Below are 57,671 nucleotides of genomic sequence, written 5' to 3' on the forward strand. Positions count from 1 at the left end.
GTACAACCCGGCGACCGGGCTGGTGAGCTACAGCTACACCCTGAACGACAACGGGGCGCACCCGACGGCGGACGGCAACAACAGCCTGTTCGAAGACTTCGCGGTGAGCCTGGTGGACAGCGACGGGGATTCGGCCTCGAACACCCTGAGCGTGCAGATTGTCGATGACGTGCCGACGGCGGTGAGCGACGTCAACCTGACGGTGGCGAGCGAGAACAACCTGGTCCTCAATGGCAACGTCATCACCAACGACGTGCAGGGGGCGGATGGCGCGGCGGTGACCGCGGGCACCCTGAGCGGGACCTACGGCAGCCTGGTGCTCAATGCCAACGGCACCTACACCTACACCCTCAACCCGAGCGACGGTGACTTCAAGGCGCTGACCGGGGGCGGGGTGGGCAGTGAAGTGTTCACCTACACCCTGACGGATGCGGACGGAGACGTGAGCACGGCGACCCTGACCCTGACCATCAAGAACGACGATGACGGGGTGACCATCACCAACCTGACGCCCAAGGGCGAGGGCGGGGATGCGAAGGTGTACGAAGACGACCTGCTGGCGACCCGCGGCGAGAACGAATCGGCGGGGTCGGACAGCAGCAAGGAGTCGACCACGGTGACGGGGGACTTTACCATCAGCGCGCCGGACGGGGTGAAGACCCTGAGCGTGGGTGGTATCAACATCGTGGTGAACGGGGTGGTGGCGGGCTTCCCGCTGAGCGGGGTGACCACGCCGCTGGGCAACACCCTGACCATCACCGGGTACAACCCGGCGACCGGGCTGGTGAGCTACAGCTACACCCTGAACGACAACGGGGCGCACCCGACGGCGGACGGCAACAACAGCCTGTTCGAAGACTTCGCGGTGAGCCTAGTGGACAGCGACGGTGACTCGGCCTCGAACACCCTGAGCGTGCAGATTGTCGATGACGTGCCGACGGCCAACGATGATGCTGACAGTGCCACTGAAGGTGTGTTCACTCCGGTGACGGGTAATGTCATTACCGGGGCGGGGACCATCGGCGGCACAGCCGGTGCCGGGGTGGACGTCATGGGGGCGGATGGTGCGGCAATCAGCCAGGTCGTGAGCTCGAACGGCAATTCAGACAGTAATCCTGCCGGTGGATTCACTGTGACCGGGCTGTATGGGACGCTGACCATGGGGCTGGATGGCGAATACAGTTATACGCTCACGGCGGCATCGGTTCCCGTGGGGGCCTCGGAGGTATTTACCTACACGCTCAAAGATGGCGATGGTGATACGGATCCGGCAACTCTGACCATCAATATTGCTCAGGATACCCGTGTCCCTGTATTGACCATCGGCAATGCGACGGTTGATGAGGAGGGACTGCCTGAGGGGACGGCTGCCAGTGGTAATTCGGAGATATTCAATGGCAGCTTCACCATCAACACCCAGGGGGAAAATCTGACTACCTTGACCATCGGTGGGCAGACTTACAACTTGACCAGTGGCGGCAGTCAGACCTTGATCAACAATACGGAAGGAATGCTGACGGTAACCGGTGTCAGCGGACCCACGGCCGGTGTCTACACGGTGAACTATACCTACACGCTCAAAGACAATGTGCTGACTCACAACGTTCAAGGCAACAGTGATACAGCGAATGGTCCGAGTTTCGTCGTGTCGGCTACGGATGCCAGTGGCGACAGTGGCACGGGTAACCTGCAGGTTGTGATCAGCGATGATGCCCCCATTGCCAATGCTGTTACCAATGCAGGCCAGGCGACTCAGGTGCAGAACACGAATCTGATGTTGATCCTCGATATCTCCGGCAGTATGGGTGATCCATCGGGCTATCAAGGCATGACTCGGATGCAGGTGATGCAAAAGTCCGCTTTGGAGCTGCTGGACAAATACAGCGCCTACGGCAGCGTCATGGTCAATATCGTGACCTTCGCCACTTCAGCCGCCAATCCGACCGGGGTGTGGGTCTCGATCGATGTAGCCAAGGCCATCATCCTTGGCCTTACCCCCACGAACTTGACCAACTACGATGATGCACTGAACGAGGCAATCAAAGCCTTTGGCGATACAGGTAAACTCGCTAATGCGCAAAATGTCTCTTACTTCATGTCGGATGGTCTGCCAAATGCCAACTCGTTGAGCGGTACCCCCGCCACAGTTCCTGATGGCAACAACTCGCTTGGCGGGGGAAACGGGATCGATGGTGACGGCACGACACTGAGCGGTGAAACCAAGGACTGGGCCGATTTCCTGACGGCGAACAACATCAATTCATACGCGCTCGGGATGGGCTCGGGAGCAACCCAGTCTGCACTGGATCCCATCGCCTACAACGGGGTCAGTGGTGCCAGTCCGGCGAATACCACCGCAGTGGTGGTGACTGACTTCAGTCAACTGACCGCGACCCTTTTGAGCACTGTGGTAGCTCCGCCCCTGGCAGGACAACTGATCAACGGGGTAGCAGCGAGTGCCGGGGCCGACGGTGGCTGGCTCAATGCCATTACCGTGGGTGGGGTGACTTATACCTACAACCAGAAGACGGACTCCGCTGGCGTCTCGGGAGGGACATCAGCCGGGACCTTCAATACAACGACCAATGAATGGACCATTACACTTGCAGGCGGCATCCTCAAGGTGGATATGGACAACGGCGCCTACACCTATACTCCGCCGACATCCATTCCGGTTGGGGGGATAAACCAGGTCGTGGGTTACAGTGTGATAGACAATGATGGGGATACTGCGTCCAGCACCTTGTCCATCGTTATCAACCCGGCGGTCGGTCCTACCGTGGTTCGTGATGACTTTATCATCACCAACCAGGACCCGGCGACCATTCCGGATTGGGCTCTGCTTGCCAATGACACCGGGCCTCTGGCTGCGACCCAGATGATCACGGGCGTCTCGGGAGCTGTGGGAGGGACCGTCACAGACAATGCAGGCTCGGTAACATTTGATGATACCTCCGGCAATGCGACTCCCAACTCTTACGAGGGTTCGTTCAACTACACCAATAGCACGACCACAGATACGGCCAAGGTGTATGTGGATGTGCAGAGCGGTTTGACACTTACCGGGAGCTATCTCGACGAGATCCTTATTGGGGGATCTGGAAACGATACGCTCAACGGCAATGCCGGGAACGACATCCTGCTTGGAGGACTCGGTAACGACACCTTGAATGGTGGTGAGGGCAATGATCTCCTGATCGGTGGCGCTGGCAACGATACCCTGAACGGCGGCAACGGCAATGATACGGCCAGTTACTTCGACAGCGCTGCTGGGGTCACGGTCACAGTCAATGGTGCCAGTCAGAATACCGGAGGGGCAGGGACAGACAGCCTGAGCAACATGGAAAATCTGGTAGGGTCCATGTTCAACGACAGCCTGACCGGCGATGGTAATGCCAATGTCCTGAGCGGACTGGCAGGTAACGACATCTTGAGTGGTGGTGGTGGCGACGACCTGCTGATTGGGGGTACCGGCAGTGATACCCTGACTGGTGGGGCTGGCAAGGATACCTTCAAATGGATGGCAGGTGATGCAGGAGGCACGGATACCATCAAAGACTTCACCACGGGGGCCAATGGAGATGTTCTGGACCTGAGTGAACTGCTCAGTGGTGAGCATGCCGATGCGAGCACACTGGATCACTATCTTACCTTTGCTCCTGGTCCGGGCAGTGGCAAGTCGACTCTGACCATTGATCTGGATGGAGCGGGAAGTGGCACCACGACTCATACCATCCTCTTTGACAATGTGGATCTGACGGCTGGCAAATCCAATCTGCAGATCATTCAGGATCTGCTGGATCAGGGCAACCTCAAGGTCGATCCGTAAGCAGGGTATGGGGGCCGGGTGTGCCCGGCCCCTGTTATTTGATGGAGTGGGCAGATAAGATAGCTGCAGTATCAGGAGAGGGTCACCATGCAGTCATTCAACTGGGTCGACATCGACGGCATTCGCTACAGCTGGAACGGGCAGGACAATATCGTCTGCACCGGTCGCTTTGGCTATCAGGCCACGATGACGGGTGACACGCTCAACGGTCTGGAGCTGGAGAGCGAAGATGGTGAGGTGGCGGGGTTGCTCAATGTGGACTTTGCCGCCTCTCGTATCAGCTTCACGCCAGCAGAGGATGCGCCCCTGCCCCACATGATGGTGCTGGTCGGCCATGAGTGGGGGCAGCAGGAGTATTCGTTGCAAAGTCTGAGCGATACCTCCTTGCAGGGGCTGCTCAGCCACGGTGAGGAGCTTGACTGGGGGGCGCTGGCCGTTGTGACGACGTCCGAGCCGAATCTGCCATCACAAGGTCATGTTCTGTCGTGGGATTCGTTCCACTTTGAGGATGAATCGCTGTTTGGCAGCCCGGCGCCTGCTCCCGTGATGACAAGCCATGGCAATTCAGGAGGAGGGGAGATCAGCATCAATATCGACATGACCAATCAGGTGCTGGACCAGATCCCGCCGACACACGATATATGAATCCCAATCGACGACATGCATAATGACCTCCATCTAAATGATGGAGGTTTTTTATGTGGCGTCCCCTTCTTACCCTGTCCGCGCTGGTTGTCAGTGCACCGTTGCTTGCCATCGAGGTTCCTCAGGCCCCTCATCTGGTCGTCAGTGGCTATGCGGAGCAGAAGGCTGAACCAGACATGCTGACGCTCAATGTCGCCGTCACGGCACTGGAGAAGCAGGGCATCAAGGCCAAACAGCAGGTAGATACCAAGGTAGCAGCCTTCTTTGGCCAGCTGGAGAGCCTGGGCATCAAGCGCAGCGACGTCGAGGCGGGCAATCTGGTGATCTCCCCCGAGTACCAGTATCCCCAGAACAAGCAGCCTGAAATGGTGGGTTACCGTGCCCAGCGCCAACTGGCCGTCAAACTCTATCAACTGGACAAACTCAGCCAGTTGATGGATACCGCCCTCAAGGCGGGTCTGGAGTCCGTGACCCAGATAGAGTACGGCCTGAAGTCACCACAGGTCATCAAGGAGCAGGCCCGGCTTGGTGCTGTTGCTGATGCCACGAGCAAGGCGGAATCCCTGGCCAAGGCTTTCGGCATGAAGCTTGGCAAGGTGTATAGCGTCGAATACCGCAACAGTTCCCCCATGCCGGTCTATACCCGTGCCATGAAGGCCGCGGCAGCCCCTGCCGCCGACATGATGGAAAACAGCTATCAACAGCAGCAGATCAGCATCACTGACAATGTAGAAGCCGTCTTCCTGCTGGAATAACACAGCCCCTTTGTCCATCACTCAAACCCGAGGCAACCCCTCGGGTTTGTCATTGCAGGGGCTGGCAGGACAAGTGAGCCGCGAATTGGGTCAGGTGAAACGGGAATGGAATAAAAAATGCCGGTCAGTGACCGGCATTTTTGTTGGAGAGGGATGATGCCTAGCCCAGGTTGGTAGCCAGCTTGCGTTGGCTCTTCTGTTTGAGCAGATAGCCGATACCGAGTACCAGGACCCAGGCCGGGATCAGCTCGACCGAGATGCGGGTGCCGTCGTTCATGTACATGATCACCAGGATGGCGGCCATGAAGGCGAGGCAGAGGTAGTTGCCAAACGGGCTCCACAGTGCCTTGAACTTGGTGGTGACGCCTTCTGCAGCCTTCACCTTGCGGAACTTGAGGTGCGCCAGGCTGATCATGGCCCAGTTGATGACCAGGGCGGAGACCACCAGAGACATCAGCAGACCAAAGGCCTTGCCCGGGATCAAATAGTTGATGAGCACGCACAGCAGGGTGGCCGCGGCCGAGATGGTGATGGCGGTCAGGGGCACGCCGCTCTTGTTGGTCTTGAGCAGGGCCTTGGGGCCGTTGCCCTGCTTGGCCAGGCCAAACAGCATGCGGCTGTTGCAGTAGACGCAGCTGTTGTACACCGACAGCGCGGCGGTCAGCACCACCAGGTTAAGTACGTTGGCTACCAGGTTGCTGTCGAGCGCATGGAAGATCATCACGAACGGGCTGCCGCCTTCCACTACCTTGCCCCAGGGATAGAGGGAGAGCAGTACGGTGAGGGCACCGATGTAGAAGATGAGGATGCGGTAGATCACCTGATTGGTGGCCTTTGGGATGCTCTTCTCGGGATTGTCCGCTTCCGCTGCCGTGATGCCGACCAGCTCCAGACCGCCGAAGGAGAACATGATGAAGGCCATTGCCATCACCAGCCCGCCGACGCCGTTGGGGAAGAAGCCACCCTGGGCCCAGAGGTTGCTGACCGTGGCCTCGGGGCCACCGCTGCCGGAGAACAGTATCCAGCCGCCGAATCCGATCATGCCGAGAATGGCGACCACCTTGATGATGGCGAACCAGAACTCCATCTCGCCGAACGCCTTGACGTTGGAGAGGTTGATGGCGTTGATCAGCACGAAGAAGAAGGCCGCCGACATCCAGGTCGGGATCTCGGGCCACCAGTACTGGACATAGATACCGACTGCCGTCAGCTCGGCCATGCTCACCAGTACATAGAGCACCCAGTAGTTCCAGCCGGAAGCGAAGCCGGCGAAGTCACCCCAGTACTTGTAGGCAAAATGGCTGAATGAGCCGGCAACCGGCTCTTCCACCACCATCTCGCCCAGCTGGCGCATGATGAGGAAGGCGATGAAGCCGCCGATGGCATAGCCCAGCAGCACCGCAGGGCCCGCCATCTTGATGGTGTCGGCAATGCCGAGGAACAGGCCTGTACCGATGGCACCGCCCAGTGCGATAAGCTGGATATGGCGGTTTTTCAGACCGCGCTTGAGCTCCTCGCCGTGTTGTTGAAGATCCATGCTTCCTTCCTTACGTCGCTGAAATCACTCGGCTCGCGTCCCGTCAGCCACAGCACTTCCTCTGCCTGGCGCGGCATCTTGTGCCGAAAACGTGACGAAATCCGTATTTATATCGTTACAGTTTGCCGCTGGCTGTTTTTTGTAGCGGCTACCAACCCGAGCAGAATAGTGATAATCGACCGTCCATGCACCTGTTTTCCTCATCATTGGCTGCTATTTTGTGCGCCATGCAGGTTTTTCATGATCTGGAAAGGGGTTTTGAGAGTGGTTGCTGGTTTTGTGTTCGGGTGGATTTTAATCTATTGACTCAGTCCGGTTTTCATGGCCTTGTTGCCCTTTGATAAAAAGGGACTCATATGATGGAGCGTATAGTCGGTGGCCTGGTGATGGCCGTGCTCTGGCTCGGGATCTGGCTATCCCCCATGTTGCTGACGATGGCGATGAGCAGCCTTGTTGTCTGGGGCTGGTTGGGAGCGGATTACCTGGTGAACCACATCGCCATGGTGCTCATCCTTGCTGCCGGGATGGGGCTGGTGCCAGCCTGCTGGCTGAGCGAGCGAGTCCGCAAGGGCAGGGGACTCATTAATTTTCACGGCATGTTGATGAACAACAAAGAACTCAACAAGCCCTGAGCCTGCTTGCCCCGCGAGTGATGGGATGCCAGCGATGATGCTGGCATCATTTTTTCATCCTGTTTCTCTGTTTCGTTATCTTGCCACTCATCTATTTCATGGTGCGTTGTGCTGTCACAGCCTTGCAGGTTAGCAGAGCTGGCGGCGAAGGCCGGTTGCTTCCAGGATCTTGGCGCTGATCTCCTCGACCGAGTGGGAGCTGGTATCGAGGAAGCGGATCGCCTCCTGGCGGAACAGCCTCTCGACGCTGGCCAGCTCCTGTTTGCATTGATCAAGCGAGGAGTAGCGGCTGTTGGCGCGGCGCTGGTTGCGGATCTCGTGCAGCCGCTGCGGCATGATGGTGAGGCCGAACAATTTGTGGCGATTGGCCTTGAGGGCGGCGGGCAGCTCCAGCGATCCCATGTCCTGCTCGATAAAGGGATAGTTGGCGGCGCGAATGCCAAATTGCAGTGCCAGATAGAGGCTGGTCGGTGTCTTGCCGCAACGGGAGACCCCGATGAGGATGATGTCTGCCTCGTCATACTCCCTGGTGGTGATGCCATCGTCGTTGGCCAGCGCAAAGTTGACCGCTTCGATGCGATCGTCGTAAAGCTTGCGGTTTTCCATGCCATGGGTGCGATGCAACCTGGGTTCGGCCTTGATACCGAGCTCCTGTTCGAGAGGGCTCACGAAGGTGTTGAGAAAATCGTGGCTGCTGGCCTGGGCCTTGAGCACCTCTTCACGCACCATGGGGTCGACGATGGTGTGAAACAGGATGGGGCGCACCCCGGTCTGGCGAAACTGCTCGTCAATGCGTGCCCGTACCTGGCGCGCTTTTTCCTGGGTCTCGACAAAGGGGATGGTGACCTGTTCGAAGGCCAGGGGAAACTGGCTCAACACGGCGTGGCCGAAGACTTCGGCGGTGATGGCGGTGCCGTCGGATACATAGAATACGGTGTGCACTGCGGACTCCTGTGGTGCGCTCCAGGGGGCGGCGAGAAATAAGTATCTCTCGAAACCATATCGTTTTTGTCAACAGATCTGCCATGCCCAAGTTGTGAACTCGCTTGCAAACCTGAGTCGTTACCTTTTTGTGTCGCTATTGTAGAATGCCTGTGTCAAACGACCATCCCCAACTCTTGCTCGGGGATTTTTTTGACAATAAATAGAAAACGTTTTCATGGTCGTTGGCAACAGACACTAACAAAAACACACGACTTGGCACAGCAGGTGAATTGTCACCCTGGCCCCCCAACCTGGAGACATGCAAATGCAACAGTACGTACTCTGGTACGAACAGCTCGGTATGCAGGACGTTGAACGCGTCGGCGGCAAGAATGCATCCCTTGGCGAGATGATCAGCAACCTCTCGGGGGCCGGCGTGTCCGTGCCGGGCGGGTTTGCGACCACGGCCTTTGCGTTTAACGAGTTTCTGGAGTTAAGCGGCCTCAACGGCAAGATCCATGACCTGCTCGACAGTCTGGATGTGGATGACATCGCCGCCCTCAACCGGGCCGGTCAGCAGATCCGCGACTGGGTGGTGGAAGCGCCCTTCCAGCCCGCTCTGGAGCAGGCGGTGCGCGAGGCCTATGACAAGCTGAGCGCGGGGCTCGAGGCATCCTTTGCCGTGCGCTCCTCCGCCACTGCGGAAGACATGCCGGATGCGTCGTTTGCCGGTCAGCAGGAGACCTTCCTCAACGTGCGCGGTATCGATGCCGTCATGACTGCCATCAAGCATGTGTTTGCCTCGCTGTTCAACGATCGCGCCATCTCCTACCGGGTCCATCAGGGCTATGACCACAAGGGGGTCGCTCTCTCCGCCGGGGTGCAGCGCATGGTGCGCTCGGATCTCGCTGCCTCAGGCGTCATGTTTACCCTGGACACCGAATCCGGCTTCAACGACGTGGTCTTCATCACCGGCGCCCAGGGTTTGGGCGAGATGGTGGTGCAGGGGGCCGTCAACCCGGACGAGTTCTATGTGCACAAGCCGACCCTCAAGGCCGGGCGCCCTGCCGTGGTGCGCAAGACGCTGGGCTCCAAGCTCATCAAGATGACCTACTCCGGGGATGCCGGTCATGGCCGTCAGGTGAAGGTGGTCGACACCACCGATGCCGAGCGCAACCGCTTCTGCATCACGGACGAGGAAGTGATGGCCCTGGCAAAGCAGGCCCTCATCATCGAGCAGCACTACGGCCGCCCGATGGACATCGAGTGGGCCAAGGATGGTCAGGATGGCAAGCTCTACATCGTTCAGGCCCGTCCGGAAACCGTGCGTAGCCGCCAGGAAGCCAATACCCTCGAGCGCTTTGCCCTCAAGCAAACCGGCAAGGTGCTGATCGAGGGGCGTGCCATCGGCCACAAGATTGGCGCGGGTCCGGCCCGTGTCATCTCCTCCATCAGCCAGATGGATGAAGTGCAGCCCGGCGATGTGCTGGTCACCGACATGACCGACCCGGACTGGGAGCCCATCATGAAGCGCGCTTCCGCCATCGTCACCAACCGGGGTGGACGCACCTGTCACGCCGCCATCATCGCCCGGGAGCTCGGCATTCCGGCAGTGGTGGGTTGCGGCAACGCCACCGACCACATCCAGGATGGTCAGCTCATCACCGTCTCCTGTGCGGAAGGGGACACCGGCTTCATTTATGACGGCGAGCTCGACTTTGACGTGGCGGTGACCGAGGTGGGCAACATGCCGCGCCTGCCCATCAAGATCATGATGAACGTCGGCAATCCGGACCGCGCCTTCGATTTTGCCCAGTTGCCGAATGCCGGTGTGGGCTTGGCCCGCCTCGAGTTCATCATCAACCGCATGATCGGGGTCCACCCCAAGGCGCTGCTGGAGTTCGATCAGCAGACCCCGGAACTCCAGGCCACCATCACCAGGATGATCGCGGGCTACGAGAGCCCACGTGAGTTCTACGTAACCAAGCTGACGGAAGGGATCGCCACCCTGGCGGCCGCCTTCTGGCCTGAGCGGGTCATCGTGCGGATGTCGGACTTCAAGTCCAATGAGTACGCCAACCTGGTGGGGGGCCGTGGTTACGAACCCCATGAAGAGAACCCCATGATCGGTTTCCGTGGTGCGTCGCGCTACATTGCCGACAGTTTCCGCCCCTGCTTCGCCCTCGAGTGCGAGGCGATGAAACGGGTGCGGGATGTCATGGGGCTGACCAACGTCGAGGTGATGATCCCCTTCGTGCGTACCCTGGGTGAGGCGGAGCAGGTGGTGGAGATACTGGCTGAGAACGGCTTGCGCCGTGGCGAGCGCGGCCTGAAAGTCATCATGATGTGCGAGCTGCCTTCCAATGCGCTGCTGGCGGACAAATTCCTCGAGCACTTCGACGGCTTCTCCATCGGCTCCAATGACATGACCCAGTTGACCCTTGGGCTGGATCGGGACTCCGGGCTCATCGCCCACCTGTTCGACGAGCGAAACGAGGCGGTCAAGGCGCTGCTGGCCATGGCCATCGCCGCCGCCCGCAAGGCGGGCAAGTACGTGGGGATCTGCGGCCAGGGGCCGTCCGATCACCCGGACTTCGCCGCCTGGCTGGTCGAGCAGGGGATCGATTCCGTGTCGCTCAACCCGGATACCGTGGTCGACACCTGGCTCTATCTGGCCGAGCAGCACAAGGCCGGCTAAACCCGTCCCCGCTTTTTGATGACACGGCGCCGCAATGGCGCCGTTTTTGTCTGCGCCCCCCTTTTTCTGTTACAAGGGGAAAGAGCAAGGTGCTCCGCACCCATCACAGGACGATCCCATGACCTCATTGCAGTGGCAATCCGCCACCCTGGCCCTGCGTGGCCAACACACCCTGGTTATTCCCGAACTCTGTCTCACCCCGCAGGCCTGCTGGGCCTTCGTCGGCAGCAACGGCAGCGGCAAGACGGCGCTGGCGTCGGCCCTGTGCGGCGAGCTGGCCGTGCGTGCTGGAGCGGTATCGGGTCGAGTCCGGGCCGAGCGACTCTCGTTCGAGTCGCAGCAACAGCTGGGGGAGCTGGACTGGCAGCGGCGCAATACCGACATGCTGGGGGAAGAGGAGGAGGCGGGGTATCGGGTATCGACCCTGATGCTGGAGGCGGGGGACGAGGAGCATGAGGCCCGCGCGCTGCTGGCCCGCTTTGGCATCGAACCCCTGTGGGAGCGCCCCTATCGCTACCTCTCGAGCGGGGAGGGGCGCAAGCTGCTGCTGGCCCGGGCCCTGCTGGGGCGACCCGAGCTGCTGGTGCTGGACGAACCCTTCGATGGCCTGGATCAGGGGGCCAGGGCTTCTTTGATGATGTTGCTGGCCGACCTGGTGTCAGAGGGGCTGCGCCTGGTGGTGATCGTCAACCGTTTTGACGAGATCCCCCCCTTTGCCACTCACCTCGGCCTGCTCGGCGAGTGTCGTCTGCTGCTGGCGGGGGAGCGCGAGGAGGTGCTCGGCAGCCAGGAGGTTGCCCAGCTGGCACGCGCCGAAACGGTATCCCCCCGTTTGCCGCCACCGCTGACGACCCCCGAGCCCCTGCCTCCCGGCCCTCGGGTCGTAATGAAAGCCATGCGTATCGCTTACGGGGATCAGGTGATCATCGATGGGCTCGACTGGACCATTGACGAGGGGGAGCACTGGCAACTGGTGGGACCGAATGGCGCTGGCAAGTCGACCCTGCTCTCCCTCATCACCGGAGATCACCCGCAAGGTTACAACAATGAGCTCCATCTGTTCGGACGGCGGCGGGGCAGCGGCGAGAGCATCTGGGAGATCAAGCGCCACATCGGGCTCGTGAGCCCGGCGCTGCATCTGGACTATCGTGTCAGCTGCCCGGTGCAGACAGTGATCCTCTCCGGTTTCTACGACTCCATCGGGCTTTATACCCGGCCGGGGGATCGTCAGCTGGCGCTGGCCAACCAGTGGCTGGCCCTGCTGGGGCTGGCCGATCAGGGGGCGCAGCCTTTCCACTCTCTCTCTTTCGGTCAGCAGCGACTGGTGCTGATCGCCCGTGCCCTGGTCAAGCATCCGCCGCTGCTCATCCTGGACGAACCCCTGCAGGGACTGGATCCCCTCAACCGTCACCTGGTGCGGGAGATGGTAGCGCGCCTCGTGGGCGAGGGAACCCAGCTGTTGTTCGTTTCCCATCATGCCGATGATGCGCCCCCCGGTCTGACCCACAGGCTGAGCTTCGTGCCAAGGGAGGGGGAAGGATACGACTATCTGCAGGAGCGTCTGGGGAGCTGAGCCGTCCGGGCGGCATGGTCAGAGAGGGGCCGGTTCGGCGAGGAGCGGCGGCATCCCTAGCAGCGTCCACCACAGCCCGAAGAAGAGCATGATCCCCAGCCAGAGCCAGGCCAGATAGTGACGGGTGGCGGCCATCCCCGTCACCGTCACCATGAATGCCGCCCCGAAGGCGATGAGGGCGAACAGAAAGGGCGCCATGTTGTCCATCATGGCGGTCATTTCACCAGGGAGAGGATCTGGCGAAATGCCGGATGGCGGCAGTCCCCCATCAGCTCATAGAGGCACATCTCCACCGACGTCAGCGCAGCTCCCCTGGCCGCAAGCTGGCCGATGGCGAGATCCCGGTTGGCAGCGCAGCGAGACGACACCGCATCCACCACCAGCGAGACCCGGGTGCCGCTGGCCAGAAGTCCCAACACGCTCTGGTAGACGCAGATATGGGTCTCGATGCCACATACCAGCCAATGCTCTACCCCGCTTTCGGCCAGCGCGGTCGCCACAGTGGGCTCCCCCAGGGCGCCGAAGCTGTATTTGGGCAGCACAAGATCGCCTGCCTGCAGCGATTGCAATTCGGGCACGGTGGCACCGAGCTTGTCCGGGTTCTGCTCCAGCCAGACAACCGGCAGCCCCAGCACCCTGGCCCCTTGCACCAGCCTGGCGGTATTGGCAATCAGGGCGTCGCTCTCCTCGACCAGGCGGGCCAGCTTGCCCTGGATATCGACCACCAGCAGGCCTGGGTGATGGTGTTTGTGCATTTTTTGTCTCCTTTCTCCGTTGCGGATGAGATACAGCGCCATCTTGGGAGCCATTCTCGCGTACATCTTGATACAAATTGTGAGCTGACCGACGGCGTGGGGGACACTAGGATGCGCGTCATGGAGCCCGTTTTCTCAGTTGTGGTGTGCATGACAAGGGGCGACGCATCAACCCGCTACTGCGTAGTTGGACGATTTTCCATTAACGATGAGAAGTACCATGAAGAAGATAATCCTGTTCGTCTCCCTGGCTGGCCTTTTGGCCGGTTGCGCCAGCCCGGCACAACGCATGGCGGAATGCCAGGCGCAAGGGATCAGCAAGGACGCCTGCTACCAGGCCGAGCAAAACCGCCAGGCGTCCATCATGAACGCCGCCGAGAAGCAGGCCTTGGAGAACGCCAGCAAGGCGGTCAAATAATCTAACCCGACTCACTACGTGTACTTCTCAGGCCCTGGATTCACCGAATGCAGGGCCTTTTGCTGGGTGGCACTGTGCTGCGATGTGTTTGCGGCGTGTGAGGACTCAATGTAGGTCATCGCCTCGATGTTGTTGCCATCGGGATCGCGCAGGAAGGCGGCGTAGTAATTGGGGGCATAGTGGGGACGCAGTCCCGGCAACCCATTGCAGGCAAAACCTGCCTTGATCCCCGCGTGATGGAACGCATCCACCTGTGTCGCGTCGTCGGCCCTGAATGCGAGATGGCAGGAGGCGCCCTGCTGCCCCCGCTCAATCAGGAAGCCCACGTGATCGCGGCCCATCAGGCCAAAACCGGCCGCCGTCTCATCAGATCATTTGAGTTCTATCAAAAGAGGAGCCAGCACGGTGGCATAGAAGTGCTGACAGGAGTCAAAACGCACCACCTTGATTTCTACATGATCGAACACGGTGACTCCTTGTGTTGCCTGGGTGTAGAGCAGCCCATCAGGACCTTATGGAAACCCGTTGAAATGGGTATCGAATGACCACAATAAGTCAGTTTGACGCCAGGCAGGGAGAGGGCAATGCGCATAACTGCGCGCTCTGTCAAAGATTTTTCATCCAGTTGCGGGATGCGCTTTGCTTCGTGCTGGCCAAGCTTGCCCGGTTTTGTTGCTTGGCGAAGGCTACTAGCTCTGTTATGGTGTGCTCTGTTAGCCGTTTGGACGGCTAGATGGTTGTGCGCTGACTGCATGTTTGCGCCCCCGACCGCTCACCGTTTTGATGATCATGTTGACAGGGAGTTTTTATGCAACGTCGTTCCTTCTTCACCCTTTCCGCCCTGGCGTTGCTCGCCAGCAGCCTGCCGCTGTCCGCCTTTGCCATCGATGAGGCGAAGAAAGAGATCGTCATCGGCACCACGGTTGGCGACTTTGCCGACATGGTGACCGACTCTATCAAGCCGCAGCTCGAAGCCAAGGGCTACAAGGTCAAACTGGTGGAGTTCACCGATTACGTGACCCCCAATATCGCCCTGGCGGACGGGTCGCTTGACGTCAACTGCTTCCAGCACAAGCCCTATCTGGAGAGCTTCGCCAAAGACCGGGGTCTCTCTCTGGCGCCCATCACCCAGGTACCGACCGGTCCCATGGGGCTCTACGCCGGCAAGCTGGGGGATCTGAAGGCGGTGAAAGAGGGAAGCACGGTCGCCATCCCGAACGATCCCACCAACCAGGCGCGGGCACTGCTGATGTTGCAGGATCTGGGCTGGCTGAGCCTCAAGGAGGGGATCAATCCCCTCAAGGCGAGCGAGTTCGACGTGGTGAAGAACCCCCACAACCTCAAGCTGGTGCTGCTGGAAGCGGCGCAGCTGCCGCGCTCCCGTGAGGATGTGGACTTCTCCGTCATCAACGGCAACTTTGCCGCCTCAAGCGGGATCCCGTTCAGCTCCGGCCTCTTCCTCGAGCGCAGCTATGACTTCATCAACTGGGTGGTGGTCAAGAGCGCCGATGCGGGCAAGCCGTTCGCCAAGGATGTGGCGGCCGCCTACAACTCCCCCGAATTCAAGGCTTATGCCGCCAAGCGCTTCGTCGGCTACAAGTATCCCGAGGGCTGGCAGCAGAAGGGGTGAGTGGCGTACAAGCGATAAAAACGGGCACCCAGGTGCCCGTTTTTTATTGGAGGTCAGTAGTGGCGCAACCACCAGCGGGCGGCCAGGAGGGCGGTAAGGCTGCCAAGCAGGGCGCTTGCCAGCACATCCAGGGGCCAGTGCATGCCGATAAGGGTGCGCGAGAGGCCGATCCCGATGGCCCAGAGTGGCAACAGCCAGGCACCGGCTGGTGCCCGGGCCAGCCAGATCAGGCCGAAGAACTGGGCGAGGCTCATGGCGGCGATGCTGTGACCGGAGGGAAAGGCATAGTTGACCTCTGCCTGCCAGTGCTGGCCGAGCCAGGCGGGCAGCGCCAGCAACTGGGTCGCGGCGTGGACCTGTTCACTGCGAAGGGCCTGGCTTCCCCCATAGAACTGGCGGATGGCGGGGATCAGCTCCTGGCTCTCCAGCCAGATGAGGTAGGGCCTGGGCTCTTCGGTCAGCAGCTTGATGAGGCTCTTGATGACCCAGTCGCTCGCCAGCACGGCAAAGAGGGCGCCAGCCAGCGCCAGCAGAGCGCGACCGTCCAGCGTCAGCTTGTGTCTTGTGAGCAGCAGCAGGGCGGCGATGGTGAAGACCAGCCCCGGCAAGTCCACCATGCGGGTGAGGGCGTAGGGCCACCATAGCCAGCCCGATTGCAGGGCCTGGGTCATGAACGGCTGCCAGGGCAGGCAGACGAGCAGCAGCAGGGGGAGGAGCAGGAGGGCATTGAAATGAAGCACCTTGCGGCGTGGCAACGAAGAGGAGTGAGTCGGCATCAAGGGGTCCGGTTCGGTGGCGCGAGCGGCTAAAAAGAGGCGTCATTGTGCCAGTCAGGTTGCTCTGGTCAAGGCGAAGGGGGCAAGGGCAACAGGCTGTTACATATGATGCTGCCGGGCATCGTGCCCGCACCTGAGGCCGGAAGGTGGAAAGATGGCCGCAGAGCGGTCTGCCAACAAGCCTCTGAAAATCCGTCGCGTTTGGGCTAGAATGGCGCGCCTGTGGCCCTTGTGGACGAGATGCGTGCCGATGAAGATCGTCGTTGATGAAAATATGCCCCATGCGGTGGAGCTGTTTGCGGAATTTGGTGAAGTGGTTCCCCTGCCGGGACGAGAAATAAAGGCCGCGGATCTGCAAGAGGCGGATGTGCTGCTGGTGCGCTCCGTGACCCGGGTCAACGAAGCGCTCCTGGCGAGTTGCCCCAGGCTGGGGTTTGTCGGTACGGCCACCATCGGCACGGATCACATCGATCAGGGGCTGCTGGCGGCGCGGGGCATCCCCTTCTTCAGCGCCCCCGGCTGCAACAAGGTGTCGGTGGGGGACTACGTGCTCTCCGCCCTGCTGGTTCTGGCCGAACGCCATGAGCTGACCTTGAGCGAGATGAGCCTCGCCGTCATCGGTGCCGGCAACACCGGCGAGAGCGTGGCCGGCAAGGCCGAGGCGCTCGGGATGAAGGTGCTGCGCTGCGACCCGCCCCTGGCCCGTAGCGGCGCCGCTGGCGACTTCGTGGATTACCGCACTGCCCTGGATGCCGACATCGTCAGCTTCCATGTCCCCTATCTTCGTGAAGGGGATGAGGCCACCTTCCACCTGCTGGGAGCCGAGGAGATCGCCGAGCGTCCGGCCGGGCAGATCCTCATCAACGCCTCCCGCGGCGAGGTGTGGGACAACCGTGCCCTGCTTGTCCGCCAGCAGGGACCCCATCCCCTGCGACTGGTGATGGACGTGTGGGAAGGAGAGCCCGAGCCCCTCAATGAACTGGTGCACCATACCGAGCTGGCCACCCCGCACATCGCCGGTTACAGCCTGGAAGGCAAGGCCCGTGGCACCTGGATGCTCTATGAGGCGCTGTGCCGGCAACTGGGGCGCACCCCGCGCCAGGATCTGCAATCCCTGCTGCCTGCCCCAGAGGTGCGCGAGCTGACGCCGGGGCAGCCGGCGGATCAGGCGCTCATCAAGCAGCTTGTCCACCTTGTTTATGACGTGCGCCGTGACGACGCCCGTTTTCGCAACCGGATCGGGCTGCCCGGCAGCTTCGATGAGCAGCGCAAGCGCTACCCCGAGCGGCGCGAATTGGGCGCCCTGCAACTGAAAGGGCCCTTCGCCGACGACAGACTGGCCCGACTGGGCTTTGCCGTCTCGGAGCAATAAACCCGATTTCAACAAGGGGAGGGGCTTGCCCAGGCGGCGCTTCCCCCCGGCCCGGCATCATGGCGGGCCTGTCATCAAACCGATACGCGTGCCAGCCGGGGCCCTCATGCCCGGCCCCGACGGGCCGCATCACAGGAGAACAGATCAGTGAGTCAGCAATTCAACGTAGCGGTATTGGGTGCCAGCGGCGCCGTGGGTCAGGCCATGATCGAGATCCTGGAGGAGCGCGCCTTCCCGGTAGCGACCCTCTATCCGCTCGCCTCCAGTCGCAGCGCTGGGGACACGGTGCGTTTTGGCGGCAAGAACGTCGACATCCTTGATGTGGAGGCCTTTGACTGGAGCCAGGTGGAGATCGCACTCTTCTCCGCCGGTGCCGAGGTCTCGGCCAAATGGGCGCCCATCGCCGCCGAGCACGGCTGCATCGTCATCGACAACACCTCCTGCTTCCGCTACGACGAGGACATTCCCCTGGTCATTCCGGAAGTGAACCCGGACGCGCTGGCCGATTTTCGCAACCGCAACATCATCGCCAACCCCAACTGCTCCACCATCCAGATGCTGGTGGCCCTCAAGCCCCTGCACGACGAGGTGGGCATCAGCCGCATCAACGTGGCGACCTACCAATCCGTTTCCGGCTCCGGCAAGGAAGGGGTGAGCGAGCTGGCGGGCCAGACCGCCCACCTGCTCAACGGCCGCCCGGTGGAGCCGACCCTCTATCCGCAGCAGATCGCCTTCAACCTGATCCCGCAGATCGATGCTTTCACCGACAACGGCTACACCCGGGAAGAGATGAAGATGGTGTGGGAGACCCAGAAGATCCTGGGGGATGCCAGCATCGCCGTGAACCCTACCTGCGTGCGGGTACCGGTCTTCTATGGTCACGCCGAGGCGGTCCATGTGGAGCTGCACCAGCCGCTGGACGCCGAGCAGGTCAAGGAGCTGTTGCGCAATGCCCCGGGCGTCACCCTGTTTGATGATGAAGGGGACTACCCGACCCCGGTGCGCGATGCCACCGGTCAGGATGATGTGATGGTCGGGCGGGTGCGCCAGGATATTTCTCATCCGAGTGGTATCAATATGTGGATCGTGGCCGATAACGTTCGTAAGGGCGCGGCAACCAACAGCGTGCAGATTGCCGAACTGCTGGTACGCGACTACCTCTGAGGCCGGATGTCGGCCCCGGGCGGGGAGGGAACCCCGCCTTGATGTGGGCGCCCTGGCCCCGGTATGTGACCGGGAACCCACTCTCCGGTTTTTGGAATACCGTGTGATATCAGTGGACTAGGTTTTTTTCTACACTCTGGTTCGCGTCTGGGGCTGCTTTCTGGTCGCCGCCGGGCGCGAAATATGTCGGATCGCTGGCTTGAGACCGGCGCCTGATTTATATTGAGCCGATTGTTTTGGGGTAACTATCCAGATTTTTCAATGTGATAGGGCCGTCATACGAAGGAACGAATATGGGACATTCCCGCATAACGCTGGCAACGCTACTCGCATTGGGGCTTCTGGGCACGGTTCAGGCCGAAGAGGGGGCGCGAGAACCCTTCTTTGTCGAACTCAAGGGACCGGATGGCTCACCGCCCCCCGCGGTGCAACCAGAGCCCCGGGCCCAGCCCGTGGCGCCCGTCACCCTGCCCAGAGCCGAGCCCATCGTGCGTCAGGTGCCTGCTGCGTCGGCTGGCAGTTATGGTCCCGTGCGTCCCACCGATACCCTCTGGAGTCTGGCGAGCAAGCATCGCCCTTCCAACCGGGTAAGCGTCTACCAGACCATGGTGGCCATCTATGACAAGAACCCCCGAAGCTTCGCAGACGGCAACATCAACCATATTCTGGTGGGTTCCCACATCCTGCTGCCCACCGCCGCAGAGGCGGGGCGCATCACGGATGCCGAAGCACGCCGTCGCTTCAACAGCGACAACGCGAGCTGGAAGGGGCTGAGCCCCAAATACCTGGCCAACAAGCAATCCCACGTCGCCCAGCCGGTGGCGAGCAAGCCTGCTCCGGCCAAGCCGGCTGTGGTGGCCAAGAATACACCGCCCAAGGCGGCGCCGATCCCGGCGGCACCCAAGGCGACGGCTCCTGCCCCCGAGGTGAAGGAGACCACCAAAGCGGTCGTCTCCACTCCCGTGGTGGTGAGCGGTGCTGCGAGCAGCGCCGCCAGCACGGCGCCGGCGCCCCTGCCCGCCACTGCGGTGGGCAAACCTTCCACCGAGATGGCGCTGGCTCTGGAAGATGCCAACGCCCAGCTCGGCCAGGTCACCGAGATGAACCACAGGCTCAAGCTGCGCCTGCAAGCCCTGACCGAAGAGGTGGAAACCCTCAAGGCCCAGTTGCAGGATCAGACCGCCCTGCAAAAAGAGGTGGCGGAACTCAAGGCCAATCCGACGCCTCCCGTGGTGGCGCCGGTGCCCAAACAGAGCTGGCTGATGGAGCTGCTCTCTTCGCCGCTCAATCTCGCCATGATCATCCTGCTGCCGGTACTCCTGGTGCTTGCCCTGGTCACGCTCTGGCTGCGTGCTCGTGCCCGCCGCGAGCTGGAAGAGCAGGAGAAGAGCCTCTCCGAGTCGACCTCCATGGTCATGGGAGACGAGAACAGCGAGTTTGATCAGTTGATGACGGTGGGCATCGCGGATGACGAGCCCCTCCATGGCATGCCGGATCTCAACGAGCCGGAAGTGAGCAGGAAGCAAGATGGCGCCAGTGCCGCCGCCGATGTCATCTTCCGGGATGACGAGACGGCGCTCTCCGCTTTTGATGTGGAGCCTGCGGTGACGACGGCGAACCGGGATCCGGATCTGGTGCCCGAGCTGGATCTGGCCCACGAGGGGGACTTCGATCTGCCCGTGGTGCCGGAACTCGATCTCTCCGACGAGCCCAGCTCCTCTGCTCGTGGTCATGACGAGATCATGACCGAGGAGGAGCTGCAGGCCGCCCTGTTTGCCGAGCTGGACGCGGATCTGGAAGCGGATCTGGCCCAGGCCCAGGAGGAGAGCCGCAGCCAGCGTGACGAGACACTGGCTAACTTCGATCTGAGCGATCTAGAGACCAGGTTTGGCGAGCCGACCGACGATGAGCTTGCCGCCAAGGCGCCGCACATCGACGAGACGGGGTTTGGCAAGGACGATGTGGACGACATGCTGGCCGAGCTCGGGCTGGAGCCCACCAAGCCGACGGCGTCCGAGTGGGATCCCAGCGAGCTGGCCCTGGCGGACTTCGAGGATGCCTTCGCCGAGGTGGAGTCCCATCAGGGGGAGGTGAAACCCCGCGAACAGGTGCAAGACAGCGACTTTGTTGAAATCGACAAGCTGCTGGCCGATGCCGATGCCAGCAGCACGGAGCAGGAACCCTATCAGGGCTTCTCCCTGGATGTGGGGCTGGACGGTTTCCCCGAGGTGCTGCCGGAGTCCAACGGCTTTGATGTGGATGCCGATGACGGCGGGGTGGGGGCCAAGCTGGATCTGGCCCGGGCCTACCTCGAGATCGACGACAAGGAGAGCGCCCGCGAGCTGCTGGAAGAGGCGGTGGCCCAGGGCAGCGAGCACCAGCGCAGCGAGGCGCAGAAGCTGCTCAAGCGCCTGGGCTAGGCAGGCCCTTGTCATCCATGCACCAGAGAGGGCAGCCCGCGGGCTGCCCTCTCTCTTTGGGGGCCCCGCACCGCGGCCTCGCCCAGTCTGGGACTTTTGAGCCTGAGCGCGTATAATCCGCCCCGTTTCTTTCACTGCATCCTTTCATCAGAAGACACCGTTACCCATGCGAATTGCCCTTGGTATTGAATATGACGGCAGCCGGTACTTCGGCTGGCAGCGCCAGCGCGAAGTGATCAGCGTTCAGGAGGAGCTGGAAAAAGCCCTCAGCCGCATCGCCAACCACCCCGTCTCCATCCAGTGTGCCGGTCGCACCGATGCGGGGGTGCATGCCACCGGCCAGGTGATCCACTTCGATACCGAGTCGAACCGCGCAGAAGGCGCCTGGACCCTGGGGCTCAACTCCAACCTGCCCCCTGACATCGCCGTGCGCTGGGTCAGGGAGGTGGACGAGCATTTCCATGCCCGCTTCAGCGCCACCGCCCGTCGCTACCGTTACGTCATCTACAACCACAACTACCGCCCGGCGATCCTGGGCCAAGGCGTCAGCCACTACCACGAAGCCATCGATGCGACGCTGATGCATAAGGCCGGCCAGAGCCTGCTGGGGGAGCATGACTTCAGCACCTTCCGGGCTGTCGCCTGTCAGTCCAACACCCCCTGGCGCAATGTGACCCACCTGTGTGTCAGCCGTTCCGGCCCCTACATCGTGCTCGACATCAAGGCCAACGCCTTCCTGCATCACATGGTGCGCAACATCACCGGCTCCCTGCTGCTGGTGGGGCAGGGGCTTCAACCGGTGGAGTGGATTGCCGAGGTGCTGGCGGCGAAGGATCGCAACCTGGCGGGCCCGACCGCCAAGGCGGGCGGCCTCTATCTGGTGGATGTGGATTACCCGGCCGAATTCGGGTTGCCCCGGCCGCCCCTCGGCCCGCTGTGGCTGCCGGACTCGGCACCGGGTACGACCAGTTTTTAGTAACTGGGCCCGAAAATTTGTGGTTTAATGATCCGTCGTTTATTGCCATCGAGCCGTTAAGTCATTGAACAATCAAGGCTCGATGTGTTTTGTCAGGCACAAATGCATTAAGGAATTCCATGAGCTGGCTTGAGAAGATCCTTCCCAAGAGCAAGATCACCACACCGCGTCGTCACAACATTCCGGAAGGGGTGTGGACCAAGTGTACTGCTTGCGAACAGGTGCTCTACCGGGCAGAGCTGGAGCGCAATCTCGAAGTGTGCCCCAAGTGTGACCATCATATGCGCATCAGCGCACGTGCCCGTCTCGAGAGCTTCCTCGACGCCGAGGGACGCAGCGAAGTCGCGGCCGAGCTGGAGCCGCAAGACATCCTGAAATTCAAGGATTCCAAGCGCTACAAGGATCGTTTGTCTGCCGCCCAGAAAGAGACGGGCGAGAAGGATGCGCTGGTGGTGATGAAGGGGACCCTCAAGGGGGTACCGGTCGTCGCCTGTTCATTCGAGTTCTCCTTCATCGGGGGCTCCATGTCCTCCGTGGTCGGTGCCCGCTTCGTGCGCGCCGTCGAGGAGAGCATCAAGGAAGGCCGCGGCCTGGTCTGCTTCTCCACCTCCGGTGGTGCGCGGATGCAGGAAGCCCTGTTCTCCCTGATGCAGATGGCGAAGACCAGTGCGGCCCTAGATCGCCTCACCAAGGCGGGCCTGCCCTTCATCTCCGTGCTGACCGACCCCACCATGGGTGGCGTCTCCGCGAGTCTGGCCATGCTGGGTGACATCAACGTAGGCGAACCCAAGGCGCTGATCGGCTTTGCCGGCCCCCGCGTCATTGAGCAGACCGTGCGCGAGAAACTGCCGGAAGGCTTCCAGCGCTCCGAGTTCCTGCTGGAGAAGGGTGCCATCGATCTCATCATCGACAGGCGCGAAATGCGCAACCGTCTGGCCGGTCTGCTGGCCAAGCTGATGAACACTCAGGTCATCGAAGACTGAAGATGAGTTCACACATGCAACAATCCCAAAGCCGGTCGCTGGTCGACTGGCTTTCTTATTTGGAGCAGATCCACCCGGCCAACATCGACATGGGGCTGGAGCGGGTCGGCACGGTTGCCCGCCGCATGGGCCTCACCGAACTGCCGTTCAAGGTGATCACGGTGGCGGGCACCAACGGCAAGGGCTCCTCCTGCGCCATGGCGGCCAGCATCCTGATGGCCGCCGGCTACCGGGTCGGTGTCTACTCCTCCCCCCATCTGCTGCGCTTTACCGAACGGGTGCGCGTCAATGGCCAGGAGCTGGCCGATGGCGATCACTGCGCGGCCTTTACCGAGGTGGAAGCCGCCCGGGGCGACATCGCCCTCACCTTCTTCGAGTTCGCCACCCTGGCGGGTCTGTGGCTGTTTCGTCGCGCCGCGCCCGATGTGCTCTTGCTGGAAGTGGGGCTGGGGGGGCGGCTCGACGCCACCAATGTGGTGGAATCGGACGTCGCCCTGATCACCTCCATTGCCCTGGATCACTGCGACTGGCTCGGGGATACCCGGGAGGCGGTGGCAGTGGAGAAGGCTGGCGTCTATCGCAAAGGTAAACCCGCCATCAGCGGGGAGCACAATCCGCCGTCGACCATCGCAAGCGAAGCGGCGCGCCTCGGCGCCTGCCTGCGTCAGGTCGGCATCGATTTTCGTGGTGACGAGCATGAAGGTGACTGGGATTATCACGGCCTGCACCACTGGTCGGGATTGCCCAAACCGGCCCTGCCGCTGATGAATGCGGTCACCGTGCTGGCGGCCCTGGAGTCCCTCGGTCTGCCATTGGCGGAGTCCGCCATCCGCGACGGCCTGGCCAATGCCCGCCTGGCTGGCCGGATGCAGCAGTTGCAAACCTCGCCGCTGGTCATCGTCGACGTGGCCCACAATCCCCACTCTGCCGCCTATCTCGCCAGCCAGTTGCGCCAGCTCCCCGGCAAGGGCAAGCGCCGCGCCGTGGTTGGCATGCTCAAGGACAAGGACATGGCGGGGTCGCTGGCCGAGCTTGGCGGTCTGATTGACGAGTGGTTCCTGGCAAGCCTCCACGGCCCGCGCGCGGCCACGGCCGACCAGTTGGCGACGGCCCTTGGCGGCGGCCGGGGCGTGGCGCTCACCTTTGCCTGCGTGGGGGATGCCTACGGCGCCGCCTTGGCCGCATCGAGTCCTGACGATATGGTCATTGTGTTCGGCTCGTTTTACACTGTCGCCGACGTGCTGGCTCTGGGCGCGGTCTGAGCCGTTCGCTCCCCTGGCTCCGTCAACGTGATGACGGGCCGGGTTTTGCACTGGATAATCCCCTTTCAGGCCAAGTGGGTGGCGAGGGACCCGGCTTCGCCAGCCGGCGTGAGGGGAGGCGTTCTTTGCGAAGTGTGCAAGATTGCAATGGATCCTAAGTAACATGGGTGGAAATTAACTTGGCTTCGAAGTTTCAAAACAGATTGGTGGGGACCGTCATCCTGGTCGCCCTGGTGGTCATCTTTCTGCCGGACCTGATGGACGGCAACAAGCTGGAGCAGAAGGACGAGGCCTTCGCCAAGATACCCCTGCGTCCGGAGCTCGAGCCCGCCAAACCTGCGCTTCAGGTCTCGGCGGCGAGCACCCTGCCGGCCGAGCATCTGGCGAGTCAGCAGCAGGCCTCTGCCGCGACCCAGTGGCAGGTAGAGGAGATTGGCGATACCGTGACCCTGGCCAATCAGGGGGGAGCCAATCCAGCGGGAGCCAGTCAGGCTCCCATTACCCAGCAGCAGCCGGTACAGGCCGTGGCGCAACCCAAGCCCCAGCCCCAGCCCAAACCCGAGCCCAAGCCGGAAGTGATCGCCAAGAAACCGGTGGAGCAGCCTAAACCCAAGCCGGTGCCAACCAAGCCGGTAGAGGTGCAAAAACCGGTGGAGGCCAAGCCACAGGCGGGCCAGATCAAGACCATGGATGATCTCATCGCGAGCAAGATGGCCCAGCCGACTACGGCACCGGCAGCCCCGGCTCAGGGGAGCTGGATCCTGCAGCTCGGCGCCTTCAAGAATGCAGACAGCGTCAATGCCCTGGTGAGCAAGCTGAGGGCGGCGGGCTACTCGGCCCAGACGTCGCCGAGAACCCCGGTGCAGGGGCAGATCAACCGGGTCTTCATCGGGCCGGATGTCTCCAAGGCCAAGTTGCAGGGCATGCAGAGCCGGATCAGCCAGATGACGGGCCTGAGCGGCTCCGTGGTGGCCTACAACCCCTGACAGCATGATGAAATGAAAAGACCGCGCCTCATGGCAACATGGGCGCGGTCTTTTTTTGTGTCCAACACGGGGGAGGCAGTGTGGCTATCGGGCTATCGGGCTGCCGAGGAGGCCTAGATGCACTTCACCGGCTTGGGGAGGCCTGCGATCTTGGTGGCCTGCTTGGCGGGGCCTTCCGGGAACAACTTGTAGAGGTAGCGGCTGTTGCCCTTCTCCGGGCCGTACTGCTTTTCCATTGCCTTGACCAGGGCGCGGATGGCGGGGGAGGTGTTGAACTCCAGATAGAAGGCCCGCACGAAACGCACCACTTCCCAGTGGGGATCCTCCAGCACTATCCCCTCTTTTTCGGCCAGCACCAGGGCCAGCGCCTCGCTCCATTGCTCGCTGTGGCGCAGATAGCCTTGGGCATCGGTCTCGATGAGTTGGCCGTTGAACTGCAAATGGTGTGGCTCGGACATGACGCTTCCTCGAAAAGGCTATCTCAATGGGGCGGGCATGGTAGCGCCTTGCGTCCCGTCCGGCAACCGGGGCGGCGCTTGGCACCTGCCTCGGGCGGGACTGGTCCGGCGGCTATGTCCGGCTAGGTTCGCCCCTGACCTGTCAGCAACTGGCCGTCGTTGGCCAGCACCAACAGCTCGTCTGCCAACTGGCTGATGAGGGTGAGCTGCTGGCTCAGCATCAGCTGCTCCTCGCTGCTCTCCGGAGCGATGGCTGGACAGGCTCCCGCGAGCGGCGTCGGCATCTCCCCCGCCAGGTGACCGGCGGCCTGCTCCAGGGTCTGGCTGATGTGGCGGCTTATCTCCTCCAGCCCCTCGATGGGCTCGAGTTTGTCGCGATGGGCCCCAAGCGCCGAGATATAGGAGAGCAGAGCATGGTTGCGCCAGGTGAGAGTGAAGCAGAGATCCAGGAAGCGGCGGCGCTTGCTCGGCTCTACCAGCATGCTCTGCCAGGCCATGGCCAGCTCGCTGTCGGCGAGGTGGGCACACTTGCGGGCCACCCGGTAGTCCAGGGATTCATCCCGTTGGCGATGCAGGCTGGCGAGCACCGCCGAGAGGTACTTCGCATTGGCGGACAGGGAGTTGGCGATAAGGGTCGGCAACCGCTTGTATTGCCAGTCGGGCCAGAGCCAGGCCACCAGGGCGTAGGAAAGCAGGCAGCCGAGTAGGGTATCGAGCAGCCGGGGTCCGAGGATGGCGAAGCCGATGCCATCCAGCAGGTTGAACGCCATCAGCACGTAGAGGGTGATGAAGCAGACGGCGGCGCTGTAGTTGCTGCGCACCTGGGTGAAAAACAGGAAGGCGGCCAGCCCCATGATCCCCAGTTGCAGGTGCAGCTCGGGGAAGAACCAGAGCACGGGCACGCCGATGAGGATACCGGCAAAGGTGCCGAGCATCCGCTGCACCAGGCGACGGCGGGTGGCGCTGTAGCTCGGCTGGCAGACGAACAATACGGTGAGCAGGATCCAGTACCCCTTGTCCAGGTGAAACGCCTGCAGAATGCCATAGCCCACTACCAGCCCGAGGGAGAGCCGCAGGGCATGGCGAAACACCATGGAGTTCGGGGTCAGGTTCTGCCTGAGCAATGCCAGCAGGGGCAGGGCGATCGGCCGTGCCAGGGGAGGCAGGCTGGTGGGCGGCGCGGCGGGGTTTTGCAGCTCTTCGGCGCTTTGCAGCAACTGGTTGATGCTGGCCAGGTTGCGACGCAGGAACTTCATCGGTGTCAGCAGGGTCTTGGGGTAGTGCTGCTTGAGGTGGGTGAACTCCAGCTGATCGCCGAGGGCCTCCAGGGTCCAGTGAATGCGTTTGTGGTGGGTGTAGGGCTTGTGCACCAGGATGGCGTAGCCAAGCTGCTGACAGGCGTCGGCAAGCTGTGACAGCACCTCCTGGAAGCCGTCGAGGACGATGCCCTGCTTGAGCTCCGCTTCCAGCTTGCTGTAGGGGTAGTGGCTGGAGGTGGCCCGCTCCTGGATCTCCAGGGCAAGCAGGTAGAGGCGCAGCAGGCCCGCGAGCTCGGGGGCAACCCCGTGGCGGCCGGGGGCATGAAGACGGGCATTGAGCGCCGTCTTGGCCTGGTTCAGGGCATTGACCAGGTTGATGTTGAGCTGGGCCAGATTGTGGCGGATGGCCTGGGCGCCGTGTTCGTCGGCCGGGAAGAAGCGGGATTTCTCCTGCAAGTAGCGGGCGAGGGCGAAGTAGCTCTGGGCCAGTTGCTCGTGCAGGGTCTTGTAGGGCAGCAGCCAGAGCCAGACCAGGGACACCAGGCCGTACCAGAGGGCCCCGGCGCACAGGGCCAGCGGCTGATAGAAGAGATCCGGCGCCTTGGCGGCCCCCAGCATGGTGTAGATGGCAATCAGCAGGGAACCAAAGCTGATGGTGGCGTAGCGCTGGCCGAGGGCACCCACCATGACGAAGATAAAGGTGGAGCCCGCGAGCCCGATGGCAAAGAGCCAGGGGGTGGGGAAGAGATACTGCACGCACAATGAGGCGAACAGGAAGCAGAGCAGGGTCATGGCGAGGTTCTTGACCCGGCCCCAGAGGCTGTCGTCGGTCTCGGCGATGGCGCCGGCCACCACCCCGAGGGAGAGCAGCACGGTGAGCTGGATGTCACCGGTTGCCAGCGCGAAGGCGAGCAGCCCCGCGATGGCGAGCAGGACCTTGAGGGCGAAATAGATGTGGCTGTCTGTCAGCAGCCGGCGCAGCAGGCCGGAGAAATCCATCTGCATGCTAGGAACCACCCTTGAACGAGGTGAAATCGATGTGGCTGTCGGTCAGCAGACGGCGCAATAAACCTGAGAAGTCCATGGGCATGGGATGAAGGCAACCCTTGAGCGAAACGAAAGCGACAGCATAACCTGTCGATAACGAAACGGCCCTGATTTGGATCAGGGCCACTTCGCTTCATATCCTTGATTTGCAACTTATCCTGACAGAAATGGGCGCCAATAAAAACCCCGCCGAAGCGGGGTCTTGTGCATCTTAAGCATCCATCAGTTGCGGTTGCCGCCAAGCAGGCTCAGCAGGCTCAGGAAGATGTTGTAGATGGAGACATACAGAGTGACGGTGGCAGAGATGTAGTTGGTCTCGCCGCCGCGCACGATCTGCTGGGTGGTGAGCAGGATGGCGCCGGAGGAGAAGAGCATGAACATGGCGGACAGGGCCAGGCTCAGGGCGCTCATCTGCAGGAAGATATTGGCAACCATGGCTACCAGCAGTACCCAGAACCCGACGAACAGCATGCCGCCGAGGAAGGAAAGATCCCGCTTGGTGGTCAGGGCATAGGCAGACAGGCCGAAGAAGGTGAGCGCAGTACCGCCCAGCGCCGTCATCACGATCTCGCCGCCGCCGTTGTTCATGTACATGTTGATGATGGGGCCGAGGCTATAGCCCAGCAGGCCGGTCAGGGCGAAGGTGAACACCAGCCCCATGCCGTTGTCACGGTTCTTCTCGGTCAGGAACATCAGGCCGTAGACACCGATGAGGAACACGGCCCAGTGCAGGGGCGGCATGTTCATGACGGTTGCTACCCCGGCTACCACGGCTGAGAAGCCAAGAGTGAGGGAGAGCAGCATGTAGGTGTTGCGCAGCACCTTGTTGGTGTCGCGCACGGCACCCTGGGTGCCAGTGTAGATAGAACGGGTATCCATCTTGATGTCCTCTTGATTTCCGGGGTGAAGCGACCATTTGTGCTTCGTTAACGCATTGTATGCACTGAATGTGTGGATGACGAGCGCTGATTTCAAGCGCCACCCCACCTGCGTGGTGCCTACTATCCCAGAGCAAAGATGTATTGCGCATGAACAAGGAGGCTCAAGGCGTTGCAGAGGGCGCCTGCTCCTGTTCTTTACCCTGTCTGGCGATCCGCGTCGGCGAGAAGCCGAACTGCTTTCTAAACGCCGTAATGAAATTGGCCACATGGTCATAGCCGGCGTGGGCGGCGGCCCCTTGCAGAGAGAGGCTGCGCGCCTCCAGCCTGGCCCGCGCTTCTTGCAGCTTTCGCTGGCGAAGGTAGCGCTGCAGGCTCATGCCCAGCTCTTTTTTTGCGGCCCGCTGCAAGGTGGAGACGCTCATGCCGAGGGTGGCCGCGATCTCGGTCAGGGTCATCTCGTCCACTTTTTCATCCCTGAGCAGCATCTTGAGGCGCGTCGGTTGCTCGTTCTGGCGCTGGCAACAGGAGGAGGCGGCCTGCTGGAGGTGGGTCATCAGGCTCTCCCATACACTGAGGGCAAAGGCCTTGCGCATCAGCATCTCGGAGGCGTTCTGGCTGCTGGTGAGATTGAGCGCTTCCGCAATCTGTCCAAGGGCAGCTGGCAGGGTCCAGTCGACGCGGCTCAGGTGGCGGCTGAAGGTCTGTGCGAAAGCCTTGCGATGCGCCTGTGCCAGATTGTGGGCGAGCCAGGTGTGGTCCAGGGAGAGGACGATGCTGCGGCTGCGCACCTGGGCTTTGGCCGCCCCCTGCACGATGTCGGGCTCGGTATAGAGGATGGCGGTTGCCACTATGGGGTCGGACTCGTGGAAGCGACACCCCTTGAGCCTGTGAGTGGCGCCATAGGTCATCAGGGCCCGGCTCTCGAGGGGAATGGCGATGATCAACTGCGGCGGCAACTCCCGCTCGGTGGCGAAGTCTGCCTTGTGAACGATGTCCTTGTTGTGAAAGCGAAGACCCTCCTGGATCACCAGGTTCTCCACCCTGCCGGTGAAGCGCCCCCGCTGGCGTGCGCTGGTATCCCTTGCCACTGTGTCAGTCATGTGCAATTTGACCATGTCGAAGAGTGAAATGACCACACCGCAAAACTGCGGCGGAAGATGGAGTGATATATTAGCCCCCGGAAAATCAAATGAAAATGATTATCATCTCTATCTTGGGGTCACTCTTACTATGGTTGTCTTGAAGGATAAAGCGCGAAGCCCGCTGGCTCTGGCCATCTCTGCCGCTCTGGCCGTCACCTTTGCCGCCCCGGCAGGGGCACACACACCGGACATCAAGCCGGACGAAACCCTGGTCGTCTATGGCAATCCACTCTACGGGATGTCGCCGTCGGAGGAGACGGGAGGCTATGGGGTCGACTCGGCCACCGTCGGCACCAAGACGCCGGCGGCCCTCAAAGACATCCCCCAGTCGATCACCGTGTTGACCAACGACTACATCGAGGAGCGCAACTTCGTGGCGGTGGACGATCTGGCCAAGTTCACGCCGGGTCTGCGCACCCTGGTCAATGACAGCGGTCGCTCCTCCATCTTCTCCCGTGGCTATGAGTACGACGAAGTGAACCTCAACGGCCTGCCATCGCCCATGCAGAGCAAGTACGGCACCCTGCCGTCGCTGGCGGCGGTGGATCGGGTGGAGATCATGCGGGGCCCCTCCGGCCTCTTCAACAGCACCAGCGAGCTGGGGGGCGTGATCAACATGGTGCTCAAGCGTCCGACCGACGCCTTCAAGGGCTCGGTCACGGCGCGCTATGGCAGCTGGGACAGGCATTACCTGGAGGCGGACATGGGGGGCGCACTCAACGACGAGGGTTCCCTGCGCGGCCGCGTCGTGGTGGCCAACGCCGACATCAAGAACCAGGTGGACTACAACAACAACGACAACGGTACCTACTACGGCACCCTGGAGTTCGATCTCTCGGATCGCACCCGCCTCTCCGTCTACGCCCTGCACCAGACCAAGGACATCCTGCCCACCAACGGCCTGCCGGCGTACAAGGACGGCTCCCTGCTCGACATCGGCCGCAGCACCTACCTGGGGTCGGCTGAAGACTTCTTCGACGCCGACACCACGGATGTGGGGGCCTCGCTGCAACACGCCTTTGCCAACGGCGGGGTGGGCCAGGTCTCGGCCCGCTACATGGATCACGACATGCGGCTGGAGCAGACCTTCACCAACGGCTCCGTGGACGCGGCGGGCAACACCGGGCTGATGTTCAACGGCCAGGGGAACCAGCAGAAGAACATGGCCTTCGATGCCAACTACAGCCAGATGTTCGATCTGTTGGGGCACAAGAGCGAGTTTGTGCTGGGCTCCGACTACAAGCGCTACGAGTCAGACATCCAGACCTACACCAACCGCAACCTCGGCAAGATCAATGTGTTCGATTTCGACCCGACCCGGGTCGCCAAGCCGGACTACAGCTACACCAAGAATGACCATGAGGAGCAGTCGGAGCTCGGTCTGTATGGCAAGGTGACCTGGCGTCTGCTGGAGCCGCTGGCGGTGATCACCGGGGCCCGCGTCTCCTGGTACGATCTGGATGCCGTCAGCACGACCCTGAGTTCCGGAGCCCAGAGTGGCGAGTCCAATGCGTTCAACGGCAAGCTCACCCCCTACGCGGGGGCCGTCTATGACCTGAGCGACGCACACGCCTGGTATGCCAGCTACTCCAAGGTGTTCAAACCCCAGACCAGCCAGGACGAGAGCGGCAACCTGCTCAAGCCCCGGGAGGGCAGCCAGTGGGAAACCGGCATCAAGTCCTCGCTGCGTGACGGCCTGCTCAACACCCGGGCGACCCTCTTCCTGATGAAGGACGACAACATCGCGGCCCAGGCCTACGACGATCAGGGCATTGCCATCACCAACACCTACTGGGCCACCGGCAAGGTGGAGACGCAAGGGGTGGAGCTGGAGGCGAGCGGCTATCTCAGCCAGAACTGGATGGTGATGACCGGCTATACCTTCACCGACATCGAGGAGAAGGCCGGGGATCACAACCCGAAATTCGACACCATCCCCCGTCACGCCCTCTCACTCTGGACCGACTACCACCTGGCCGACTGGGTGCAGGGGCTGCACCTCGGGGCCGGGATGACGGCGGTGAGCGACTACGGCTTCAACCAGAAGGGGGTCGAGACCCATCAGGGGGGCTATGCCCTGTTCGATGCGGCGGTGCGTTACGAGATCAACGACAGGATGCAGGCGACCCTGAACCTCTACAACCTGCTCGACCGGGAGTACTTCTACCGGGTCGGCTCCACCAGCACCTTCAATATGTACGGCGAGCCGGCGAACCTGATGGCAGGCTTCACCTACAAGCTGTAACGACCGACGACAGCAGGGCCTCGGGCCCTGTTGTCGTCTCTGTGCGCCGCCCTACGGGGGATCCCCAAGGCTGGCGACGCAATCCTGGTTCATCCAATGACAAGACTCATCATCCTGCTGCTCACCATGATCACACTCTCTTCTGCCCAGGCAGACATGCTCCACTACGCCCAGCGCTTCACCCACCATTCGGCCCTGCTGGGGGAGACGCGGCAATACAGCGTCTCTCTGCCCCAGGAATATGAGCGCGAGCCCGGGGCTCGGTTCCCCGTGCTCTATCTGCTCGACGGGGAGAAGAGTCTGCTGGAGGTTGTCGGCATCACCCGGGCCCTGCGGGCCGGGCTCAATCCGGCGATTCCCCCCCTCATCATCGTCGCGGTGCACAACACCGACCGGATGCGGGATTACACCCCGAGCCACACCATGACCTTGCCCAATGGGGCACCGGCGGGGCCCGGCTATGCCGTGACGGGGGGCGGGCCCCGGTTCCTGCGCTATCTGAGTGAGGAGCTGCGCCCCCTCATCGAGGAGAGGTTTCGGACCCAGGCGCCGGCCCTGCTGGTGGGCCACTCCCTCGGCGGCCTGCTGGCGCTCGATGCACAGGCGCAAGATAGCGGCCAGTTCCAGGGAGTGATCGCCATCGACGCCAGCCTCTGGTTCGATTACCCCCGCAATTACGAGCGCATCGCGTCGGAGTTGACCGGGCCGCTCAAGCACGCCTCCTCGCTGTTCATGGCGGTGGCCAACAACCCCTTCACCCCGGGATTCGGGCGCTCGGCGTTTCACCGGGATCGCCTGCAGCAGTTTGCGCGGCAGGTAGTGGGGGCACCCGGCGCAAACCTGCACGTCACCAGCCGCTACTTCGAGGAGGAGGATCATCACAGCGTCTACCACCCCGCCGTCTATCAGGGACTCCAGTGGCTGTTTCAGGGCTACCGGATGGATCTGGCGCCCGGGCACTTCAGCCGACAGGGGGTGATCGCCCGCTTTGATGCCCTGAACCGCCACCTCGGCAGCGCACTGCGCCCGGAGCTGGGGAGCCTGCGGGACATCAGGGAGAAGGCCGCGCGCTGGCCGCAGATGGCGATCTCCGTGGACGAGGCCGATGCCCTGCTGACCCACTACTACGGGTCGAAGCCGTGAAAAGCCGATATTTTTGCCTGTGTCTGGAATCGTCACAACGGCGCCGGAGACGGGTGTCGGTCCGGCGCCATCCCTGGGTAGACTGCCGAAACGAGGGGCGCCGGGTCGGTGCCCCGACAGAGGCAGGGAGTGAGCGATGGCGGTTGCAGGAAAGAGGGGAGGCATGCTGGCTCTGTGGTGCGGCGCACTCCTGATGTCGGGGTGCAGTGGGTTTGCGCCTGCGCCCATTCCCGTCACCTATCTGAGTCAGGATCCGCCCCCAGGCAGGCTGCCCCTTGGGGAGACCGCCTATGTGGATGACGGTCGCTGCCCACCAGGGCAGGTCAAGCGGCTCATCGGCGGGGACGCGAAGCACAATGTGCCAAGAAAGGTGGAGTGTGTGGCAAGACCGCAATGATGATGTGATTTTTACAGCCTGAAACATCCAAAAAAGAGCCATGAGGCAGTCGCCTTGGGGCTCTTTTCGTCTGGCTGGCCTGGTCGGTGTGATGCCGCAGCGGGCTAGAAGGCATCTCCAGGGACCCGCACCCAGCCTTCCATCAGGATGCGGGCGGAGCGGGACATCACCGCCTTGGTGACCGTCCACTGTCCCGCTACCTGCTCTGCCTGGGCTCCGACTCTCAGGGTGCCGGAGGGGTGGCCGAAGCGCACCGCTTCGCGCTCGCCGCCCCCGGCGGCCAGATTGACGAGGGTGCCGGGAATGGCCGCCGCCGTGCCGATGGCCACGGCGCAGGTGCCCATCATGGCGTGGTGCAGCTTGCCCATGGAGAGGGCCCGCACCAGCAGATCGATCTCGCCAGCAATAATCTCCTTGCCGCTGGCGGTGCGGTAATCCTTGGCGGGTGCGACGAAGGCAATTTTCGGGGTGTGCTGGCGAGTGGCCGCCTCTTCGGGGCGCTTGATGAGCCCCATGCGCAGGGCACCGGCAACCCGGATCGCCTCGAAACGGGCGAGCGCTTGCGGATCTGTGTTGATCGCCTCGCGCAGCTCGGTGCCCTCATAACCGATGTCCTCGGCGTTGACGAACACCGTGGGGATGCCGGCGCTGATCAGGGTGGCTTTCAGTACGCCGCTCTTTACAACAGACGCGGGTACCTCCAGATCGTCCACCAGATTGCCGGTGGGGAAGAGGGCGCTGCCGTCTTCACCCTCGTCGGACGGGTCGAGAAACTCCAGTACGATCTCGGCGGCGGGGAAGGTCACCCCGTCCAGCTCGAAATCGCCTGTCTCCTGCACCTGGCCGTTCGTCACCGGCACGTGGGCGAGGATGGTCTTGCCGATATTGGCCTGCCAGATCCGCACCTCACAGGTGCCGCTCTCCGGGATGCGGGACGGGTCCACCAGGTCGGCGTGGATGGCGAAGGCCCCGGCGCCGGTGGAGAGGTTGCCGCAGTTGCCGCTCCAGTCCACGAATGCCTTGTCGATGGCGACCTGGCCGTAGAGGTAGTCCACATCGTGATCGGGTTGCTGACTTTTGGAGAGGATCACGCACTTGGCTGTGGAGGAGGTGGCCCCCCCCATGCCGTCCATGTGGGCGCCGTAGGGGTCGGGGCTGCCGATGACCCGCAGGAAGAAGGCATCCCGTGCCGGGCCCGGCTGCTGGCAGCGCTCAGGCAGGTCAGATAAGCGAAAGAAGACCCCCTTGCTGGTGCCGCCACGAAGGTAGGTGGCCGGGATTTTTACTTGTGGTATGTGGGCCATAGAGAGTGTCCTGAGAAGAGTCATAGATCCTGCTCCCTCTGGGAGAAGGTGCCCGAAGGGCGGATAAGGGGGATTTCCCCTCACCCCAACCCTCTCCCAAAGGGAGAGGGTGCTTTATGCCTTCCCCTTTTTCAAAGGGGCGGGGTTGCGATTTAGCTTGCGGCCTTTTGCGCAGTCGACGCCAGGAAATCCTGGGCGAAGCGTTGCAGCACGCCGCCTGCCTCATAGACCGAGACCTCCTCGGCGGTGTCGAGGCGGCAGGTCATGGGCACCTGGATCACTTCGCCGCTGCGACGGCGGATCACCAGAGTGAGATCGGTGCGCGGCCGGCGTTCCCCCACCACGTCATAGGTCTCGGTGCCATCGAGGCCCAACGTGAGGCGGGTGGTGCCCGGTTTGAACTCGAGCGGCAGCACCCCCATGCCGATGAGGTTGGTGCGGTGAATGCGCTCGAAGCCTTCTGCCGCTATCACCTCCACCCCGGCAAGGCGCACCCCCTTGGCCGCCCAGTCACGGGACGAGCCTTGGCCGTAGTCGGCGCCGGCGACGATGATCAGCGGCTGCTTGCGCTCCATGTAGGTTTCGATGGCTTCCCACATCCGCATCACTTTGCCATCCGGCTCGACGCGGGCGAGGGACCCCTTCTGCACCACGCCGTTCACCACCGCCATCTCGTTGACCAGCTGGGGGTTGGCGAAGGTGGCGCGCTGGGCGGTCAGGTGATCGCCGCGGTGGGTGGCGTAGGAGTTGAAGTCCTCCTCCGGCAGGCCCATCTTCGCCAGGTATTCCCCCGCCGCGCTGCCGGGCAGGATGGCGTTGGAAGGGGAGAGGTGGTCTGTGGTGATGTTGTCCGGCAACAGCGCCAGGGGCCGCATGCCGCGCAGGGTGCGCTCGCCCGCCAGTGCCCCCTCCCAGTAAGGCGGGCGACGGATATAGGTGCTTTGCGCACGCCAGTCGTACAGGGGCGTCACCTTGGGACCCTGATCCTCTTCCTGGGTGAACATGGGGATATAGACCTGGCGGAACTGGGACGGCTTGACCGACGCCTTGACCACGGCGTCGATCTCTTCATCAGACGGCCAGATATCCTTGAGGCGAATTTCCTTGCCCTCCACCACCCCCAGCATATCTTTTTCAATGTCGAAGCGGATGGTGCCGGCGATGGCGTAGGCCACCACCAGGGGCGGGGAGGCGAGAAACGCCTGCTTGGCATAGGGATGGATGCGGCCGTCGAAGTTGCGGTTGCCCGACAGCACCGCCGTGGCATAGAGGTCCCGCTCGATGATCTCCTGCTGGATGGCGGGATCCAGGGCACCGGACATGCCGTTGCAGGTGGTGCAGGCAAACGCCACGACGCCGAAGCCGAGCCGCTCAAGTTCCTCGTCCAGTCCCGCCTCTTTCAAGTAGAGGGCGACTGTCTTGGAGCCGGGGGCGAGGGAGGATTTGACCCAGGGCTTGCGCATCAGGCCGAGCCGGTTGGCGTTGCGGGCCAACAGGCCTGCGGCGATCACGTTGCGCGGGTTGCTGGTGTTGGTGCAACTGGTGATGGCGGCGATGATGACGGCGCCATCGGGCAAGAGGCCGTCAGCCTCCTGGGCACGGGCCTTGTCCAGATCCACCGCGATGCCCCGCGTGGCAAGTTCGGTCACCGGCAGGCGACGGTGGGGATTGGAGGGGCCCGCCAGGGTGCGCACCACGCTCGACAAGTTAAAGTGCAGCACCCGCTCGTACTGGGCGCTCGCCAGGGCATCGGCCCAGAGACCGACCTCCCTGGCATAGGTTTCCACCAGCCTGACCTGCTCGTCGTCACGGCCAGTGAGCTTGAGGTAGTCGATGGTCTGCTGGTCGATGAAGAACATGGCCGCGGTAGCGCCATACTCCGGCGCCATGTTGGAGATGGTGGCCCGATCGCCGAGGGTGAGGGCGGCGGCCCCCTTGCCACGAAACTCCAGGTAGGCGCCGACCACCTTCTGCTGGCGCAGGAATTCGGTGAGGGAGAGCACCAGATCGGTGGCGGTGATGCCGGGTTGCGGCTTGCCGGAGAGCTCCACGCCGACGATCGAAGGCAGCCGCATCCAGGAGGCGCGCCCCAGCATGACGTTCTCGGCCTCTAACCCACCCACCCCCACCGCGATGACGCCCAGAGCGTCAACGTGGGGGGTGTGGCTGTCGGTGCCGACGCAGGTATCCGGGTAGGCGAGGCCGCGATCGGCGTGGATGACAGGGGACATCTTCTCCAGGTTGATCTGGTGCATGATGCCGTTGCCTGGCGGGATCACCTCGATGTTCTTGAACGCCTGCTTGGTCCAGTTGATGAAGTGGAAGCGATCCTCGTTGCGCCGATCCTCGATGGCGCGGTTCTTCTCGAATGCCTGGGGGTCAAAGCCGCCACATTCAACGGCCAGGGAATGGTCGACGATGAGCTGCACCGGCACGACCGGGTTCACCTGGGCGGGATCGCCCCCCTGATCGGCGATGGCGTCGCGAAGGCCAGCGAGGTCCACCAGGGCGGTCTGCCCCAGGATGTCGTGGCACACCACCCGTGCCGGGAACCAGGGGAAGTCGCGCTCGCGCTGGCCGAAAACGATCTGGCCGAGGCACTCGTCGAGGATGGCCGGATCGCATTTGCGAACCAGGTTCTCGGCGTGGACGCGGGCGGTGTAGGAGAGCCTGTCCCAGGCGCCGGGGGCGATGGCGTTGACCGCCTCCCTGGCATCGAAGTAGTCAAGCTGTGTGCCGGGCAGGGGCTTGCGATATTGCGTGTTGATCATCACTTGCGCTCCTTGAGCGGCACGAACTGGAGATCCTCCGGGCCGACGTAGTTGGCGCTCGGGCGGATGATCTTGCCGTCGATGCGCTGCTCGATGACATGGGCCGACCAGCCTGAGGTGCGGGCGATGACGAACAGCGGGGTGAACATGGCGGTGGGCACCCCCATCATGTGGTAGCTGACGGCGCTGAACCAGTCGAGGTTCGGGAACATCTTCTTGGCCTCCCACATGGTGGACTCCAGCCGCTCGGCGATGTCGAACATCTTGGTGTTGTGCTGCTCCTGGCTGAGCTCGCGCGCCACCTCCTTGATCACCTTGTTGCGGGGATCGGAGACGGTGTAGACCGGGTGGCCGAAGCCGATGACCACCTCCTTCTTCTCGATGCGGGCGCGAATGTCGGCCTCCGCCTCGTCCGGGTTCTCGTAGCGCTTCTGGATCTCGAAAGCCACCTCGTTGGCGCCCCCGTGCTTGGGCCCGCGCAGGGCACCGATGGCTCCCGTGATGCAGGAGTACATGTCCGAGCCGGTGCCGGCGATGACGCGGCCGGTGAAGGTGGAGGCGTTGAACTCGTGCTCGGCGTAGAGGATGAGGGAGGTGTGCATGGCGCGAACCCAGGAGTCGCGTGGCTTGTGCCCGTGCAGCAGGTGCAGGAAGTGGCCGCCGATGGAGTCGTCGTCGGTCTCCACATGGATGCGTTTACCGTTGTGACTGAAGTGGTACCAGTAGAGCAACACGGAGCCGAGACAGGCCATCAGCTTGTCGGCGATATCCCGGGCGCCCGGGTGGTTGTGATCGTCCTTCTCCGGCGACAGGCACCCCAGCACGGAGACGGCGGTGCGCATCACGTCCATGGGGTGGGCGGAGGGAGGCAACTGCTCCAGGGCGGTCCTGACCCCGGTGGGCAGGCCGCGCAGGGCCTTGAGCTTGGCCTTGTAGGCGGCGAGCTCCGCCACATTGGGCAGGTGGCCGTGCACCAGCAGGTGGGCTATCTCTTCAAACTCGCAGCTGGTGGCCACGTCCAGGATGTCGTAGCCACGGTAGTGCAGATCGTTGCCGCTGAGGCCCACGGTGCACAGGGCGGTATTGCCGGCGGCGGTGCCGGAAAGGGCGACGGATTTCTTCGGCTTGAAGCCGGTGGTTTCGGGCAGGGCGCTCATCACATGTTTCCTCATTCAGTCCGTTGATGCGCCAGCCGCCAGCATAAGGCGGCCGGTCGCCGCCTTATTCCTTGGTCGATAAGTCCTGGGTGAACAGCCTGTCCAGGGTCTGCTCGTAGTGGTGGTAACCGAGAAAATCGTAGAGGGACTCCCGGGTCTGCATGGTGTCGACCACGGCGCGCTGGTGGCCGTCGCGGCGAAGCGTCTGATAGACATTGAGGGCGGCCTGGTTGGCGGCGCGGGCGGCGCTCAGGGGGTAGAGCACCATGTCCACGCCATGCAAGGCGAGCGCCTCCTTGTCAAACAGCGCGGTCTTGCCGAACTCGGTCATGTTGGCGAGGATCGGCACCCCGGCCGCCTGCCTGAAGCGATCGTACTGGTCCAGCTCGGTGACCGCCTCGGCGAAGATCATGTCGGCGCCCGCCTCCACATAGGCGGCGGCCCGCTCCAGGGCCGAGCCCAGTCCTTCCACCGCCAGGGCGTCGGTGCGGGCCATGATGACGAAGTGCTCGTCCTGGCGGGCATCCACCGCGGCCTTGATCCTGTCCACCATCTCGGTGACGCTGACCACGGCCTTGTTCGGCCTGTGGCCGCAACGCTTCTGGGCCACCTGATCTTCCATGTGGACGGCGGCCACACCGCCGCGCTCGAAGGCGCGGATGGTGCGGGCGATGTTGAAGGCGCCCCCCCAGCCGGTGTCGATGTCCACCAGGAGTGGCACCTGGGTGGCAGCCGTGATGCGTTCGGCGTCGATGAGCACGTCATTCATGGAAGTCATGCCGAGATCCGGCAGGCCATAGGAGGCGTTCGCCACCCCGGCGCCGGAGAGATAGAGGGCCTGGAAGCCGCTGCGCTCTGCCATTAGCGCCATGTAGGCATTGATGGTGCCGACAATCTGCAGGGGCTTTTCGTTGGCCAGGGCCGTGCGAAAACGCCTGCCGGCCGAGGGGGAGAGGTTGGACATGGTGACTCCTTTCATGGGGTGCGTGTCTGCTGTATGTGTAGGGTGAACGGTATCATCTCACACTACGTTTACGTTAACGTCAATTATGCTTAGGTCCAAGGTTGCATCAAGTGTGCTCTCCCCTGACGGACCCCTGGCAATGCCAGTACCACAGACTCGTTGGAACCATTTTTTGGTGTGATGCATCGTGTGGGAGAGCGGTGAACCTGGGAAAATGCCGAGTGTTTTTTGGCCAAACCTGGGCTTTTGGGGTCAAAATCTTGCGCGGCGTCAAACAGGATGCAAATTGTGTCTCAGCCATCCTCCCCGACTGGGTCTCTGCGTTGCTTGCCCGTAGGCGTTTGGCTACGCTCAGTGGGTGATCAAACAAGGGGTGTGCGCCATGAAGAAAAGCCAGGTTCATCTCATCGACGAAGAGGTGGATTTTCCTGCCAATGAACAGCTGGTCTCCACTACGGACCTGCAGGGTGTGATCACCTACGCCAATGATCACTTCTGCCGGGTAGCGGGGTACAGCCGGGCCGAGCTCATCGGCCAGCACCACAACATGGTTCGCCACCCGGACATGCCCAAGGCCGCCTTTGCTGACCTCTGGGGCAAGCTCAAGCAGGGCAAACCCTGGCGCGGCATGGTGAAAAACCGCTGCAAGGATGGGCGTTACTATTGGGTGGATGCCTATGTCACCCCTATCTTCGAGCAGGGGCGGATCAATGGCTACCAGTCGGTCCGCAGTCGCGCCGCGCCGGAGATGAAAGCCGTGGCCGGGCGCACCTATGCCAGATTGAAGAGCGTGGAGCGGGGGGAGCGAAAGGGCGGATTGAGCCTGCGCCCGATGCGCCACGGGCTGGCCATCGTCGGTGTCTTGCTGATGCTGGCGGGGGGGGGGCTATCTGATGGGGCCCTGGGGGCCGTTGTTCACCCTGTTGCCTCTCTTGTGGCTGGCCCTGATCTATCGTGACACCCTCATCACTACCCCCCGTTATCTGCGACAGCTCGCGGACGAATATGACAGCCTGACCCGGCTCATCTATTCGGGGGAGGATGCCAGTGCCATTGCAGACTTCCACATCAAGCTGTTGCAGGCCAGGATCCGCACCGTCCTTGGACGAGTGGACGATGCGACCCTCTCCCTGCAGGATCTCGCGGTGCATCTGAAAACAGCCTCCAGCGAGGCAAGCGCCGACATCGCCGAACAGGATGTCCAGACCCAGCAGGTGGCGACTGCCATCACCGAGATGGCGGCGACAGCCCACGAGATTGCCCGCAATATCCTTGAGACGGATAACCAGATAGCCCAGGCCAAGGCGCACTGCCAACACACCGATCAGCAGCTGGAAGATACCCAGCACAGGGTGACGGAGCTGGCCACCCAGGCAGAGCATGCCTTCACGGCCGCCGTGGCACTGGCGGAGGAGTCGGACCGCATCGGTGTGCTGATGAGCGAGATCCAGGGCATTGCGGATCAGACCAATCTGCTGGCGCTCAACGCCGCCATCGAGGCGGCGCGGGCAGGGGAGCAGGGGCGAGGCTTTGCGGTGGTGGCGGACGAGGTGCGAACCCTCTCCACGCGCACCCACAAGGCGACCGAGCAGATCCAGAGCAGCATAGGCCAGATCCAGCGTACCCTGAACGGCTGGAAGGGAATGATGCAGCAGAACCTGCAACAGACCCAATCCTGCGTGACCCTGACCCGCAAGGGATCAGAGAGCCTGCATCAGGTGCTGGCGGAAATAGAACGGGTGGTGGACCTCTCGGCCCAGATCTCGACGGCGGCAGAGGAGCAGCAGGCGGTGGTGGAGGACATCAGCCGCAACGTCAACGCCATCTCCCAGCACTCCCACACCAACAGCAACAAGATGCAGGACATGGACGCTTCGAGCGACATCCTGCTCACCAAGGCTCGCCAGCTAAAATCCCTGGGGCAGACCTTCGGGTAAGAGCGGTCAGACTCATGCAATGCAGGAAGGCCACCCCTGGGGTGGCCTTCCTGTTTATTGGTTTCATGGGGGTATCGGCTCTGTGTGCCGGGAGATGAACCAGTCAGCCGGACTGCTCCGCCAGCGTGATGACGCGGCCGCCCTTGTCACAATACATGGCCCTGTCGGCTTGGATGAGCCACTGCTCCGGGCTCCAGTCATGCTGGTAGTGGCTGACGCCGATGCTGATGCCCACCTGCATCGGCTGGTCATTGACCACGAAGGGGGCCTGCATGGCCTGGCGGATCACGGCGGTGACCTCCTCTGCCTGACGGATATCGTAGCCCGGCAGCAGCAGGATGAACTCGTCCCCCGCCAAGCGGGCAAAATAGCACTGGTGGCCGATGGCGTCGTGGATCCGTCGGGCCAGCTGGCAGAGGATGGCATCCCCCTGGCTGTGGCCGAAGTTGTCGTTGATGCGCTTGAAGTCATTGAGATCGCAAAACAGCAGGCAGCCCGGATTGTCGCTTTGCACCTGGTGTTTCAACTGCTCCATCAGGCTCAGGCGATTGGGCAGCCCGGTAAGGGGATCGAGGCGGGCCAGTTGCAGTATCTCCTGCTCTCGCTGTTTGCGCAGGGCCACTTCCTGGTTGAGCCGCTTGTTGCTCATCAGAAGATAGAGGGAGAGCAGCAGGATGAGACCACCAACCCCCAGGCTCAGCAGGAACCATGGACGCCAGAAGCTCCACTGTTCTGAGGGAACCTGATAGAGAAAACGGGTCAGGGAGACCGGTTTGGCAAGGAGGCCTATCTCCACCAGCTGCTGCATGATGTGAGCGAAGCGATCCGGATTCATATACCCGATCTCCACATAGAGCGGCTGGATCATCTCCTTGCTCATCTGCAACTCGTATTCCATGTGGGCCTGACTGCGGTTGACGCCATACTCTGTGCGCAGCAGGGCGATGGCTTCCTCGGGGTGGGTGAGGGCATAGCGCCATCCCTTGAGGCTGGCTGCACGAAAACGTGCCACCCGCTCCGGATTGAGCCGCTCCTGTGCCTGGGTGGTGAAGAGAATGTCGCTGTAGAAATCGATGCCGTAGTTGCGAGGGTTGATGACGGACACCGAGATGCCGCGCTCTTCCAGATAGAAGGGCTCATTGCTCAGATAGGCGTTGAAGATGTCTATCCGGCCGGCGATCAGATCGTCGATGTTGACCGAAGTGGGGACCGGGATGAGCTGGCGCTCGTGAAGCCCCTGATAGTAGAGGGTGGCCAGCAGTTCGGCATCCTGATGACCCGGAAACATCATGATCCGTTTGCCACGCATGTCCGCAACGGTGAGAATGCCGCTGTCGCGGCGTGCCAGGAAGATGGAGGGAGAGTGCTGGTAGACGCTGGCCAGCGCCAGCAGCGGCTTGCCCTGGGCGTAGTGGGTCAGCACCTCGGTGTTGCCGACGCCAAAGTCGGCGCGTCCGGCCAGCACCTCCTGAACCGGACTTATTCCCTTGCCACCTGGCCTTATCTCGACATCCAGACCAGCGTCGGCGTAATACCCCTTGGCCTTGGCCATGTGATAGCCCACAAACTGGGGCTGATGCAGCCAGCGCAACTGCAATACCACCTTCTCCGGCAGATCACGTGTCCGTTCACTGGCCTGGAGGGGCGAGAAGCAAGTGATGCCAAGCAACAACAGCCAAAACAGGCATTTTTTCATTCGTGCGATTCTTGTGCTGAGGGTCCATGAAGATGGCCTGCAGGCCTGCATTCAAGTTGTTAACAAATAACATTCTAAAGGGTTATACATGTACCGGATACAATTGCAGCACAAAGATTTCATGGTGATCAACAAGCGTCCGGGCATTGGCATGCACGATGATGCCGGCGAGCCGGGTCTCGTCAATCGGGTCAGAATGGATACCGGTCTTGACCTCTATCCGGTCCATCGACTGGACAAGATGACCTCTGGGCTGGTGCTGCTGGCCCGCACCGCCGAAGCGAATCGCGCCCTCAGCATGGCTTTTGCGGCGCGGGAAGTGAGCAAGCAGTATCTGGCACTCTCCGATCGCAAGCCGAAGAAGAAGCAGGGCTGGGTGAAGGGTGACATGGAGAAAGGGCGAGGCGGCAGCTGGATGCTGAGCCGCACCCAGGATAACCCGGCCATTAGCTGGTTCGACTCCGTTTCGGTGCGCGAGGGGCTGCGCCTTTATCGTATCAAGCCCCGGACCGGCAAGACCCACCAGATCCGGGTGGCCTTGAAGAGCGTGGGAGCCCCCATCCTCGGAGATGAGCGTTACGGCGGCACGGCGGCGGATCGCGGTTATCTGCACGCCTGGCGCCTCGCCTTCACCCTGGCAGGTGAGAGCTTCGATCTCGTTTGTCCGCCCGATGAAGGAGCGCTGTTCCTCCTGCCCGAGTTGCATGCCGCCATCGCAGAGATCACCGAATGAGCGCAGCAACCGCGAGAGTCCCAGCCCACGGCTGGATCCTGGCCGACTTCGATGACACCCTAGCGCCGGATGACAGCCATGCGGGGTTGCTGCGTTTCATCTTGCGCCGCCGTATCTGGCCGCTGCTGCTGTGGCCACTGATGGCGTTCGGTGCCGTGATCTATCTGCTGCCAGGTCAGCGCAGTCGCGGCATTGCACTCATCTGGTGGGCCATCACCCTCGGGCTATCCCCCCTGGCCTGGCGCGCCCTGGTACGGCAGTACAGCCTGACCCGGCCCGGTCTGTATCGGGAGGCGCGAGCCCTCCTGACGGGGGAGGGGCACCGCTGCTGGGTCATCTCCGCCAGTCCCCGCGCCCTGGTCCGTGCCCAGCTCCATCGTCAACTGCCAAGGCTCCCTCACCGCATCATCGGCTCGCGGATGGGTTACCGTTTCGGCGGCCTGGTGCCGCGCTTCTATTGCCATGGCAGGCACAAGCTGCTGCCTGAGCTCCTGACCCTGGAGGCCGCACTCACCCTGAGTGACAGCCTGCACGATCTGCCCCTGCTGGCGTTGGGGGAGCAGGCCTGGCTCATCAACCCCACAAGGACTCGATTGTGGAAGATGAGGGCGGTACTGCCCCATATCGAACCCTGTTATTGGTCGTTGTAAGGCAAAGCTGACAGCCTTGCGGGACGCTAACGAGCGCAGTGCAAGGCTGGGGCTGTGATGTCACATTTCATTTACATTCTTTGGCGCGGATTCCCGCCAAACTATCTGAACGCCGCCCCTTCTCATTCCCTGCGCCCGCCACTCTAATGAAACAAGTTGTTAACAATGCCGTGCGGGCTGCCTGTCGAGCCCTTGCGGCGTGACCCGTTTCGTTATCAGTTCATCGCAAGGAGCGCATCATGACCACCCCTTCTTCCCGTACTCACACCATCAACCCCCTTGGCACCGACGGGTTTGAGTTCGTCGAGTACACGGCGCCGGATCTCAAGGGCATTGCGGCCCTCAAGGCGTTGTTCGTCTCACTGGGCTTTGCCGAAGTGGCCAAGCACAGGCACAAGCAGTGCTGGCTCTATCGCCAGGGGGACATCAACTTCGTGGTCAATGCCGAGCCCCACTCCCAGGCGGAGGAGTTTGCCCGGGCCCATGGTCCGAGCGTGTGCGGCATGGCGTTTCGGGTGAGCGATGCCGGCCGTGCCCAGCAGTACGCCATTGGCCAGGGGGCCAAGCCGTTTGTGGGCAAAATCGGCCCCATGGAACTCAACATCCCCGCCATCTACGGCATCGGCGAGAGTACCCTCTCCTTTGTCGATCGCTATGGCGAGCGCGGCTCCATCTATGACGTGGACTTTATCTTCTACCCCGACTGGCAGGCCCGCATGGCCGAGGTGGACGCAGGGCTCTATGAGATCGACCACCTGACCCACAACGTCCATCGCGGCAATATGAACCTCTGGTCGAATTTCTACGAGCGGATCGGCAACTTCCGGGAAATCCGCTACTTCGACATCGAGGGCAAGCTGACAGGACTGCACTCGCGCGCCATGACGGCCCCTTGCGGCAAAATTCGCATCCCCATCAACGAGTCGGCGGACGACAAGTCCCAGATAGAGGAGTACCTGCGCCAGTACAAGGGGGAGGGGATCCAGCACATCGCGCTCGCCTCTGCCGACATCTATCACACCATCCGCACGCTCAGAGGGCGGGGAACCGGCTTCATGCCGACGCCGGACACCTACTACGAGAAGGTGGACAGCCGGGTCGCGGGTCATCAGGAGGATCTGGCCGCGCTGAAGGCGCTGCGCATCCTCATCGACGGCTCGCCGACGAAGGACGGCATCCTGCTGCAGATCTTCACGGACACCGTCATCGGGCCCGTGTTCTTCGAGATCATCCAGCGCAAGGGCAACGAGGGCTTTGGTGAGGGCAACTTCCAGGCATTGTTCGAATCTATCGAGCTGGATCAGATCCGCCGTGGCGTGCTGGACGGATCCACGCAAGGGGAGGTGAACAGTGCCGCGCAGGGCCAGAAAAACGGAGAACCGAGCGATGCGTAACTGGATAAGCTTCCCCCATCGGGAGGGAACCCACTCCCGCCAGGCCCATGCCGATCTGCCGGAGCAGGCCATCTATGAGCGCGAGCTGGGGCGCTCGGGCTTCTTCGGTCCGGCCACCCACATGCACCACAAGCATGCTCCCACCGACTGGGTCAACTGGGAGGGGCCGCTTCGGCCACGGGCGTTTGACTTGAACGATCTGCAGGAGGAGGTGAGCTCCCTCTCCCCCTGGGTGATGCCGGATATTCTCAGCAACCCCCACTGCCGCTACCGCATCTGGCGCCTGCATGAGCCCATGCCGTTTCTGGTGCGCAACGCCGATGGCGACGAGCTCCTGTTCATTCACGAGGGGAGCGGAGAGTTCTACTGCGACTACGGACACCTCATCTTGAGAGATGGCGACTATGTGGTGATCCCCCGTGGCACCATGTGGCGCATCGAGCCCACCGCGCCCCTCTTCATCCTGATGATAGAGGCGACGGAAGACAGTTATCAGCTGCCGGACAAGGGACTGGTGGGCAATCACGCCATCTTCGATCCGGCGGCCCTGGACGTGCCCGCCATCAACGAGCGCTTCCTTGCCCAGCAGGATGAAAACCCCTGGTCGCTGCAGATCAAGCGCCACGATCAGGTCTCGGTCGTCACCTGGCCGTTCAACCCGCTGGATGCACAAGGGTGGCACGGGGACTTGTGCGTGGTGCGCCTCAACTGGCGGGATATCCGCCCGCTGATGAGCCACCGCTACCACCTGCCTCCCTCGGCCCACACCACCTTCGTGGCGAGCCGGTTCGTGGTCTGCACCTTCGTGCCGCGTCCCATCGAGAGTGACCCAGGCGCCCTGCGGGTGCCCTTCTACCACAGCAACGACGACTTCGACGAAGTGCTATTCTACCACGCCGGGGACTTCTTCAGCCGGGACAACATCAAGCGGGGCATGGTCACCTTCCACCCTGCCGGCTTCACCCATGGTCCCCATCCCAAGGCCTTTGCGGCAGGGCAGGCCCATGCCAAGACCTTCACCGACGAGGTGGCGGTGATGCTCGACACCCGGGATGCCCTGGCCGTCGGCCCGATCTGCGAAGGGGTCGAACACCCCGGTTATGTCACCAGCTGGCAGCGTCCAGAGACGCTCGGCAAATAAGGAATTCGATATGAAACTGGCAACCCTGAACAATGGCAAGCGCGACGGCGCCCTGGTGGTGGTGAGCCGCGATCTGGCGCGCGCCGTCCATGTGACGACCATCGCCCCGACCCTGCAGTCGGCCCTCGACCAGTGGGGAGAAGTGGCGCCGCAATTGGCGAAGGTTTATCAGCGACTCAACGAGGGCGCCTGCCCCGACGCCTTCCCCTTCGATGAGGAGGCGTGCCTCTCCCCGCTGCCCCGCGCCTACCAGTGGATTGACGGCAGTGCCTACGTCAATCACGTGGAGCTGGTGCGCAAGGCGCGCGGCGCCGACATGCCAGAAAGCTTCTGGCACGATCCCCTGATGTATCAGGGAGGCTCTGACAGCTTCCTGCCGCCCCGTGGCCCCATCGTGATGGGCTCCGAGGAGTGGGGGATCGACTTCGAGTCGGAAGTCGCCGTCATCACCGACGACGTGCCCATGGGCACCCGTTCGCAGGGGGCGGCGAGCCACATCAAGCTCTTGATGCTGGTCAACGACGTGAGCCTGCGCAACCTCATTCCCGGGGAGCTTGCCAAGGGCTTTGGCTTCTTCCAGTCCAAGCCCTCCAGCAGCTTCTCGCCGGTGGCTATCACCCCGGACGAGCTGGGGGATGACTGGCGCGATGGCAAGGTCCACCTGCCCCTGGTGACCCACCTCAACGGCGCCCTGTTCGGGCAACCCGACGCCGGGGTGGACATGACCTTCAACTTTGATGAGCTGATTGCCCATGCCGCCAAGACAAGGCCGCTTGGGGCGGGTTGCATCATCGGCTCGGGCACCGTCTCCAACTACGACAGAAGCCGGGGATCCTCCTGCCTTGCCGAGCGGCGGATGCTGGAAATTATCGAGTCAGGTCAAGCCACTACACCCTTTCTGCGCTTTGGTGATACAGTGTCCATCGCGATGCAGGATCGCAACGGGATGAGTCTGTTTGGCACCATTTTGCAGCGGGTCACGCAAGCAACGGCCGAGCGGGCGAGCTAGGAGAGCCCGACCCCTGGAGGGGCGGGCGACACGGCAGGTGGCAGACACCTGCCACCACAGGGACACACTATGCTGCAGTTGTTTGGATATTGGCGCTCATCGGCCAGCTTTCGCGTGCGTTTGGTACTGCAACTCAAGGGGCTCGATTATGAGCAGCACCCGGTCAACTTGCGGCAGGGTGAGCAGAAGGAGAAGGCCTACCGCCGGGTCAATCCCCAGGGACTGGTGCCGTTTCTCGTGGACGATGACGTGCATCTGGGTCAGTCGGTGGCCATCATGGAGTACCTCGACGAGACCTATCCCGCCTACCCCCTGATGCCCTCCGCGCCCATCGAACGTGCCCGGGTGCGCCAGATAGTCAACATGATCGCCTGTGACACCCACCCCCTCAACAACCTGCGCGTGCTGCACTACCTGGAGCAGGAGTTGGGGCAGAGCAAGATGGCGCGGGATGCCTGGTATCGCCACTGGATAGACGAGACCTTCACCGCGCTGGAGCAGCTTCTCATGACCACCGCCGGCATCTATTGCGTGGGCAACGAGGTCACCCTGGCGGACTGCATGCTGGTGCCCCAGGTCTACAACGCCCGCCGCTTCGACATGACCCTGGATGACTACCCCACCATTGCGCGCATCGTCGCCAACTGCGAGCAGTTGCAGGCCTTTATCAAGGCGGCCCCCGCCAATCAGCCGGATGCCCAGCCCTGAAGCTGTGCAGACCGGGCCAGCGCGTTGGCCCGGTCTGCCATCTCTTTCCTTGCCCGGGTTATCTTGCTCGCCTCAGGGCGTGCCATTGGCCCCATAGCGTCGAAACCCCGGCCGCTCTTTCAGTCGCTGGTAGTAGTCGTCCACGGCGGGTAGCGACGGGCGATCATAGGGCGTCTCCAGCCAGCGGTTGACTGACAGCCCGATGGGAATGTCTGCCAGCGAGAAGTGCGGACCGGCCACATATCCTCCGGTTGTTTGAAGCTGTCTCTCCAGGATCTCCATGCAGTGAGACCACTGCAGGCAAGCTGCGTGAAGGGCCTGATGGTCTTGATGCTGGGGGGAGCGCCTCACCAGCGACAGGAAGGCGTAGCGCCAGGCGCTGTTCAAGTCCGATGCCTGCCAGTCAATCCATTGATCGACCCGAGCCCTGGCTCTCGCCTCGGCGGGATAGAGTGCATTGGCACCATGGCGCGTCGCCAGGTAGCGGATGATGGTGTTCGACTCCCACAGCGTAAAATCCTCATCCTGAATGACGGGCACCATGGCATTGGGGTTGAGCGCCAGAAACGCCGGGGTGTCCGTGGGTTTGAAGCCGGATCCCCACTCCTCCAGCTCGAACGGGAGGGTCAGCTCAGCACAGGTCCACAGTACCTTGCGCACATTGATTGACGACGCCTTGCCCAGTATTCGCAACATCTTTTTCGTCCTTGTCCGGGGTGATGGATGGCCTGTTTGTCGCAGACATGCCACTTCCCTGTTTGCGCTTCCATCAAGGCCCTGTACTGTCACTGACCGTGCGGGGCCCTGTTTGATTGACTGGCGAGTCAGCCGTGGGTGGTCCTGGGCTGGAAATAGGCGATAAATTTGCCGAGTTTCTCCCCGTCGTAACTCTTCCCCTTCTCCAGCAGCCCGGTGTTGAAGGACTCGAGCAGCCTGCCTTTGGCATCCAGCACGTAGAAGTGGGGGACCCCCAGATACTCGGGATAGTCTTTCAGGAAGGATTCATTCTTGTTCTGCTCGCTGACGTTCACCTTGACCACCACGAAGGTGCGGTTGAGCTGGCCGGCGAGATCGGGTTCCCGGTCCAGAAAGCGGTTCATCTCCTGGCACCAACTGCACCATTCGCCCCCCACCAGCAACAGGACTTTCTTGCCCTCGGCACTGGCCTTGGCGGTAGCGGCGGCGAGATCGCGGGCCGGATCCCGCGTCTCGTCATAACCCTGGCTGTAATCGGGCAGGCTCTGACTCCAGAGGTGGTCGCCCGCGCAGGCGGCGCCATTGAAAAGGAGGGTGCCCAGTATCAGGGGCAGTAACAGTCGTTTCATGGTCTCTTCCTTGTGTCGTTATCTTTGCTTCCAGGCGCAGACAATGTGACACGAGGCGTTTCCTGCGCCAAGCCGCAAACAGGGAAGGGGAAGGCAAAAAGCGGCAATGGAATGGCAGAAAACAACAAAGCCCCTCGAGAGGGGCTTTGTATTCAGGTCAGGGGCGATCAGTAACCCTGCTGGTGGACGTCCATCACGGCGCGACCGGAGGGATCGGCCATCTCCTTGAACTTGGCATCCCATTCGAGCGCGGTCGGGGTGGAGCAGGCGACCGACTTGCCGTAGGGCACGGTGCGGGCGGCGGACTCCAGCGGGAAGTGCTCGTCGAAGATGGCGCGGTAGTAGTACGCCTCCTTGGTGAGCGGGGTGTTGACGGGGAAGCGGAAGGCGGCCGCCTCGAACATCTGATCCGTCACCTCTTCCTCGACCATGGCTTTCAGGCTGTCAATCCAGGAGTAGCCTACGCCGTCGGAGAACTGCTCCTTCTGGCGCCACGCCACTTCGTGGGGGAGCAGATCCTCGAAGGCTTCCCGCAGGATGTGCTTCTCGATCTTGCCCTTGCCGCACATCTTGTCGGCGGGATTGAGGCGCATCGCCACGTCCATGAACTCCTTGTCGAGGAAGGGCACGCGGCCTTCCACGCCCCAGGCGGCCATGGACTTGTTGGCCCGCAGGCAGTCATAGAGGTGCAGGGAGGCGAGCTTGCGCACGTTCTCTTCGTGGAACTCGCGGGCGTTGGGGGCCTTGTGGAAGTAGAGGTAGCCGCCGAACAGCTCGTCGGAGCCCTCTCCCGACAGCACCATCTTGATCCCCATCGCCTTGATGTAGCGGGCCATCAGATACATGGGCGTGGAGGCGCGGATGGTGGTGACGTCATAGGTCTCGAGGTGATAGATGACGTCCCGCAGGGCATCCAGCCCTTCCTGCACGGTGAAGTGGATCTGGTGGTGGATGGTGCCGAGGTGATCGGCCACCTTGCGGGCGGCAGCGAGATCCGGCGACCCTTCCAGGCCGACGGCGAAGGAGTGCAGCTGGGGCCACCAGGCTTCGCTCTTGCCATCGTCTTCCACCCGGCGGGCGGCATAGAGCTTGGTGATGGCGGAGATGACGGACGAATCCAGACCACCGGAGAGCAGCACGCCGTAGGGCACGTCGCACATCAGCTGGCGCTTGACCGCCGCTTCCAGGGCCGCTTTGAGCTCGGCCTTGTCGCTGACGTTGTGCTCGACCGGCGCGTACTCCATCCAGTCCCGTTTATACCACTGTTTAAGCTCGCCATCCTTGCTCCACAGGTAGTGTCCCGGCGGGAAGGTCTCGACGCTCTTGCACACGGGCACCAGGGCCTTCATCTCGGAGGCGACATAGAAGTTGCCGTGTTCGTCGCGGCCGGTATAGAGGGGGATGATCCCCATGTGGTCGCGACCAATCAGGTAGGCATCCTGCTCGGCGTCATAGAGGATGAAGGCGAAGATGCCGTTCAGATCGTCCAGGAACGCCGGGCCCTTCTCCTTGTAGAGGGCCAGCAGCACTTCACAGTCGGAGTGGGTCTGGAACTGGAAGTCGACCTTGAGGTTCTTCTCCAGCTCCTTGTGGTTGTAGATCTCGCCGTTGACGGCCAATACGTGCGTGCGCTCGGGATTGTAGAGAGGCTGTGCGCCGTTGCCCGGATCGACGATGGCCAGGCGCTCGTGCACCAGGATGGCCTTGTCGGAGCTGTAGACGCCGGACCAGTCAGGCCCGCGGTGACGCAGTCGCTTGGACATCTCCAGGGCCGATTTGCGCAGGGCAGTGGCGTCGGTCTTGATGTCCAGAATGCCGAAAATAGAACACATTGGCGGTAATCCTCTTGATTTTTATATGAGCCCCCCACGTTTGGGCTCGAAATTCCATTTACATTCCTCGCCAATCACAATGCCTAGCGGAAAACCCTTTTGCAAGCGGGAAAACCGCAGAAAATCATGCCGTAAGCGTCAAGTTGCGCAGGGGATGGCGGCCGTCCGGCCGCCTGAAGAGAGAGGGTCAGGGTTGACGTGCGCGTCAACTCGCGTCGGGTTCGAAGATCACATAGAGCTTGCGACAAGGGGTGAGGGTCTCCCACTGCCCGACAAAACCGGCGGGAATGACGAACTGAACCCCCGGTTTGAGGTGCAGCCGGCCGCCCTGCTCGTCGTGGATCACCGCCTCCCCTTCCAGCATCTGGCAGTATTCGTGTTCGGTATAGTGAACGGCCCAGCAGCCCGGCTCGCAAGCCCAGAAGCCCACGTGAAACTGCTGGCTCGGGTCGGAGTAGTGGTTCCATGCCGTCTGGCTCGGCGTCCCGGCCCTGATGCGCTCGGGGGCCGGCATCAGCGGGGTGGGGGAGACAGTGTGTTTGTCCAGCAGGATCCAGTCGTTCAGGCTCTTCATGGTGCGTCCTTGAGTGGCGAAGGAGCATCCTGCTCCCGTTTAGTTTGTTTAACGATTTTGCGCTTACGTTAAACGAAACGGGCCCCCTTTGCCAAGGGGGCCCGTGCAGGCTGAAGGCTACCGGAAGGGCGGCACCCGGGATCAGACGATGTCGATGTCCACCACGGAGTCAAAGATGTGGTTCGGTCGAAACGGCATGCGGTCGATGTCCGCCACCTTGCTCACCCCGGAGAGCACCAGCACCGTCTCGAGACCGGCCTGGAAGCCTGCCAGGATGTCGGTGCGCAGGTTGTCGCCGATGATGATGGTGTCGTCGGAGTGGGCCTCCATCCGGTTGAGGGCCGCGCGAATGATCCAGGCGCTCGGCTTGCCGACATAGAAGGGCTTCTTGCCGGTCATCCGCTCGATGGGGGCGCACAGGGCGCCGCAGGCCGGGTACATCAGGGGGCCGTGGGTGTCGGGGTTGGTGGCGATGAAGCGGGCCCCCTGATCCACGAACTTGGCGCCCTGCTGCATCATGGTCCAGTTGTAGTTGCGGGTCTCCCCCACCACCACGAAGTCCGGGTCGATATCGGTGATGGTGAAGCCGGCCTTGTAGAGCTCGTGGGTCAGGGCCCCTTCGCCAATCACATAGGCCTTCTTACCATCCTGGCGCTTGAGAAAGTCGGCGGTGCCCATGGCGGAGGTGTAGAAGCACTCCTCGGGCACCTCTATTCCGGCGGAGCGGAAGCGGTTTTGCAGATCTTTCTGGGTCTGGGCCGGGTAGTTGGTGAGGAACAGGAGCTTGCTGCCCTGCTCCAGCAGGCGGTGGACGAAGCGGTCGGCGCCGGGAATGAGATCGTTGTTGTGCAGGATGACGCCGTCAATGTCACAGATGACGTTTTTCTTCATGAAATCTCCTTGTAGGGCGCAAGAGCGGGGACAGGGCATCCCTCTGTTTGTCTCTTCAATCGGTTATGGTTTTTGTGCCGCCATTATAAGGCCCTTTGATGACAAGTCTCCCTCGGTGGGCCAGATGGGTGCACAATGAAGGCGAAGGGAGGGCGCCGCCCCGGTGGTGCCCGCACGGAGTCTGACGATGGAGCCGTCATCATGGAGCACTTTATTGCCGACTTGCCCAAGCTGGAACTGCACCTGCATATCGAGGGGACCCTCGAACCCGAGCTGATGTTCGCCCTCGGTCAGCGCAACGGGGTGGCGCTGCCCTGGCCCGATGTCGACAGCCTGCGCGCCGCCTATGAGTTCGACGGCCTGCAATCCTTCCTCGATCTCTACTACCTCGGCGCCAGCGTGCTCATCCACGAACAGGATTTCTTCGACCTCACCTGGGCCTATCTCGAGCGCTGCGTTGCCGATCACGTGGTGCACGTGGAGATCTTCTTCGACCCCCAGACCCACACCGCCCGCGGCGTGCCCTTTGCCACCGTGTTGGGGGGCATCGAGCGGGCGTTGCAGGCTGGGGAAGCAGCCTTTGGCATCAGCTGGCGGCTCATCATGAGCTTCCTGCGCCACCTGAGTGAAGAGGCGGCATTCGCCACCCTGGCAGAGGCCACGCCGCACCTGGCGCGCCTGCACGGGGTCGGCCTCGATTCGGGGGAGCAGGGCAACCCGCCCAGCAAGTTCGCCCGGGTCTTCGCTCGCTGCCGCGAGCTGGGGCTGCCGGTGGTGGCCCACGCGGGGGAGGAGGGGCCGGCTGACTACATCTGGCAGGCGATCCGGGAGCTCGGAGTGCAACGCATCGATCACGGGGTGCGCTGCGTCGGGGATCCCGCGCTGCTGAGCTATCTTGCCGACACCCGGCTGCCCCTCACCGTCTGCCCCCTCTCCAACGTGCGGCTCAGGGTGTTTGACCAGATGGCCCAGCACAATGTGCTGAGGCTGCTGGAGCAGGGGCTCTGCGTCACCGTGAACTCCGACGATCCCGCCTATTTCGGGGGATACCTGGGGGCCAACTTCCAGGCCCTGGCCGACGGGCTTGGCGCCAGCCAGGAGCAGCTGTGCCGCCTCAGTCTCAATGCCGTGGAGGCGAGCTGGCTGAGCCTCGCGGACAAGGTGCGTCTGACCCGGGACATTCGCCTCCATGCCGCCCTGCACGGGGTGAGCCTGCACTGAGCAGGCCGCCTTGCACACCTTGAATGGAGGAGGCCCGCCATGGCGGGCCTCTTTGTGCCATCGTTGGGCGGGTATCAATCCACTCTCACCAGATACTTTTCCCCTTGTCCCTCCTGCTTGACGCGAGTGAGAAGGGAGGGCAGGGCGTCGAAGTCGCCCACCACCAGCGGCGGCAGGGTCAGCTCGCCGCTCGCCATCTGCGCCATCATGGCGACACCGGCCGCCACCAGACGGCTCCACTGTTTGTCCGAGCCAAAGGCGTGCTGGGCGCCGAGGGCAATCTCGTGCAATGAGTGGCAATGGCTAAAGGCGGGCAGCGGGTTGCGCGCGATGCGCCCGAGCACAGTCACCATGTGGCCGTAATAGCCAAGGGCAGGCAGCAAGGCTTCTGCCTGCTGGCTGGAGACCAGATCGATGATCCCCTCGAAGGGTTCACCGCCGTTGGCGGCCTGCAACTGGGCCAGCCAGTCGGGATCCCGATAGTCCGCCACCCCCTGCACGCCTAGCTGTTTGAGCCACTGGTGGTGGCGCGGGCTGGCGCTGGCAAAGACGCGGGCCCCCTGCTTAAGGGCAAGTTGCACCGCGAAGCGGCCGACACTGCTGCCAGCCCCCGTGATGAGCAGGGCCTCCCCGTGCAGGTGCGGCAGCTTGGCCAGTGCCTGCCAGGCGGTGAGGCCGGGGCAGGGGAGCGCGGCGGCCGCCTCGTCGCTCAGGGCATCGGGCACCGGCATCAGGGCGCGAGCCGGCACCAGGGTGTGGCGGGCAAAGCTGCCGCCGTGGCGCAGGTCGGTGTGATAGGCGACCCGGGTGCCGGGGCGCAGGTGGGTGACATTGGCCCCCAGCGCCACCAGGGTGCCCATGCCATCGACGCCGGGCACATGGCCTGGCTGCCAGTGGGGATGACCCTGTTCGATGAGTTTCCAGTCCACCGGATTGAAGGCGATGATCCGGTTGGCTATGAGGACCTCGTCGGGCCCGGGGGTGGGGAGCGCTTGCCGGGTGAGGGTGAGCTGGTCCGGTTCGCCGGGGGCGTGCCAGCACCAGGCCTGGGTATGGGTCATGGTGACTCCTTGGATGAGAGGGGTGGGGCTCGGATTGAATCACATGGCGTAACAATGCCTTGAACTGCTGTTGCACTGGCAAGACAACAAGGCGAGCCCCCTGTTGGAGGGCCCGCCCTGGAAGAGGTTCGGCGCCAACCGCCTTATGCCCGCTCTGCCCCATAGACGGGGTAGTCAGTCAGCCCTTTCTCGCCGCCGCCAAACAGGGTGGCGGGATCATGGGGAGCGAACGGATGGCCGTGGCGCAGGCGGTTCGGCAAGTCGGGGTTGGCCACGAAGGGGCGACCGAAACCAATCATGTCGGCCCAGCCCGCCTCGATGGCGGCGCGGGCGCGTTCCCCATCGTACTTGCCGGCGTAGATGAGGGTGTTGGGGAAGGCGTCGCGCAGCCCCTGCTTGAAGCTCTCCGCCATCAGGGGGGCGTCGTCCCAGTCCGCTTCGGCGACGTGCAGATAGACCACGCCGAGCTTGCCCAACAGGCGCGCGGCGGCCAGATAGGTCTCCTGGGGGTTGGCATCCACGGTGCCGTTGAGGGTGGTGAGCGGCGCAAGGCGTACCCCGACCCGGTCGGGACCGATCTCGTCACAGACCGCCTCGGTCACCTCTTTGAGGAAACGCAGCCGGTTTTCGAGCGAACCGCCATAGCCGTCGGTGCGGGTATTGGACTCGGAGTCGAGGAACTGGTTGATGAGGTAGCCGTTGGCGGCGTGCAACTCGATGCCGTCAAAGCCCGCTTCCATGGCGTTGCGGGCGGCCCGGCGAAACTGCCCCACCACGGCGTCGATGTCGGCCTGGGTCATGGCGCGCGGGGTGACGGTCTCCACAAACCCCGGGGCATCGCTGCCGTTGTCGACGAACACCTTCACTCCCTTGGCCTGGATGGCGGAGGAGGAGAGGGGCTGGGCGCCGCCGATGTTGCCAGGATGGGTGACCCGGCCCACGTGCCAGAGCTGGGCGAACATGATGCCCCCCTCGGCGTGGACCGCGTCTGTTACCTGCTTCCAGCCTGCCACCTGCTCGGCGCTGTGGATGCCCGGCGTCCAGGCGTAGCCCTTGCCCAGGGGATCTATCTGGGTGCCTTCGCTGATGATGAGGCCGGCCCCGGCACGCTGGGCGTAGTAGGTCGCCATCATGGCGTTGGCCACGTCCCCGGGCTGGCTGGCGCGGGAGCGAGTCATGGGGGGCATGACGATGCGGTTGGCAAGGTGCAGCTGGCCGAGGCGAAGGGGGCAGAACAGGGGATCGTGGTGCATGATGGATTCCTCAATCTTTGGGCGTGAGGTGACTCTAAAGGGGATTTTTATTGTGAAAAAGAGGGGGTATTGCAGAAGAGAATTGCCGTTATCGCAGCAATGGCGCGGGAGGGGCCGGGCTCGCGCCAGAAAAAAGAGGGCCA

General features: G+C 62.4%; 47 protein-coding genes and 1 pseudogene. 26 read left to right on the forward strand and 22 right to left on the reverse strand.

Annotation, left to right across the window (positions count from 1 at the left end; all coding sequences use genetic code 11):
• The first annotated feature begins 22 nt into the window (after positions 1-22).
• The 3 genes from PG883_RS03485 (at position 23) to PG883_RS03495 (ending at position 5,229) form a co-directional block, all read left to right on the forward strand.
• Positions 23-3,829 (forward strand): beta strand repeat-containing protein, encoded by a 3,807-nt coding sequence (locus PG883_RS03485; RefSeq protein WP_270806971.1) that lies wholly within the window; start codon positions 23-25, stop codon positions 3,827-3,829.
• A gap of 87 nt (positions 3,830-3,916) precedes the next feature.
• Positions 3,917-4,474, forward strand: a complete 558-nt coding sequence (locus tag PG883_RS03490; RefSeq protein WP_042879892.1) for a hypothetical protein — start codon at positions 3,917-3,919, stop codon at positions 4,472-4,474.
• 53 nt (positions 4,475-4,527) lie between these two features.
• Positions 4,528-5,229, forward strand: coding sequence for an SIMPL domain-containing protein (locus tag PG883_RS03495; RefSeq protein ID WP_010675156.1), 702 nt, complete (start codon positions 4,528-4,530; stop codon positions 5,227-5,229).
• A 160-nt stretch (positions 5,230-5,389) separates the two neighbouring features.
• Here PG883_RS03495 and PG883_RS03500 read toward each other — a convergent pair whose 3' ends face one another.
• Positions 5,390-6,766, reverse strand: coding sequence for an amino acid permease (locus PG883_RS03500; RefSeq protein WP_113977511.1), 1,377 nt, complete (start codon positions 6,764-6,766; stop codon positions 5,390-5,392).
• 356 nt (positions 6,767-7,122) lie between these two features.
• Here PG883_RS03500 and PG883_RS03505 point away from each other — a divergent pair, with 356 nt between their 5' ends.
• Positions 7,123-7,398: a hypothetical protein gene (locus PG883_RS03505; RefSeq protein WP_080989835.1), complete on the forward strand. Its 276-nt coding sequence runs from the start codon at positions 7,123-7,125 to the stop codon at positions 7,396-7,398.
• A gap of 129 nt (positions 7,399-7,527) precedes the next feature.
• Here PG883_RS03505 and ppsR read toward each other — a convergent pair whose 3' ends face one another.
• Positions 7,528-8,340, reverse strand: coding sequence for a posphoenolpyruvate synthetase regulatory kinase/phosphorylase PpsR (ppsR, locus tag PG883_RS03510; RefSeq protein WP_010675153.1), 813 nt, complete (start codon positions 8,338-8,340; stop codon positions 7,528-7,530).
• A gap of 307 nt (positions 8,341-8,647) precedes the next feature.
• On the opposite strand from ppsR, the gene ppsA reads away from it, so the two are divergent.
• Both ppsA and modF read left to right on the forward strand, forming a co-directional pair.
• A complete protein-coding gene (gene ppsA, locus PG883_RS03515; protein ID WP_113977513.1) occupies positions 8,648-11,020 on the forward strand; it encodes a phosphoenolpyruvate synthase in 2,373 nt (790 codons plus the stop codon).
• Positions 11,021-11,138: 118 nt separating this feature from the next.
• Positions 11,139-12,593, forward strand: coding sequence for a molybdate ABC transporter ATP-binding protein ModF (gene modF / locus PG883_RS03520; protein WP_113977515.1), 1,455 nt, complete (start codon positions 11,139-11,141; stop codon positions 12,591-12,593).
• 18 nt (positions 12,594-12,611) lie between these two features.
• Here modF and PG883_RS03525 read toward each other — a convergent pair whose 3' ends face one another.
• On the reverse strand, positions 12,612-12,791 hold the full coding sequence (locus tag PG883_RS03525; protein ID WP_223945723.1) for a hypothetical protein: 180 nt from the start codon (positions 12,789-12,791) through the stop codon (positions 12,612-12,614).
• A gap of 17 nt (positions 12,792-12,808) precedes the next feature.
• Positions 12,809-13,348, reverse strand: a complete 540-nt coding sequence (locus PG883_RS03530) for a hydrolase (protein ID WP_045524340.1) — start codon at positions 13,346-13,348, stop codon at positions 12,809-12,811.
• 220 nt (positions 13,349-13,568) lie between these two features.
• Here PG883_RS03530 and PG883_RS03535 point away from each other — a divergent pair, with 220 nt between their 5' ends.
• Positions 13,569-13,766, forward strand: coding sequence for a hypothetical protein (locus tag PG883_RS03535; protein ID WP_010675148.1), 198 nt, complete (start codon positions 13,569-13,571; stop codon positions 13,764-13,766).
• 14 nt (positions 13,767-13,780) lie between these two features.
• On the opposite strand, the gene PG883_RS03540 is transcribed toward PG883_RS03535, so the two are convergent.
• The gene (locus tag PG883_RS03540; RefSeq protein WP_234823591.1) at positions 13,781-14,107 is read right to left on the reverse strand and encodes a VOC family protein; all 327 of its coding nucleotides are present in this window, start codon (positions 14,105-14,107) and stop codon (positions 13,781-13,783) included.
• A gap of 467 nt (positions 14,108-14,574) precedes the next feature.
• Here PG883_RS03540 and PG883_RS03545 point away from each other — a divergent pair, with 467 nt between their 5' ends.
• Positions 14,575-15,396, forward strand: coding sequence for a MetQ/NlpA family ABC transporter substrate-binding protein (locus PG883_RS03545; protein ID WP_041214971.1), 822 nt, complete (start codon positions 14,575-14,577; stop codon positions 15,394-15,396).
• A gap of 53 nt (positions 15,397-15,449) precedes the next feature.
• Here the strand turns inward: PG883_RS03545 and PG883_RS03550 are convergent, their stop codons facing one another.
• The gene (locus tag PG883_RS03550; RefSeq protein WP_029314731.1) at positions 15,450-16,172 is read right to left on the reverse strand and encodes a phosphatase PAP2 family protein; all 723 of its coding nucleotides are present in this window, start codon (positions 16,170-16,172) and stop codon (positions 15,450-15,452) included.
• 250 nt (positions 16,173-16,422) lie between these two features.
• Here PG883_RS03550 and PG883_RS03555 point away from each other — a divergent pair, with 250 nt between their 5' ends.
• From PG883_RS03555 to dedD, 7 genes are all read left to right on the forward strand, one after another.
• On the forward strand, positions 16,423-17,544 hold the full coding sequence (locus PG883_RS03555; RefSeq protein ID WP_113977520.1) for a 4-phosphoerythronate dehydrogenase: 1,122 nt from the start codon (positions 16,423-16,425) through the stop codon (positions 17,542-17,544).
• A 147-nt stretch (positions 17,545-17,691) separates the two neighbouring features.
• Complete coding sequence (locus tag PG883_RS03560; RefSeq protein WP_041214974.1) at positions 17,692-18,708, forward strand: aspartate-semialdehyde dehydrogenase; 1,017 nt, start codon at positions 17,692-17,694, stop codon at positions 18,706-18,708.
• A gap of 293 nt (positions 18,709-19,001) precedes the next feature.
• Positions 19,002-21,128, forward strand: coding sequence for a FimV/HubP family polar landmark protein (locus tag PG883_RS03565; protein WP_113977522.1), 2,127 nt, complete (start codon positions 19,002-19,004; stop codon positions 21,126-21,128).
• A gap of 166 nt (positions 21,129-21,294) precedes the next feature.
• Positions 21,295-22,104 (forward strand): tRNA pseudouridine(38-40) synthase TruA, encoded by an 810-nt coding sequence (gene truA, locus PG883_RS03570; protein WP_103242952.1) that lies wholly within the window; start codon positions 21,295-21,297, stop codon positions 22,102-22,104.
• A gap of 119 nt (positions 22,105-22,223) precedes the next feature.
• Positions 22,224-23,087, forward strand: coding sequence for an acetyl-CoA carboxylase, carboxyltransferase subunit beta (gene accD, locus PG883_RS03575; RefSeq protein WP_010675139.1), 864 nt, complete (start codon positions 22,224-22,226; stop codon positions 23,085-23,087).
• A gap of 2 nt (positions 23,088-23,089) precedes the next feature.
• Entirely contained in the window at positions 23,090-24,349 is a 1,260-nt protein-coding gene (folC, locus tag PG883_RS03580; protein WP_161957688.1) for a bifunctional tetrahydrofolate synthase/dihydrofolate synthase, read from the forward strand.
• Between the two features lie 179 nt (positions 24,350-24,528).
• Positions 24,529-25,335: a cell division protein DedD gene (dedD, locus tag PG883_RS03585; RefSeq protein ID WP_113977525.1), complete on the forward strand. Its 807-nt coding sequence runs from the start codon at positions 24,529-24,531 to the stop codon at positions 25,333-25,335.
• A gap of 113 nt (positions 25,336-25,448) precedes the next feature.
• Here the strand turns inward: dedD and PG883_RS03590 are convergent, their stop codons facing one another.
• The 4 genes from PG883_RS03590 to PG883_RS03605 form a co-directional block, all read right to left on the reverse strand.
• Positions 25,449-25,793: a TusE/DsrC/DsvC family sulfur relay protein gene (locus PG883_RS03590; RefSeq protein ID WP_039038798.1), complete on the reverse strand. Its 345-nt coding sequence runs from the start codon at positions 25,791-25,793 to the stop codon at positions 25,449-25,451.
• Between the two features lie 122 nt (positions 25,794-25,915).
• Positions 25,916-28,057 carry a YccS family putative transporter gene (gene yccS, locus PG883_RS03595; RefSeq protein WP_113977526.1) on the reverse strand — a complete coding sequence of 714 codons (2,142 nt, stop codon included), beginning with the start codon at positions 28,055-28,057 and terminating at the stop codon, positions 25,916-25,918.
• A gap of 264 nt (positions 28,058-28,321) precedes the next feature.
• Positions 28,322-28,978 carry a Bax inhibitor-1/YccA family protein gene (locus tag PG883_RS03600; RefSeq protein ID WP_010675134.1) on the reverse strand — a complete coding sequence of 219 codons (657 nt, stop codon included), beginning with the start codon at positions 28,976-28,978 and terminating at the stop codon, positions 28,322-28,324.
• A gap of 163 nt (positions 28,979-29,141) precedes the next feature.
• Complete coding sequence (locus PG883_RS03605; protein ID WP_234823592.1) at positions 29,142-30,080, reverse strand: helix-turn-helix transcriptional regulator; 939 nt, start codon at positions 30,078-30,080, stop codon at positions 29,142-29,144.
• Between the two features lie 130 nt (positions 30,081-30,210).
• Between PG883_RS03605 and PG883_RS03610 the strand changes: the two genes are divergently transcribed.
• The 3 genes from PG883_RS03610 to PG883_RS03620 all read left to right on the forward strand — a co-directional run bounded on the left by PG883_RS03610 (position 30,211) and on the right by PG883_RS03620 (position 33,907).
• Positions 30,211-32,367, forward strand: coding sequence for a TonB-dependent siderophore receptor (locus PG883_RS03610; protein WP_113977529.1), 2,157 nt, complete (start codon positions 30,211-30,213; stop codon positions 32,365-32,367).
• Positions 32,368-32,463: 96 nt separating this feature from the next.
• Entirely contained in the window at positions 32,464-33,510 is a 1,047-nt protein-coding gene (locus PG883_RS03615) for an alpha/beta hydrolase (protein ID WP_113977531.1), read from the forward strand.
• Between the two features lie 163 nt (positions 33,511-33,673).
• The gene (locus tag PG883_RS03620; RefSeq protein WP_102983837.1) at positions 33,674-33,907 is read left to right on the forward strand and encodes a DUF6719 family protein; all 234 of its coding nucleotides are present in this window, start codon (positions 33,674-33,676) and stop codon (positions 33,905-33,907) included.
• 104 nt (positions 33,908-34,011) lie between these two features.
• On the opposite strand, the gene prpF is transcribed toward PG883_RS03620, so the two are convergent.
• From prpF to prpB, 4 genes are all read right to left on the reverse strand, one after another.
• Entirely contained in the window at positions 34,012-35,211 is a 1,200-nt protein-coding gene (gene prpF, locus PG883_RS03625; protein ID WP_069651427.1) for a 2-methylaconitate cis-trans isomerase PrpF, read from the reverse strand.
• Between the two features lie 152 nt (positions 35,212-35,363).
• Complete coding sequence (gene acnD / locus PG883_RS03630) at positions 35,364-37,982, reverse strand: Fe/S-dependent 2-methylisocitrate dehydratase AcnD (protein ID WP_206619349.1); 2,619 nt, start codon at positions 37,980-37,982, stop codon at positions 35,364-35,366.
• Entirely contained in the window at positions 37,982-39,139 is a 1,158-nt protein-coding gene (gene prpC / locus PG883_RS03635; RefSeq protein ID WP_010675128.1) for a bifunctional 2-methylcitrate synthase/citrate synthase, read from the reverse strand. The genes acnD and prpC overlap by 1 nt, the downstream gene beginning before the upstream one ends.
• A 64-nt stretch (positions 39,140-39,203) precedes the next feature.
• Positions 39,204-40,103 carry a methylisocitrate lyase gene (prpB, locus tag PG883_RS03640; RefSeq protein ID WP_257707121.1) on the reverse strand — a complete coding sequence of 300 codons (900 nt, stop codon included), beginning with the start codon at positions 40,101-40,103 and terminating at the stop codon, positions 39,204-39,206.
• Positions 40,104-40,485: 382 nt separating this feature from the next.
• Between prpB and PG883_RS03650 the strand changes: the two are divergent.
• A pseudogene (locus tag PG883_RS03650) lies at positions 40,486-42,040 on the forward strand (methyl-accepting chemotaxis protein).
• 103 nt (positions 42,041-42,143) lie between these two features.
• On the opposite strand, the gene PG883_RS03655 reads toward PG883_RS03650, so the two are convergent.
• Entirely contained in the window at positions 42,144-43,736 is a 1,593-nt protein-coding gene (locus PG883_RS03655; RefSeq protein ID WP_010675126.1) for a GGDEF domain-containing protein, read from the reverse strand.
• Positions 43,737-43,824: 88 nt separating this feature from the next.
• On the opposite strand from PG883_RS03655, the gene PG883_RS03660 reads away from it, so the two are divergent.
• The 6 genes from PG883_RS03660 (at position 43,825) to maiA (ending at position 49,371) form a co-directional block, all read left to right on the forward strand.
• Positions 43,825-44,469, forward strand: a complete 645-nt coding sequence (locus PG883_RS03660; RefSeq protein WP_029314720.1) for a TIGR01621 family pseudouridine synthase — start codon at positions 43,825-43,827, stop codon at positions 44,467-44,469.
• Complete coding sequence (locus PG883_RS03665; RefSeq protein WP_010675124.1) at positions 44,466-45,119, forward strand: HAD family hydrolase; 654 nt, start codon at positions 44,466-44,468, stop codon at positions 45,117-45,119. Before PG883_RS03660 ends, PG883_RS03665 begins: the two co-directional genes overlap by 4 nt.
• Positions 45,120-45,358: 239 nt before the next feature.
• Positions 45,359-46,513, forward strand: coding sequence for a 4-hydroxyphenylpyruvate dioxygenase (gene hppD, locus PG883_RS03670; protein WP_010675123.1), 1,155 nt, complete (start codon positions 45,359-45,361; stop codon positions 46,511-46,513).
• The gene (locus tag PG883_RS03675; protein ID WP_010675122.1) at positions 46,506-47,654 is read left to right on the forward strand and encodes a homogentisate 1,2-dioxygenase; all 1,149 of its coding nucleotides are present in this window, start codon (positions 46,506-46,508) and stop codon (positions 47,652-47,654) included. Before hppD ends, PG883_RS03675 begins: the two co-directional genes overlap by 8 nt.
• A gap of 10 nt (positions 47,655-47,664) precedes the next feature.
• Complete coding sequence (locus tag PG883_RS03680) at positions 47,665-48,663, forward strand: fumarylacetoacetate hydrolase family protein (RefSeq protein ID WP_010675121.1); 999 nt, start codon at positions 47,665-47,667, stop codon at positions 48,661-48,663.
• Between the two features lie 69 nt (positions 48,664-48,732).
• Positions 48,733-49,371, forward strand: coding sequence for a maleylacetoacetate isomerase (gene maiA / locus PG883_RS03685; RefSeq protein WP_010675120.1), 639 nt, complete (start codon positions 48,733-48,735; stop codon positions 49,369-49,371).
• A 72-nt stretch (positions 49,372-49,443) separates the two neighbouring features.
• Here the strand turns inward: maiA and PG883_RS03690 are convergent, their stop codons facing one another.
• The 5 genes from PG883_RS03690 to PG883_RS03710 all read right to left on the reverse strand — a co-directional run bounded on the left by PG883_RS03690 (position 49,444) and on the right by PG883_RS03710 (position 53,993).
• Complete coding sequence (locus PG883_RS03690; protein WP_010675119.1) at positions 49,444-50,067, reverse strand: glutathione S-transferase family protein; 624 nt, start codon at positions 50,065-50,067, stop codon at positions 49,444-49,446.
• A gap of 128 nt (positions 50,068-50,195) precedes the next feature.
• A complete protein-coding gene (locus PG883_RS03695) occupies positions 50,196-50,696 on the reverse strand; it encodes a thioredoxin family protein (protein WP_010675118.1) in 501 nt (166 codons plus the stop codon).
• A 167-nt stretch (positions 50,697-50,863) separates the two neighbouring features.
• The gene (gene asnB, locus PG883_RS03700) at positions 50,864-52,528 is read right to left on the reverse strand and encodes an asparagine synthase B (RefSeq protein WP_010675117.1); all 1,665 of its coding nucleotides are present in this window, start codon (positions 52,526-52,528) and stop codon (positions 50,864-50,866) included.
• A gap of 205 nt (positions 52,529-52,733) precedes the next feature.
• Positions 52,734-53,102, reverse strand: a complete 369-nt coding sequence (locus PG883_RS03705; protein WP_010675116.1) for a cupin domain-containing protein — start codon at positions 53,100-53,102, stop codon at positions 52,734-52,736.
• Positions 53,103-53,243: 141 nt separating this feature from the next.
• Positions 53,244-53,993, reverse strand: a complete 750-nt coding sequence (locus PG883_RS03710; RefSeq protein ID WP_010675115.1) for an HAD-IIA family hydrolase — start codon at positions 53,991-53,993, stop codon at positions 53,244-53,246.
• Between the two features lie 201 nt (positions 53,994-54,194).
• Between PG883_RS03710 and PG883_RS03715 the strand changes: the two genes are divergently transcribed.
• Positions 54,195-55,214 carry an adenosine deaminase gene (locus PG883_RS03715; protein ID WP_270806972.1) on the forward strand — a complete coding sequence of 340 codons (1,020 nt, stop codon included), beginning with the start codon at positions 54,195-54,197 and terminating at the stop codon, positions 55,212-55,214.
• Between the two features lie 74 nt (positions 55,215-55,288).
• Here the strand turns inward: PG883_RS03715 and PG883_RS03720 are convergent, their stop codons facing one another.
• On the reverse strand, positions 55,289-56,275 hold the full coding sequence (locus tag PG883_RS03720) for a zinc-binding dehydrogenase (protein WP_257707120.1): 987 nt from the start codon (positions 56,273-56,275) through the stop codon (positions 55,289-55,291).
• Positions 56,276-56,418: 143 nt separating this feature from the next.
• The gene (locus tag PG883_RS03725; protein WP_128296475.1) at positions 56,419-57,528 is read right to left on the reverse strand and encodes an alkene reductase; all 1,110 of its coding nucleotides are present in this window, start codon (positions 57,526-57,528) and stop codon (positions 56,419-56,421) included.
• Positions 57,529-57,671: the final 143 nt, after the last annotated feature.

Origin of the sequence: Aeromonas sp. QDB25, from assembly GCF_027707725.1 — a bacterium.
GTDB classification, from domain to species: Bacteria; Pseudomonadota; Gammaproteobacteria; order Enterobacterales; family Aeromonadaceae; genus Aeromonas; species Aeromonas caviae.

Coding starts and splice junctions, on each gene's coding strand:
- PG883_RS03490 (WP_042879892.1), top strand. CDS start 3,917: ATGCAGTCATTCAACTGGGTCGACATCGACGGCATTCGCTACAGCTGG.
- PG883_RS03495 (WP_010675156.1), top strand. CDS start 4,528: ATGTGGCGTCCCCTTCTTACCCTGTCCGCGCTGGTTGTCAGTGCACCG.
- PG883_RS03500 (WP_113977511.1), bottom strand. CDS start 6,766: ATGGATCTTCAACAACACGGCGAGGAGCTCAAGCGCGGTCTGAAAAAC.
- PG883_RS03505 (WP_080989835.1), top strand. CDS start 7,123: ATGATGGAGCGTATAGTCGGTGGCCTGGTGATGGCCGTGCTCTGGCTC.
- ppsA (WP_113977513.1), top strand. CDS start 8,648: ATGCAACAGTACGTACTCTGGTACGAACAGCTCGGTATGCAGGACGTT.
- modF (WP_113977515.1), top strand. CDS start 11,139: ATGACCTCATTGCAGTGGCAATCCGCCACCCTGGCCCTGCGTGGCCAA.
- PG883_RS03525 (WP_223945723.1), bottom strand. CDS start 12,791: ATGGCGCCCTTTCTGTTCGCCCTCATCGCCTTCGGGGCGGCATTCATG.
- PG883_RS03530 (WP_045524340.1), bottom strand. CDS start 13,348: ATGCACAAACACCATCACCCAGGCCTGCTGGTGGTCGATATCCAGGGC.
- PG883_RS03535 (WP_010675148.1), top strand. CDS start 13,569: ATGAAGAAGATAATCCTGTTCGTCTCCCTGGCTGGCCTTTTGGCCGGT.
- PG883_RS03540 (WP_234823591.1), bottom strand. CDS start 14,107: ATGGGCCGCGATCACGTGGGCTTCCTGATTGAGCGGGGGCAGCAGGGC.
- PG883_RS03545 (WP_041214971.1), top strand. CDS start 14,575: ATGCAACGTCGTTCCTTCTTCACCCTTTCCGCCCTGGCGTTGCTCGCC.
- PG883_RS03550 (WP_029314731.1), bottom strand. CDS start 16,172: ATGCCGACTCACTCCTCTTCGTTGCCACGCCGCAAGGTGCTTCATTTC.
- PG883_RS03555 (WP_113977520.1), top strand. CDS start 16,423: ATGAAGATCGTCGTTGATGAAAATATGCCCCATGCGGTGGAGCTGTTT.
- PG883_RS03565 (WP_113977522.1), top strand. CDS start 19,002: ATGGGACATTCCCGCATAACGCTGGCAACGCTACTCGCATTGGGGCTT.
- truA (WP_103242952.1), top strand. CDS start 21,295: ATGCGAATTGCCCTTGGTATTGAATATGACGGCAGCCGGTACTTCGGC.
- accD (WP_010675139.1), top strand. CDS start 22,224: ATGAGCTGGCTTGAGAAGATCCTTCCCAAGAGCAAGATCACCACACCG.
- folC (WP_161957688.1), top strand. CDS start 23,090: ATGAGTTCACACATGCAACAATCCCAAAGCCGGTCGCTGGTCGACTGG.
- PG883_RS03590 (WP_039038798.1), bottom strand. CDS start 25,793: ATGTCCGAGCCACACCATTTGCAGTTCAACGGCCAACTCATCGAGACC.
- yccS (WP_113977526.1), bottom strand. CDS start 28,057: ATGCAGATGGATTTCTCCGGCCTGCTGCGCCGGCTGCTGACAGACAGC.
- PG883_RS03600 (WP_010675134.1), bottom strand. CDS start 28,978: ATGGATACCCGTTCTATCTACACTGGCACCCAGGGTGCCGTGCGCGAC.
- PG883_RS03605 (WP_234823592.1), bottom strand. CDS start 30,080: ATGACTGACACAGTGGCAAGGGATACCAGCGCACGCCAGCGGGGGCGC.
- PG883_RS03610 (WP_113977529.1), top strand. CDS start 30,211: ATGGTTGTCTTGAAGGATAAAGCGCGAAGCCCGCTGGCTCTGGCCATC.
- PG883_RS03615 (WP_113977531.1), top strand. CDS start 32,464: ATGACAAGACTCATCATCCTGCTGCTCACCATGATCACACTCTCTTCT.
- PG883_RS03620 (WP_102983837.1), top strand. CDS start 33,674: ATGCTGGCTCTGTGGTGCGGCGCACTCCTGATGTCGGGGTGCAGTGGG.
- prpF (WP_069651427.1), bottom strand. CDS start 35,211: ATGGCCCACATACCACAAGTAAAAATCCCGGCCACCTACCTTCGTGGC.
- acnD (WP_206619349.1), bottom strand. CDS start 37,982: ATGATCAACACGCAATATCGCAAGCCCCTGCCCGGCACACAGCTTGAC.
- prpC (WP_010675128.1), bottom strand. CDS start 39,139: ATGAGCGCCCTGCCCGAAACCACCGGCTTCAAGCCGAAGAAATCCGTC.
- prpB (WP_257707121.1), bottom strand. CDS start 40,103: ATGTCCAACCTCTCCCCCTCGGCCGGCAGGCGTTTTCGCACGGCCCTG.
- PG883_RS03655 (WP_010675126.1), bottom strand. CDS start 43,736: ATGAAAAAATGCCTGTTTTGGCTGTTGTTGCTTGGCATCACTTGCTTC.
- PG883_RS03660 (WP_029314720.1), top strand. CDS start 43,825: ATGTACCGGATACAATTGCAGCACAAAGATTTCATGGTGATCAACAAG.
- PG883_RS03665 (WP_010675124.1), top strand. CDS start 44,466: ATGAGCGCAGCAACCGCGAGAGTCCCAGCCCACGGCTGGATCCTGGCC.
- hppD (WP_010675123.1), top strand. CDS start 45,359: ATGACCACCCCTTCTTCCCGTACTCACACCATCAACCCCCTTGGCACC.
- PG883_RS03675 (WP_010675122.1), top strand. CDS start 46,506: ATGCGTAACTGGATAAGCTTCCCCCATCGGGAGGGAACCCACTCCCGC.
- PG883_RS03680 (WP_010675121.1), top strand. CDS start 47,665: ATGAAACTGGCAACCCTGAACAATGGCAAGCGCGACGGCGCCCTGGTG.
- maiA (WP_010675120.1), top strand. CDS start 48,733: ATGCTGCAGTTGTTTGGATATTGGCGCTCATCGGCCAGCTTTCGCGTG.
- PG883_RS03690 (WP_010675119.1), bottom strand. CDS start 50,067: ATGTTGCGAATACTGGGCAAGGCGTCGTCAATCAATGTGCGCAAGGTA.
- PG883_RS03695 (WP_010675118.1), bottom strand. CDS start 50,696: ATGAAACGACTGTTACTGCCCCTGATACTGGGCACCCTCCTTTTCAAT.
- asnB (WP_010675117.1), bottom strand. CDS start 52,528: ATGTGTTCTATTTTCGGCATTCTGGACATCAAGACCGACGCCACTGCC.
- PG883_RS03705 (WP_010675116.1), bottom strand. CDS start 53,102: ATGAAGAGCCTGAACGACTGGATCCTGCTGGACAAACACACTGTCTCC.
- PG883_RS03710 (WP_010675115.1), bottom strand. CDS start 53,993: ATGAAGAAAAACGTCATCTGTGACATTGACGGCGTCATCCTGCACAAC.
- PG883_RS03715 (WP_270806972.1), top strand. CDS start 54,195: ATGGAGCACTTTATTGCCGACTTGCCCAAGCTGGAACTGCACCTGCAT.
- PG883_RS03720 (WP_257707120.1), bottom strand. CDS start 56,275: ATGACCCATACCCAGGCCTGGTGCTGGCACGCCCCCGGCGAACCGGAC.
- PG883_RS03725 (WP_128296475.1), bottom strand. CDS start 57,528: ATGCACCACGATCCCCTGTTCTGCCCCCTTCGCCTCGGCCAGCTGCAC.